The 56,621-nt window shown below is 63.4% G+C and carries 52 protein-coding genes (1 of these 52 only partly in view); 38 read left to right on the plus strand and 14 right to left on the minus strand.

All coding sequences use genetic code 11. The annotated features are described in order from the left end of the window. Positions 1-304 precede the first annotated feature (304 nt). Positions 305-1,543 (plus strand): MFS transporter, encoded by a 1,239-nt coding sequence (locus AB3X95_RS16020; RefSeq protein ID WP_368621869.1) that lies wholly within the window; start codon positions 305-307, stop codon positions 1,541-1,543. Between the two features lie 93 nt (positions 1,544-1,636). Here AB3X95_RS16020 and AB3X95_RS16025 read toward each other — a convergent pair whose 3' ends face one another. From AB3X95_RS16025 to AB3X95_RS16035, 3 genes are all read right to left on the minus strand, one after another. Continuing rightward, positions 1,637-1,975: a ribbon-helix-helix domain-containing protein gene (locus AB3X95_RS16025; protein WP_176368476.1), complete on the minus strand. Its 339-nt coding sequence runs from the start codon at positions 1,973-1,975 to the stop codon at positions 1,637-1,639. Positions 1,976-2,104: 129 nt separating this feature from the next. After that, on the minus strand, positions 2,105-2,683 hold the full coding sequence (locus tag AB3X95_RS16030) for a DJ-1/PfpI family protein (RefSeq protein WP_176107408.1): 579 nt from the start codon (positions 2,681-2,683) through the stop codon (positions 2,105-2,107). A 232-nt stretch (positions 2,684-2,915) separates the two neighbouring features. Then, complete coding sequence (locus AB3X95_RS16035; RefSeq protein WP_246392000.1) at positions 2,916-3,389, minus strand: MarR family winged helix-turn-helix transcriptional regulator; 474 nt, start codon at positions 3,387-3,389, stop codon at positions 2,916-2,918. A gap of 235 nt (positions 3,390-3,624) precedes the next feature. Between AB3X95_RS16035 and mhpT the strand changes: the two genes are divergently transcribed. Then, positions 3,625-4,854 (plus strand): 3-(3-hydroxy-phenyl)propionate transporter MhpT, encoded by a 1,230-nt coding sequence (gene mhpT / locus AB3X95_RS16040; protein WP_176120509.1) that lies wholly within the window; start codon positions 3,625-3,627, stop codon positions 4,852-4,854. A 72-nt stretch (positions 4,855-4,926) separates the two neighbouring features. On the opposite strand, the gene AB3X95_RS16045 is transcribed toward mhpT, so the two are convergent. Both AB3X95_RS16045 and AB3X95_RS16050 read right to left on the minus strand, forming a co-directional pair. Further along, positions 4,927-5,811 (minus strand): amidohydrolase family protein, encoded by an 885-nt coding sequence (locus tag AB3X95_RS16045; protein WP_176120510.1) that lies wholly within the window; start codon positions 5,809-5,811, stop codon positions 4,927-4,929. Positions 5,812-5,844: 33 nt separating this feature from the next. After that, positions 5,845-6,288: a MarR family winged helix-turn-helix transcriptional regulator gene (locus AB3X95_RS16050; protein WP_368621870.1), complete on the minus strand. Its 444-nt coding sequence runs from the start codon at positions 6,286-6,288 to the stop codon at positions 5,845-5,847. A 175-nt stretch (positions 6,289-6,463) separates the two neighbouring features. Between AB3X95_RS16050 and AB3X95_RS16055 the strand changes: the two genes are divergently transcribed. From AB3X95_RS16055 to AB3X95_RS16075, 5 genes are all read left to right on the plus strand, one after another. Beyond that, positions 6,464-7,291, plus strand: coding sequence for a p-hydroxycinnamoyl CoA hydratase/lyase (locus tag AB3X95_RS16055; protein ID WP_176107413.1), 828 nt, complete (start codon positions 6,464-6,466; stop codon positions 7,289-7,291). Positions 7,292-7,329: 38 nt separating this feature from the next. Then, positions 7,330-8,781, plus strand: a complete 1,452-nt coding sequence (locus AB3X95_RS16060; protein ID WP_368621871.1) for an aldehyde dehydrogenase — start codon at positions 7,330-7,332, stop codon at positions 8,779-8,781. A 270-nt stretch (positions 8,782-9,051) separates the two neighbouring features. Then, entirely contained in the window at positions 9,052-10,932 is a 1,881-nt protein-coding gene (locus tag AB3X95_RS16065; RefSeq protein ID WP_368621872.1) for a feruloyl-CoA synthase, read from the plus strand. Between the two features lie 17 nt (positions 10,933-10,949). Then, entirely contained in the window at positions 10,950-12,734 is a 1,785-nt protein-coding gene (locus tag AB3X95_RS16070) for an acyl-CoA dehydrogenase family protein (protein WP_368621873.1), read from the plus strand. 143 nt (positions 12,735-12,877) lie between these two features. Next, the gene (locus AB3X95_RS16075) at positions 12,878-13,630 is read left to right on the plus strand and encodes an SDR family NAD(P)-dependent oxidoreductase (protein WP_176368481.1); all 753 of its coding nucleotides are present in this window, start codon (positions 12,878-12,880) and stop codon (positions 13,628-13,630) included. A 28-nt stretch (positions 13,631-13,658) separates the two neighbouring features. Here the strand turns inward: AB3X95_RS16075 and ppk2 are convergent, their stop codons facing one another. Further along, positions 13,659-14,474 (minus strand): polyphosphate kinase 2, encoded by an 816-nt coding sequence (gene ppk2 / locus AB3X95_RS16080; protein ID WP_176368482.1) that lies wholly within the window; start codon positions 14,472-14,474, stop codon positions 13,659-13,661. A 233-nt stretch (positions 14,475-14,707) separates the two neighbouring features. Here ppk2 and AB3X95_RS16085 point away from each other — a divergent pair, with 233 nt between their 5' ends. The 18 genes from AB3X95_RS16085 to AB3X95_RS16170 all read left to right on the plus strand — a co-directional run bounded on the left by AB3X95_RS16085 (position 14,708) and on the right by AB3X95_RS16170 (position 36,558). Further along, positions 14,708-15,388 carry a hypothetical protein gene (locus tag AB3X95_RS16085; RefSeq protein WP_176120517.1) on the plus strand — a complete coding sequence of 227 codons (681 nt, stop codon included), beginning with the start codon at positions 14,708-14,710 and terminating at the stop codon, positions 15,386-15,388. A 340-nt stretch (positions 15,389-15,728) separates the two neighbouring features. Further along, positions 15,729-16,274, plus strand: coding sequence for a YSC84-related protein (locus tag AB3X95_RS16090; protein ID WP_368621875.1), 546 nt, complete (start codon positions 15,729-15,731; stop codon positions 16,272-16,274). Positions 16,275-17,050: 776 nt separating this feature from the next. Continuing rightward, positions 17,051-18,499, plus strand: coding sequence for an ATP-binding protein (locus AB3X95_RS16095; protein ID WP_368621876.1), 1,449 nt, complete (start codon positions 17,051-17,053; stop codon positions 18,497-18,499). A gap of 5 nt (positions 18,500-18,504) precedes the next feature. Further along, complete coding sequence (locus tag AB3X95_RS16100) at positions 18,505-19,128, plus strand: response regulator transcription factor (protein WP_176120520.1); 624 nt, start codon at positions 18,505-18,507, stop codon at positions 19,126-19,128. Positions 19,129-19,278: 150 nt separating this feature from the next. Next, the gene (locus tag AB3X95_RS16105; protein WP_018437393.1) at positions 19,279-19,668 is read left to right on the plus strand and encodes a response regulator transcription factor; all 390 of its coding nucleotides are present in this window, start codon (positions 19,279-19,281) and stop codon (positions 19,666-19,668) included. A 155-nt stretch (positions 19,669-19,823) separates the two neighbouring features. Next, entirely contained in the window at positions 19,824-20,216 is a 393-nt protein-coding gene (locus tag AB3X95_RS16110) for a hypothetical protein (RefSeq protein WP_176368485.1), read from the plus strand. A 16-nt stretch (positions 20,217-20,232) separates the two neighbouring features. Then, on the plus strand, positions 20,233-21,483 hold the full coding sequence (locus AB3X95_RS16115; RefSeq protein WP_368621877.1) for an efflux RND transporter periplasmic adaptor subunit: 1,251 nt from the start codon (positions 20,233-20,235) through the stop codon (positions 21,481-21,483). Positions 21,484-21,495: 12 nt separating this feature from the next. Continuing rightward, positions 21,496-24,729: an efflux RND transporter permease subunit gene (locus tag AB3X95_RS16120; protein ID WP_368621878.1), complete on the plus strand. Its 3,234-nt coding sequence runs from the start codon at positions 21,496-21,498 to the stop codon at positions 24,727-24,729. Between the two features lies 1 nt (position 24,730). Next, positions 24,731-26,248, plus strand: coding sequence for an efflux transporter outer membrane subunit (locus AB3X95_RS16125; RefSeq protein WP_176368488.1), 1,518 nt, complete (start codon positions 24,731-24,733; stop codon positions 26,246-26,248). After that, a complete protein-coding gene (locus AB3X95_RS16130; RefSeq protein ID WP_176379740.1) occupies positions 26,245-27,525 on the plus strand; it encodes a paraquat-inducible protein A in 1,281 nt (426 codons plus the stop codon). The genes AB3X95_RS16125 and AB3X95_RS16130 overlap by 4 nt, the downstream gene beginning before the upstream one ends. Continuing rightward, positions 27,509-29,128 carry an intermembrane transport protein PqiB gene (locus AB3X95_RS16135; protein WP_368621879.1) on the plus strand — a complete coding sequence of 540 codons (1,620 nt, stop codon included), beginning with the start codon at positions 27,509-27,511 and terminating at the stop codon, positions 29,126-29,128. Before AB3X95_RS16130 ends, AB3X95_RS16135 begins: the two co-directional genes overlap by 17 nt. Then, positions 29,125-29,724, plus strand: a complete 600-nt coding sequence (locus tag AB3X95_RS16140; RefSeq protein WP_368621881.1) for a membrane integrity-associated transporter subunit PqiC — start codon at positions 29,125-29,127, stop codon at positions 29,722-29,724. Before AB3X95_RS16135 ends, AB3X95_RS16140 begins: the two co-directional genes overlap by 4 nt. A gap of 178 nt (positions 29,725-29,902) precedes the next feature. Continuing rightward, positions 29,903-32,239 carry a DUF3141 domain-containing protein gene (locus tag AB3X95_RS16145; RefSeq protein WP_368621882.1) on the plus strand — a complete coding sequence of 779 codons (2,337 nt, stop codon included), beginning with the start codon at positions 29,903-29,905 and terminating at the stop codon, positions 32,237-32,239. Between the two features lie 94 nt (positions 32,240-32,333). After that, the gene (locus tag AB3X95_RS16150) at positions 32,334-33,269 is read left to right on the plus strand and encodes a phosphate acetyltransferase (RefSeq protein ID WP_176120529.1); all 936 of its coding nucleotides are present in this window, start codon (positions 32,334-32,336) and stop codon (positions 33,267-33,269) included. A gap of 4 nt (positions 33,270-33,273) precedes the next feature. Beyond that, a complete protein-coding gene (locus tag AB3X95_RS16155) occupies positions 33,274-34,449 on the plus strand; it encodes an acetate/propionate family kinase (protein WP_368621883.1) in 1,176 nt (391 codons plus the stop codon). A gap of 12 nt (positions 34,450-34,461) precedes the next feature. Then, entirely contained in the window at positions 34,462-35,244 is a 783-nt protein-coding gene (fabI, locus tag AB3X95_RS16160) for an enoyl-ACP reductase FabI (RefSeq protein WP_176120531.1), read from the plus strand. Positions 35,245-35,264: 20 nt separating this feature from the next. Beyond that, positions 35,265-35,522 (plus strand): RNA-binding protein, encoded by a 258-nt coding sequence (locus tag AB3X95_RS16165; RefSeq protein ID WP_176107432.1) that lies wholly within the window; start codon positions 35,265-35,267, stop codon positions 35,520-35,522. Positions 35,523-35,541: 19 nt separating this feature from the next. Beyond that, a complete protein-coding gene (locus AB3X95_RS16170) occupies positions 35,542-36,558 on the plus strand; it encodes a hypothetical protein (protein WP_368621884.1) in 1,017 nt (338 codons plus the stop codon). A gap of 15 nt (positions 36,559-36,573) precedes the next feature. On the opposite strand, the gene AB3X95_RS16175 is transcribed toward AB3X95_RS16170, so the two are convergent. Then, positions 36,574-37,161: a hypothetical protein gene (locus AB3X95_RS16175; protein ID WP_176368495.1), complete on the minus strand. Its 588-nt coding sequence runs from the start codon at positions 37,159-37,161 to the stop codon at positions 36,574-36,576. A gap of 18 nt (positions 37,162-37,179) precedes the next feature. After that, positions 37,180-37,653 (minus strand): glycine zipper family protein, encoded by a 474-nt coding sequence (locus AB3X95_RS16180; protein ID WP_176107434.1) that lies wholly within the window; start codon positions 37,651-37,653, stop codon positions 37,180-37,182. Positions 37,654-37,935: 282 nt separating this feature from the next. On the opposite strand from AB3X95_RS16180, the gene AB3X95_RS16185 reads away from it, so the two are divergent. From AB3X95_RS16185 to AB3X95_RS16220, 8 genes are all read left to right on the plus strand, one after another. Beyond that, a complete protein-coding gene (locus tag AB3X95_RS16185) occupies positions 37,936-39,474 on the plus strand; it encodes a DUF3300 domain-containing protein (RefSeq protein WP_260332238.1) in 1,539 nt (512 codons plus the stop codon). A gap of 9 nt (positions 39,475-39,483) precedes the next feature. Further along, complete coding sequence (locus AB3X95_RS16190; RefSeq protein WP_176368497.1) at positions 39,484-40,443, plus strand: DUF2950 domain-containing protein; 960 nt, start codon at positions 39,484-39,486, stop codon at positions 40,441-40,443. 82 nt (positions 40,444-40,525) lie between these two features. Next, entirely contained in the window at positions 40,526-42,277 is a 1,752-nt protein-coding gene (locus tag AB3X95_RS16195; RefSeq protein ID WP_368621885.1) for a SulP family inorganic anion transporter, read from the plus strand. Positions 42,278-42,295: 18 nt separating this feature from the next. Beyond that, positions 42,296-42,724 carry an RT0821/Lpp0805 family surface protein gene (locus AB3X95_RS16200; RefSeq protein WP_176120537.1) on the plus strand — a complete coding sequence of 143 codons (429 nt, stop codon included), beginning with the start codon at positions 42,296-42,298 and terminating at the stop codon, positions 42,722-42,724. An 86-nt stretch (positions 42,725-42,810) separates the two neighbouring features. Beyond that, positions 42,811-43,683 carry a VOC family protein gene (locus AB3X95_RS16205; RefSeq protein ID WP_368621886.1) on the plus strand — a complete coding sequence of 291 codons (873 nt, stop codon included), beginning with the start codon at positions 42,811-42,813 and terminating at the stop codon, positions 43,681-43,683. A 417-nt stretch (positions 43,684-44,100) separates the two neighbouring features. Beyond that, a complete protein-coding gene (locus AB3X95_RS16210; RefSeq protein ID WP_184226814.1) occupies positions 44,101-45,834 on the plus strand; it encodes a PQQ-dependent dehydrogenase, methanol/ethanol family in 1,734 nt (577 codons plus the stop codon). Beyond that, positions 45,831-46,451 (plus strand): cytochrome c, encoded by a 621-nt coding sequence (locus tag AB3X95_RS16215; protein ID WP_184226815.1) that lies wholly within the window; start codon positions 45,831-45,833, stop codon positions 46,449-46,451. The genes AB3X95_RS16210 and AB3X95_RS16215 overlap by 4 nt, the downstream gene beginning before the upstream one ends. 14 nt (positions 46,452-46,465) lie before the next feature. After that, complete coding sequence (locus AB3X95_RS16220) at positions 46,466-47,128, plus strand: ankyrin repeat domain-containing protein (protein WP_184226816.1); 663 nt, start codon at positions 46,466-46,468, stop codon at positions 47,126-47,128. A gap of 9 nt (positions 47,129-47,137) precedes the next feature. Here the strand turns inward: AB3X95_RS16220 and gph are convergent, their stop codons facing one another. The 5 genes from gph to AB3X95_RS16245 form a co-directional block, all read right to left on the minus strand. After that, complete coding sequence (gph, locus tag AB3X95_RS16225) at positions 47,138-47,830, minus strand: phosphoglycolate phosphatase (RefSeq protein ID WP_368621887.1); 693 nt, start codon at positions 47,828-47,830, stop codon at positions 47,138-47,140. Continuing rightward, entirely contained in the window at positions 47,821-48,648 is an 828-nt protein-coding gene (locus tag AB3X95_RS16230; protein ID WP_368621888.1) for an HAD family hydrolase, read from the minus strand. The genes gph and AB3X95_RS16230 overlap by 10 nt, the downstream gene beginning before the upstream one ends. A 147-nt stretch (positions 48,649-48,795) precedes the next feature. Further along, on the minus strand, positions 48,796-49,215 hold the full coding sequence (locus AB3X95_RS16235; RefSeq protein WP_368621889.1) for an ExbD/TolR family protein: 420 nt from the start codon (positions 49,213-49,215) through the stop codon (positions 48,796-48,798). Next, on the minus strand, positions 49,206-49,976 hold the full coding sequence (locus tag AB3X95_RS16240) for a MotA/TolQ/ExbB proton channel family protein (protein ID WP_176120544.1): 771 nt from the start codon (positions 49,974-49,976) through the stop codon (positions 49,206-49,208). Before AB3X95_RS16240 ends, AB3X95_RS16235 begins: the two co-directional genes overlap by 10 nt. 58 nt (positions 49,977-50,034) lie before the next feature. Continuing rightward, the gene (locus tag AB3X95_RS16245; RefSeq protein WP_368621890.1) at positions 50,035-50,811 is read right to left on the minus strand and encodes a TonB family protein; all 777 of its coding nucleotides are present in this window, start codon (positions 50,809-50,811) and stop codon (positions 50,035-50,037) included. Positions 50,812-50,990: 179 nt separating this feature from the next. On the opposite strand from AB3X95_RS16245, the gene AB3X95_RS16250 reads away from it, so the two are divergent. The 5 genes from AB3X95_RS16250 (at position 50,991) to AB3X95_RS16270 (ending at position 54,525) form a co-directional block, all read left to right on the plus strand. Further along, positions 50,991-52,118, plus strand: coding sequence for a beta-propeller fold lactonase family protein (locus tag AB3X95_RS16250; RefSeq protein WP_368621891.1), 1,128 nt, complete (start codon positions 50,991-50,993; stop codon positions 52,116-52,118). Between the two features lie 358 nt (positions 52,119-52,476). Continuing rightward, positions 52,477-52,908, plus strand: a complete 432-nt coding sequence (locus AB3X95_RS16255) for a hypothetical protein (protein WP_184226821.1) — start codon at positions 52,477-52,479, stop codon at positions 52,906-52,908. Positions 52,909-52,946: 38 nt separating this feature from the next. Continuing rightward, the gene (locus AB3X95_RS16260) at positions 52,947-53,510 is read left to right on the plus strand and encodes a lysozyme (RefSeq protein ID WP_176120547.1); all 564 of its coding nucleotides are present in this window, start codon (positions 52,947-52,949) and stop codon (positions 53,508-53,510) included. Then, positions 53,494-53,994 (plus strand): lysozyme inhibitor LprI family protein, encoded by a 501-nt coding sequence (locus AB3X95_RS16265; protein ID WP_368621892.1) that lies wholly within the window; start codon positions 53,494-53,496, stop codon positions 53,992-53,994. The genes AB3X95_RS16260 and AB3X95_RS16265 overlap by 17 nt, the downstream gene beginning before the upstream one ends. Positions 53,995-54,021: 27 nt before the next feature. Next, complete coding sequence (locus AB3X95_RS16270; protein WP_368621893.1) at positions 54,022-54,525, plus strand: lysozyme inhibitor LprI family protein; 504 nt, start codon at positions 54,022-54,024, stop codon at positions 54,523-54,525. Positions 54,526-54,728: 203 nt separating this feature from the next. Here AB3X95_RS16270 and AB3X95_RS16275 read toward each other — a convergent pair whose 3' ends face one another. After that, positions 54,729-56,621, minus strand: the 3' portion of a protein-coding gene (locus tag AB3X95_RS16275) for a TonB-dependent receptor (RefSeq protein ID WP_368621894.1). Its footprint extends 477 nt past the window's final position; only the last 1,893 of its 2,370 coding nucleotides appear in the window; its start codon lies off the right edge, out of view; the stop codon is at positions 54,729-54,731.

The following is a 56,621-nucleotide window of genomic DNA, read 5'->3' on the forward strand; positions in this document are numbered from 1 at the left end:
AAGTCCTCAAGCGGCCGCGAACACTGCAATACCGACTTGGCGGCCCGATGCAAGCACTTCGGCGCCACTTACGAGATTTTCTAACATCGTGGAAGACTGTCAACGAAACGCATCACGCCGCTGATGACGAACGCTTTCATGCCGGCGCATATGAAAGAGGCTACGCGGTCGTTTCGGCCGTTAGCGGAATATCGTCGCCCGCGCATTGTTCAGCCACACCTTCTAGTCTTTTCATCGGACGACTCTTTTTCCAACGTGAGACCCCGCCTAAAGTGTCAGGCTTCAATCTGGCATCAGGGTCATCATGCACATCGATACACCTACGACTTCAGCGTCCCTGGAAGGGAATTCAACCTCCGCAGGTCAATGGCTATCCGTCATCGCTGTTGCGGTAAGCGCGTTCGCGTTCGTCACGGCCGAGTTTTTGCCCGTCGGGCTGTTGCCACAGATCGCACACGACCTCGGCGTGTCGACTGGTGTCGCTGGTCTGATGGTCACCACGCCCGGTGTAATGGCCGCAATATTGGCGCCGACGCTGATAGTCAGCGCGGGCCGCATGGACCGCCGGTACGTCTTCCTGCTCCTCACCGCGGTACTGTTGATCGCGAACGTCGTGTGCGCGATCGCACCGAACCTCGCGATCATGCTCGTAGGACGGGCTTTGCTCGGCGGCGCGCTGGGTGGCTTCTGGACTCTGGCGACGGCGGCGGCTCCTCGACTCGTGCAAGCAAAGGATGCCGCCAAAGCAACCGCGACCATTCTGACCGGCGTGACCTGCGCAACGGTGATCGGCGTGCCGCTCGGGACGTTCATCGCGTCGTTTGCATCGTGGCGCCTCGCGTTCGCCGCGACCGCGGGCCTCGTGTCGCTCGCCTTGCTGGCGCAGGCGTTCCTCGTGCCTTCGTTGCCGTCAGCATCGGCATTGCGGATCGCCGATTTCAAAACACTGCTTCGCCGGCCTCATACGAGGCTGAGCATGGTGATGGTCGCGCTCGTCTTCGGCGCGCATTTCTCGACCTACACGTACATTGCTCCGCTGCTCGAACACGACTTCTCGTTGAGCGCCATCACCCTGCTGCTGTTCGGATTCGGTCTGATCGGCTTCTTCTCGAATGCATTGGCGTCGATGGTGATTTCGGACCATCTGAAGAAATCCGTCGCCGCGATGGTTCTGCTGCTATTGGGCGCGATGTCGTCGATGTTGCTGCTCGAGCATTCGCCGATCGGCGAGACTGCGGGGATGCTGCTGTGGGGTATCGCGTTCGGAGCGCTGCCGCTTTGCTTCAGCGTATGGATTCAGCGCAGCACGACAGACCTGCCCGAAGCGGGCTCGGCGATGTTCGTCAGCATCATCCAGGTCGCGATTGCGGCGGGTTCGGCAGTGGGAGGCACTATCGTCGACCGCGCGGGAATTCACGCTGACTTCACGCTGGGACTTGGACTCGCACTGCTCGGTCTCGTGACACTGCGACGGCTTGCCGTGCTGGAACGACCGGCCGCTGCGTCTTCTCTTGATTGCGCATGCGATGCGTCGGTTGACTGACGCAACGGAACAAAAACAGAACAAATACGGCGCGAGACCGCACTCGCGATACCGGGCCGAGGCGACGCCGCGGCCCGCCAGGCGACGAATCCGTCACACAGCCGTCTTCACGACTCTGGGTTGAAACGGGGCGTTGAGCTGCACGTCGCCAGCGGCCTCGTTGCGGGCAGCGCTCGTCGACAGATAGCGCAAACAGCACACGCGCAGAAACGACGCGAAATTCAACGGCTCTTCGCCGCGCAACGCGATCAGTTCGTCGTGAAGCTTCACGACGAACTGGGTCGTCGTCACGTCCTCGCGGTTGGCGATTTCCTGAAGCACGTCCCAGAAGAGATTTTCGAGCCTCACCGTGGTCACGACGCCGTGAATGCGCAGCGCGCGCGTACGCGACTCGTAGAGGATCGGATCAGCGTTGACATAGACGTTGCACATACGATCAGCCTTTCTCGCAAGTGATGACGTCGCAGGACGCGAAGCGCGCGGTGCGGTCGCTCATGCCGTCGTGATCGAGCGTAACACGGTTGCTCGCCCGCGATGCCGCGCTTCGGTCCTGGCGCTCCTTCAATGCGCGATGCGCGTGCCGAGCAGCGCAAGGAATTGCGCGATCCAGTTCACGTGCGAAGTCCATGCGGGTGCGGTGACGAAGTTCTCGTCGGTGATCGCGTCGGGCCAGTCGAGCGCCACGTACTCCGCGCCCGCCAGCTTCACCTCGGGCGCGCAGGCCGGATACGCGGAGATGCGCCGGCCTTCGATCACGCCCGCCGCAGCAAGCAGTTGCGCGCCGTGGCAGACCGCGGCAATCGGTTTCTTCGCTTCGGCGAAATGGCGCACCCAGCCAATCACCTTGTCGTTGAGCCGCAGATACTCGGGGGCGCGGCCGCCGGGCACGAGCAGCGCGTCATATTTCGCGGGGTCCACCGATGCGAAGTCGGTGTTCAGCGTGAAGTTATGTCCGCGCTTTTCGGTGTAGGTCTGATCGCCTTCGAAGTCGTGGATCGCGGTGCGAATCGCGTCGCCGGCGCGCTTGTCGGGCGCAACCACGTCCACCTTATGACCGACTGCCCCCAATGCCTGAAACGGCACCATCAGCTCATAGTCTTCGACGAAATCACCGGCGATGATAAGAATGCGCTTTGACATGCTTCGTGTCCTCTCGAATCGGGTTGGGAAAGGCGAGGCGGACGCGCTATCGCGGTGTGCGCAAAGCGGCCGTTGACAAGCAATATAGCGATCGACGCAGTGGGCGGGGTAATACGCGGCTAAATGCCGACCAGGGATTTCACCGAGCTGAACGCGATTCAGCCTCGGGCGAAAGAAAAAGAGTCGCGCTCGATTCGAGCGCGACTGCTCTTTTGTCATTGGAAAGGTCCACTCAACCACGCAGATTCGACACACATCGCTGCAGCACCTTGCGCAGCGTATCGACCGGGATTTCCGTTACTCCGTCCAGCATGGACGCTTCGAGCGTGTCGATCGCCGAATCGCATTCCTTCAGTACCCGGCGCCCTTCGTCGGTCAGAAACAGATGGATCAGCCGGCCGTGCGTAGGATGTCCAGCGCGTCCGACCCAACCGTTGGCCTCCATCGTCTTGACAACTTCGTTGGCCGACTGCGGCGTGATGAACGAGCGTTCGGCGAGTTTAGCGTTGGTCATCGCGCCGCTGGCGCTGATCACGGAGAGCGCGGTGAATTGAGGCAAGGTCAGCCCGAATTCACCCAGCACATCGATCAAGCTGCGTTTGAGCAGGCGGTCCAGTTGGCCGACCACATAGGAAACGCGGGCAGGTGGCGCACCGGTTTTCGTTGAACCGGCCTGTTTGGCAAGGGGCGTTCGCCGCTTCTCCATTGTCTTGGTCATTATCAGGTTAGCTTAGGTGTTTCTACCAGGCATATCATATTCTACTTTCAATATCAGGTGTCCTGAGACTAGACTCATCACTAATTCCGGGGGTGCTGTGGGAAGGGTTCTGATAAGTGACACAAAGATCATTGTCAGAAATCTTCTCCTTCCCATGGCCGCTTCGTCGAACGACGAAGCGTAGCTGGCCACTGGTAATTCAATCAAAGGTCAAGGAGACGTCATGTCAAGTGTTGCTAATCGGTCGAGTGCGGTGGGCTCCAGTACTGCACTAACGTTGGCATTGTGCTTTCTCGTCGCGGTGCTGGAGGGTATCGACCTGCAGTCCACCGGCGTTGCGGCGCCTCGGATGGCGCACGAGTTCGGCTTGTCGGTCGGCCAGTTGGGGCTCGCTTTCAGCGCCGGCATGTTGGGGCTTTTGCCGGGCGCGATGATCGGCGGCAGACTCGCCGACCGGATCGGCCGCAAGCGCGTTCTAATGATCTCAATGGCGGTATTCGGCATCTTCTCGATTGCGACCGCGCAGGTCTGGAGCTTCGAAAGTCTGCTGATTGCTCGCCTGCTGACGGGCATCGGGCTCGGCGGCGCGATGCCGAACCTGATCGCGTTGTCTTCCGAGGCGGTCGATCCGCGTCACCGCAACACGGCGGTCAGTGTCATGTATTGCGGTATGCCGGTCGGCGGCGCGCTTGCCGCATTGATCGCCGTGCTGAGCGCGGGTGCTACTGCGTGGCGTCATATCTTCTACGTAGGCGGAGTCGGACCGCTGCTCATCATTCCGCTGCTGATCGCGTTGCTGCCTGAGTCACGCGAATTCGCCGCCGAGTCGCGGGAATCGACTGAAGCGGACAAACCGCTGCTTTCGACGCGCGCAGTCCTGTTCGGCGAGGGGCGCGCCGCGGCGACGATCGGTATCTGGATCAGTTTCTTCTGTACGCTGATCGTTCTTTATTTCCTGCTGAACTGGTTGCCTTCGTTGACCGTGGGGCGCGGCATGAGCCGTTCGCAGGCCGGGATCGCACAGATCTTTTTCAACGTCGGCAGCGTGATTGGCGTGCTCGGCATCGGTCTGCTGATGGATCGCTTCAGACAAGGCCTGTCGGTCACGGCAATCTATGCGTGCATCGTCGGTGCGTTGGTCGCGCTTTCGCAGGTCGCCAGCATCGAGACGTTATCCGTTGCCGTGCTGTTCGCCGGCATGGGCGTCGTCGGCGCGCAGTCGATGCTGTATGCGCTGTCCGCCGCGAGCTATCCGACCAGCGTGCGGGGTACGGGCGTCGGCGCCGCGGTGGCGGTGGGACGCGTCGGTTCGATCGTCGGCCCCGCCGCCGCAGGGCAATTGCTGTCGATGGGAAAAAGCTCGGCCCTCGTTATCGGCGCGAGCGTGCCGGTGACCATCATCGCGGCGATTACGGCATTGCTCGTCATTCGCTCCAACGCCGCGAAACGCTAAGTATTCGTTGATGGACGGAGATGGCCCGGCGCTTTCGCGCCGGGCCATTTTTCATGCGTCATTCGCGATTCGTCATGCGTCGGCCCGCAAACCCAGCAAGCTGACGGCATTTTCTTTCAGAACGAGCGGCTTCACTTCGGGCTTGATGTCGAGCGTGTCGAAGTCCTCCAGCCAGCGGTCCGGCCGGATCAGCGGGAAGTCGGACGCGAACAGCACCTTGTTGCGCAACAGCGTATTCGCATACTTGACCAGCTCGGGCGAAAAGTACTTCGGCGACCAGCCCGACAGATCGATATACACGTTCGGCTTATGCAGCGCGATCGACAGCGCCTGCTCCTGCCACGGCCAGGACGGATGCGCGATCACGATCTTCATGTCTGGAAAGTCGACGGCCACATCGTCGAGATAGATCGGCTCCGAATACTTGAGGCGCAAGCCGCCGCCACCATGCATGCCCGAGCCCATGCCCGAATGTCCGCTGTGAAAGACCGCCGGCAGCCCGTACTCGGCGATCACTTCATATAGCGGGTACGCCATGCGGTCGTTGGCGAAAAAGCCCTGCATCGTAGGGTGAAACTTGAAGCCGCGCACGCCGTGCTCGTCGATGAGCCGCCGTGCTTCGCGCGCGCCGAACTTGCCTTTATGCGGATCGATGCTGGCGAACGCGATCATGATGTCGGCGTTGTTCTGCGCGAACTGCGCGACCTCTTCGTTCGAAATGCGACGGCGCCCGACGTTCGCTTCGCAGTCGACGGTAAACATCACGAAGCCGATCTTGCGCTCCCGATAGTGCTCGATCGTTTCGGGAATGGTCGGTCGGCGCCCTTGTTTGAGCACGGTGCCGAAGTACTTGTCGGCGGCTTCGTCGAATTCTTTGGCAAACAGGTCTGGCGGTTGACAGCACGACACCTCGGCATGCACGTGGGTGTCGATGGCCTTCAGTTGATCGATATTCAATGGCGTCTCCTATGTGTAATTAAGGCTGATGCGTCAGGCTGCGCGAAGATTGCGCACGCATGTCGACAGCAGGTCTTTCAGCATCTGTGAACCGTGTTCATCGATTTCGTCAAGCATCGATTGCTCGACCCTGTCGGCGGCACCGTCGCACTGATCCAGCAATGTTTCGCCGGCCTGCGTCAGCGACAGCAGCCCGACGCGACGGTTGAACGGATCGGCCACGCGCGTGACCCATCCGTTCGCTTCCATCGATTTGACGACCACGCTGGCCGCTTGCGGCGTGATCAACGAGCGCTGCGCGAGCTGCGCGTTCGACGAACGCGCGCGCGCCCGCAGCACCGACAGCGCCGTGTATTGCGGCAACGTCAGACCGTGCGACGCGAGCGCTTCGGAAAGCTGCCGCGTGAGAAACTTGTCGAGCTGCCCGGCAAGGTAGGTCAGACGCACCGGAGCGGCAGCATGCCTTCGATCGCGCACGTTGCGCCGCGCCGTGGCGCCTAGCGTGGTTGCGGACCCTGACGGCTTTCTCTTGATCGTTGGCATAGGCGGTTAGGGGTTTGTACCAAGACCTCTACATTGTACTTTACTTATCAGGTCGCCTGATATTAAATTGAGCTCAGGCCGCGAGGGCGGCATTGATACGGAGATGCAGATGAGTTACGAAGGACGCTGGAAAACGGTCAAGGTCGCGGTGGAAGGCGGAATCGCCTGGGTCACGTTCAATCGTCCGGAAAAGCGCAACGCGATGAGCCCGACGCTGAACAAGGAAATGATCGACGTTCTCGAGACGCTCGAACTCGACGCCGAAGCCCAGGTTCTCGTGCTGACCGGCGAGGGCAGCGCGTGGACGGCCGGCATGGACCTGAAGGAATATTTCCGCGAAGTGGACGCGGGTCCGGACGTGCTGCAGGAGCGGATTCGCCGCGACGCGAGCCGCTGGCAATGGCAATTGCTGCGCATGTACTCGAAGCCGACCATCGCGATGGTCAACGGCTGGTGCTTCGGCGGCGGCTTCTCGCCGCTCGTCGCCTGCGATCTGGCGATCGCAGCGGACGAAGCCGTGTTCGGCCTGTCCGAAATCAACTGGGGCATTCCGCCGGGCAACCTCGTGAGCAAGGCGATGGCCGATACTGTCGGGCATCGTGAAGCGCTGTACTACATCATGACGGGCGACACCTTCACGGGTCCGCAAGCCGCGAAGATGGGTCTCGTGAACAAGAGCGTGCCGCTCGCGCAACTGCGCGACGAAACGATCGCTCTCGCGGCGAAACTGCTGAACAAGAACCCGGTCGTGCTGCGCAATGCGAAGCATGGCTTCAAGCGTTCGCGCGAACTCACATGGGAGCAGAACGAAGACTACCTGTATGCGAAGCTCGACCAGGCGAATTATCGCGATCCGGAAGGCGGCCGCGAACAGGGCCTGAAGCAGTTCCTCGACGACAAGAGCATCAAGCCGGGCTTGCAGACCTACAAGCGCTAAGCGGAGCACTTCACCGCTACGACTGAGGAGACGAACACATGCATCAAACGAACCTGTTGATTGGCGGCGCGAAACGTGCCGCGTCGAACGGCAAGACTTTCGAGCGCATCAATCCCGCGACGGGCGCGGTGGCCACCCGCGCCGCGGCGGCCACCGTCGAGGACGCCGATGCGGCCGTCGCCGCCGCGGCGCGCGCGTTCCCGGCATGGGCGGCGCTCACGCCGACTGAACGGCGCAAACGCCTGCTCGCCGCCGCCGACCGCATGGACGCGCGCACGGCCGAGTTCATCGCGATCGGCGCGGCCGAAACGGGGGCGATGGCGAACTGGTACGGCTTTAACGTGATGCTCGCGGCCAACATGCTGCGCGAAGCCGCGGCGATGACCACACAGATCGACGGTGCGGTGATTCCTTCGGACGTGCCGGGCAGCCTCGCGATGGCCGTGCGTCAGCCGTGCGGTGTCGTGCTCGGCATGGCGCCGTGGAACGCGCCCGTGATTCTCGCGACGCGTGCGCTCGCGATGCCGCTCGCGTGCGGCAACACGGTCGTGCTGAAGGCGTCGGAAGGGTGTCCCGGCGTGCATGCGCTGATCGGCGAAGTGCTGAACGACGCGGGACTCGGCGAAGGCGTCGTCAACGTGCTCACGCATGCGCCGGAAGATGCGCCTGCGATCGTGGAGCGTCTGGTCGCGAATCCCGCCGTGAAGCGCGTGAATTTCACCGGATCGACGCGGGTCGGCCGCATCGTCGCCGAGCTTTCGGCGCGCCATCTGAAACCCGCGCTGCTCGAACTGGGCGGCAAGGCGCCGGTGCTCGTGCTCGACGACGCGGACCTCGACGCCGCGGTCGAAGGTATCGCGTTCGGCGCGTTCTTCAATCAAGGCCAGATCTGCATGTCGACGGAACGCGTGGTCGTCGATCGCAAGGTTGCCGATGCGTTCGTCGAGAAGCTCGTCGCGAAAGCGCGCACGCTGAAGGCAGGCGATCCGACGCAGCCGGGCTCGATTCTCGGCACGCTGGAGAGCGAAGCCGCCGCGCGGCGCATTCGCGCGCTCGTCGAAGATGCCCGCGAAAAGGGTGCGAAGCTGCCGCTCGGTTGCGAGGTGAACGGCGCGATCATGCAGCCGGTGATTGTCGAGAACGTTACCCGCGAGATGAAGCTCTATGCTGACGAATCGTTCGGCCCGGTGGTGACGGTACAGCGCGTGGACGGCGACGAAGAGGCGCTGACGGTCGCCAACGACAGCGAGTACGGCTTGTCGGCGGCCGTGTTCAGCCGCGATATTGCACGTGCGATGAACGTCGCGAAACGCATCGAGTCGGGCATCTGCCACATCAACGGCCCGACCGTGCACGACGAGGCGCAGATGCCGTTCGGCGGCGTGAAGGCGAGCGGTTATGGGCGCTTCGGCAGCAAGGCGTCGATTCCCGAGTTCACCGAGTTGCGCTGGATCACGGTGCAGACGAGCCCGCGTCATTATCCGATCTAGGCGTCGGCTCCCGGCCGCAATGCCCTAAGGGTAGGAAAAGCGATACAACCAACATGGGACCAGAGTAAGCGCTAAAGCGCTAACTCTGGTCGACCGCGATAGATCGCATGGGACCAGAGTAAGCGCTAAAGCGCTAACTCTGGTCGACCGCGATGGATCGCATGGGACCAGAGTAAGCGCTAAAGCGCTAACTCTGGTCGACCGCGATGGATCGCATGGGACCAGAGTAAGCGCTAAAGCGCTAACTCTGGTCGACATAGGAGACAGGTTTTGGAATCGGAGCACGGCCACGCAAGCTCTCTGGCGACCGGATACCGGAGCGTCGCCATCGGAGCGCCTTCCTCGCGGATCGAGAAACGCGGCGACTGCTGGTACCTCGAGTCACTTGAACCTCTGGGCCCGTTTCCGGAGCGCTTTACCGACCGCTTGCTGAGCGGCGCACGCGCGCATCCCGACCGGCTGCTCGTCGCGCGACGCGATGCCAATGGCGCGTGGCAAGGCATCACATATGCGCAAATGCTCGAGCGCGCGCGTGCGATCGGGCAGGCGCTGCTCGATCGCGATCTCAGCGCCGAGCGCCCGTTGGTGATCCTGTCGGGCAACAGCGTCGAACATATGCAGCTCGCACTCGGCGCGATGTGGGCCGGTATCGCTTATGCACCGGTGTCGCCGGCCTATTCGTTGATGTCGGGCGATTACGGAAAGCTGCGCCATGTCCTCGAACTGCTCAAACCGGGTCTGGTCTACGCGGACGATATCGGTGCATATACAACCGCGCTCGATGCCGCGCTGGATAGCGAAGTTGAACGTGTCAGCGCGGCGCCCGCGCCGACCGCGTCCAGGGTGACGCGCTTTAGCGCATTGCTCGACACCGTCCCGCGCGACGTCGACGCGGCCAACGTGCGCGTGAATGGCGACACGATTGCGAAGTTCCTGTTCACGTCCGGCTCGACGAACCTGCCGAAAGCCGTGCCGACCACGCATCGCATGCTGTGCGCAAACCAGCAGATGCTGCTCGAAACCTTTCCGCAGTTCGGCATCGAGCCGCCGGTCCTCGTCGACTGGCTGCCGTGGAATCACACGTTCGGCGGCAGCCACAACGTCGGCATCGTGCTGTACAACGGTGGCACGCTTTACATCGACGACGGCAAACCCATCGCCGGCAAATTCGACGAGACGCTGCGCAATCTGCGTGAGATCGCGCCGACCATCTACTTCAACGTGCCGAAGGGTTGGGAAGAACTGACCATCGCGCTGGAAAAGGATGCGGTGTTGCGCGAGCGGTTTTTCTCGCGCGTGAAGATGTATTTCTTCGCGGGCGCCGGTCTGTCGCAGGCGGCGTGGGAGCGTCTGGAACGCGTGACGCTCGAACATTGCGGAGAACGCATCCGCATCATGGCCGGGCTCGGCATGACCGAAACCGCCCCGTCGTGTCTGTTCACCACGGGACCCGTATCGTGCGCCGGCTATATCGGCTTGCCGCCGCCGGGGTGCCAGGCCAAGATCGCGCCCGTCGATGGCAAATTCGAAGCGCGCTTTCGCGGCCCTCACGTGATGGGCGGTTACTGGCGCGCATCGCCGGCGCTTCAGAGCAGCGTGTTCGACGACGAAGGCTACTACCGCACCGGCGACGCCGTGCGTTTCGTCGACCCGCAACGTCCGGAACTGGGCCTGATGTTCGATGGCCGCATTGCGGAAGACTTCAAGCTGGCGTCGGGAACCTTCGTCAGCGTTGGGCCGATGCGCGCGCGCATCATCAGCGAAGGGGCGCCCTACGTTCAGGATGCGGTCATTACGGGGATGAACCGTGACGAAGTCGGCGTGATGATTTTTCCGCGCCTCGACGCGTGTCGCGCATTGGCGGGTTCGCCCGCGGATGCGAGCACGGAGGAGGTGCTCAACACGGCCGCCGTGCGCGATTTCTTCAGCGAACTCGTCGAGCGGCTGAATCGGAGTGCGACGGGCAGTGCGTCGTTCATTGCCCGCATGCACCTGCTGAGCGCGCCGCCGTCGCTCGACCTGGGCGAGATCACCGACAAAGGCTCGATCAATCAGCGCGCCGTGCTCCAGCACCGCGCCGCGCTCGTGGAAGCTATGCACGAAGCCGACGCAGCCGACGCGACGGTGATCCATGCGCGCAAAGGCAGCTAGTCCGGGGACACGAAGAAATGACGTTGACTTATAAGGCGCCGCTGCGCGACATGCGCTTCGTGATGGACGAGTGGCTCGACGCCGCGTCGTGGTGGCGCGAGGTGCCCGACTGGCAGGATCTCGACTCGCAGACGGCGCAGCAGGTGCTGGAGGAAGCGGCGCGTTTCGTCGAGGAGCGCATCGCGCCGCTGAACGCGAGCGCGGATCTCGAAGGATGTCGTTTCGATGCGGGCAAGGTGACGACGCCCGCGGGCTTTCGCGAGTCCTACGCGGAGTTCGTCGAAGCGGGTTGGCCGACGCTGTCGCTCGACGCCGGGCACGGCGGACAGGGCCTGCCGCAGCTTCTCGACGTCGCACTGCAGGAAATGCTCGCGGGCGCCAATCATGCGTGGTTGATGTCCCCTGGGCTCACGCACGGCGCGACTGCCTGCTTGCAGATGCATGGCAGCGAGCGCATGAAAACAGAGTTGCTGCCGAAAGTCGCGAGTGGCGAGTGGCTATCGACGATGTGTCTGACCGAGCCCCAGGCCGGCAGCGATGTCGGCCTGATCCGTTCGCGTGCGACAGAAGCACCGGGCACCGACGGGTATTTCATCGACGGCAGCAAGATCTTCATCAGCGGCGGCGCGCACGACCTGACGGAGAACATCGTTCATCTGGTGCTCGCCCGTTTGCCCGATGCGCCATCCGGTACGAAAGGGTTGTCACTGTTCGTCGTGCCGGAATGGCTCGAAGACGGCGACGGTGGGCGCTCGCGCAATGGTGTCCATTGCGAAGGCATCGAAAAGAAAATGGGCCTGAAGGGCAGCCCAACCTGCACGATGCGCTTCGAACGCGCTTTCGGTTGGCTCGTCGGGGAGCCGCATCGCGGCCTGGCTTGCCTGTTCGTGATGATGAATGCGGCGCGCCTGCAGGTCGCGATGCAAGGCCTCGGGCATGCGCACACCGCGTGGCAACGCGCGCATGCTTACGCGCAGGAACGCGCGCAGATGCGCGCGGTCAGCGTGCCGCCCGGCGTGACCGTCGCGGCGGGGCAGGCTGCGCCGATCGCGTTTCATCCGGCCATGCGACGGATTCTGATGGAGCTGCGGGCGATCGTCGAAGGCGAGCGCGCAATCGGTTACTGGACCGCGCATTGGCTCGACATCGCCGCGCATCATGCCGATGCCGACGAGCGAGACCGGGCGGCGCAGCTCGCATCGTTGCTCACGCCGGTTGCGAAGGCGTTTTTTACGGCCAATGGATTCGACGCCGCATCGAAGGCATTGCAGGTGTTCGGCGGTTACGGCTACATCCACGAGTACGGCATCGAACAGACGTTGCGCGATAGCCGCGTGTCGATGTTGTACGAAGGCACCAACGAGATTCAGGCGATCGATCTGCTGGTTCGGAAGGTGCTGCCGGACGGGGCTGGAGCCCTCGATATCCTGCTTCGTCACGTGCGCGCCGAAGCGCGGTTGTGCCAGGAGTCCGATCCGCTGGTTCGTTCTGCGGGTGCGAAGCTCGAACAACTCGCGGAGATAGTCGGGAATACGACGCGGATGATCAAGGCACGCCATGCGCAAGACCCGGAGACGGCCTACCGCGTCGCGGACGACTATCTCGCGATGCTTGGCTGGATGCTGCTGGCATTCGCGTGGGCGCGCACGCTGCGAATTGCGACGCCGCAATGCGAGGCCGAAGCGTTCTACGTGCAGAAACGGGACACGGGCCGCTTCTTCTTCGACTACCCGCTCGCGTCCTTCGCTTATCGCCGCAGCCTCGTTGAAGCCGGTTGCGAGGCAGCGCTGCCCTACGTTTGAAAGTCAGCGGCAGCTCGACAACTCCGACGATTCGATTCGCCAGCCGATCCGACGAAAGTCGCCTAAGCTGATGACACCATGCAAGCATGTACCTGGTGCCGTGAAGCCTGTCGTGCCACGGGTACGACCCAAAGGAGAGTGCGATGACTGAAGCTGTCGGAAACGCGGCGAACGCGCGTGTCGCGTGGATTGCCGGAGTGGGCGCGAGCGCCGGGCTAGGGGCCGCGCTCGCGCGCCGTTTTGCTCGCGAGGGTCTGCGCGTCGCGGTGACGGGCCGTTCGCGCGATCGGCTCGATACGATCGTCGACGAAATCCGGCGTGCCGGAGGGCAAGCCGATGCATTGCCCGGCGACGTGACGAGCGAGAGCGAACTCGCCGCCATTGCGCGCCAGCTCGCCGGCCACGGCACGCTCGAAGTCGCGATTTTCAACGCTGCCGGCGCAACGCGTGGACCGACGCTCGAATTGAGCGCCGAGCAGTTCGAGGCGGCATGGCGCGTCATCACCCTTGGCGGTTTTCTGTTCGCGCGAGCGTCGTTGCCGGCCTTACTGGCAGCAGGACGAGGCTCGCTGCTGTTCACGGGCGCCACCGCGTCGCTGCGCGGGCGGCCGCCGTTTGCCGCATTCGCCGCGGCCAAAGCCGGCTTGCGCTCGCTCACGCAGAGCCTCGCGCGCGAGTTCGGGCCGCGCAATATTCATGTAGCGCACGTGGTGGTGGATGGCGGCATCGACGGCGAACGTCTGCGCACGTCCGCGCCGCAATACGTGGCCGAACGCGGCCCGGACGGCCTGCTGAACCCCGACGACATCGCCGAAGCATACTGGCACCTGCATCGGCAGGGACGCAGCGCGTGGTCGCAGGAAATCGACCTGCGCCCGTTCAACGAGTCGTTCTAGCGAGGTGAGGCGAACTACACCTGCCTCATCAATACCGCTCGGCCACATATTTAAACGGATAGTCTGGTTCCTTATAGCCGTCCGGCTTTTGCCGTTTCGGCAGCGAGACTTTCTTGCGGGCAGGCTGCTTATACGGAACCCTCTGAAGCATGTCGCTGATGATGTTCAGCCGCGCGCGCCGCTTGTCGTTGGAGTTCGCCAGGTACCACGAGGCGAAGTCGGTGTCCGACGCCGCGAGCATCTCATCGCGGGCGCGCGAGTAGTCATACCATCGGCTATAGGATTTCAGGTCCATGTCGGTCAGCTTCCAGAGCTTGCGGCCGTCGTTGATGCGCGCTTCGAGCCGGCGAGTCTGTTCCTCGGGGCTGACCTCCAGCCAGTATTTGAGCAGGATGATCCCGGAATGAACGATCGCCCGCTCGACGAGCGGCACCGCCTTGAAGAAGTCCTGCACGTCATCTTCGGAGCAAAAGCCCATCACGCGCTCCACGCCCGCGCGGTTGTACCAGCTACGGTCGAAGATGACGACCTCGCCCGCGGCCGGCAAGTGCGGCACGTAGCGCTGCATATACATTTGGCTTTTTTCGCGTTCGCTCGGCGCCGGAAGCGCGACCACGCGGAACACGCGCGGACTGACGCGCTCGGTCATCGCCTTGATCGTGCCGCCTTTGCCCGCGCCGTCACGACCCTCGAAGACGATGCAGATCTTCGCTCCCGTTTGCACGACCCATTCCTGCAGCTTGACGAGTTCGACATGCAGATCGAACAACGCCTTGCGATACTCCTTGTACGACAGCGACCTGTCTTTCTCGGGCTGCCCGTTTTCCGACTTCGTTTTGGTCATACTCTTCTCCCCAGCGCGGACTGTTCCAGGGTACTGCGCAATGATCCATTCCCAAGGTAGAGCGCGGCGCGAAGCAGGGCCATACGACCTTGGTCCAATATCGTCGGTACAGGGCGCGCTGTATGCTCTGGGCGTTTGCTCGCGCGAGCCCGATCCGACTGTCCTCGCGGTACCTCGTCCATAAGCCGGCGAAGCGCGCGCGATAGTTCGACGCCATCGCCACGGGAGGCCTCATGGATGCCACCGGTCACACGGAGCGGGAAAACGTCGGCGACAGGGAGCCGGTCCTCGACGTCGTCGATCGAGTGTGCGAGTTGTGTTTCGGCCTCTTCATGGCGCTGACCTTCGTCGGTACCGTCTCGGCCGTCGGCGCGGGTGCGGACGCGGGGCACAAGATGTTCTACACCGCGCTCGGCTGCAATCTTGCCTGGGGCCTCGCGGACGCGGTGATGTACCTCGTGCGTACGCTGGTGTCTCGCGGCAGACGTATGACGGTTGCGCATTCCGTGCGAAGTGAGCCGGATGCGGCCGCGGGCGTTCGGGCGCTTCGCGATGCGATGGCGTCATGGCTCAAGCCGTTGATCGGCGACACGGAGCTCGAATCCATCCGCAGGCGTGTTGCCGCGCGGCCGGATCTGCCGCAGCGAGCCATATTCGTGCGCGACGATTTCGTCGCCGCCGCGGCTATCTTCGTGCTCGTCGTTGCCTCGACGTTCCCGGTCGCGTTGCCCTTCGTGCTGTTCGCGCACGTCCCGACCGCGCTGATCGTCTCCCGTGTATTGACCATTGCGATGTTATTCGGCAGCGGCATGGCGCTGGGCCAATACGCGGGATTTCGCGGCTGGCAAGCCGGCCTTGCGATGGCGGCGGTCGGCGTGCTGCTCACGATGGCGATCATCGCGCTCGGCGGATGATCGATGTCCTCTGGCTTCGCGTTTCGCTCAGCATCCGCATTGCGCTACCTGTAAGACCAAGGTCCGATTCCGCAGCGGTTTCAGCGTGACATCATGTATCTGCAAGCGTTGTAGTCGTCGCTCCGGTTACTTAAGAGCGACGCTTCCAATGCTCGCTACATGCGCTCGGAAGATCGACGCGCGGCGGTGGCATTGATGGTTCCTTGGGCGGCTATGCCGCTTCACGGCAGAGAAAAAAGATCGAGGCTTCCAGACATCACGACTGGCGACTCGGATCGTAACCAGAACGGAGTCGAAAGTGAACAGACGGAACTTTGTGCACACGCTCGCGCTAACATCCATGGCAGCGAGTCTGGCTTTGGCGGGTTGCACGACGACCGGAGGCAGTGGCGAAAGCGCCACTACCGACGCCGCCAAACGGCAGGAGATCGACGCGGCCGTGAACGGTGCGCTGTCGAAATTGTTCGATACGGTGCAAGGCTCGCACGAGCTCGTATCGAAAGCGCAGGGCGTGCTGGTGTTTCCTTCGGTGAAGAAGGCGGCGTTCATCGTCGGTGGCGAGTACGGTGAAGGCGCATTGCGCGTCGGCGGAGCGACGGTGGGCTATTACAGTACCGCCGCGGCTTCGTTCGGATTGCAGGCCGGCGCGCAGTCGACCGCTGTGTTTTTCCTGTTCATGACGCAGGCTTCGCTCGACAAATTCCGCAACTCGAAGGGCTGGTCGGCGGGCGCCGATGCGTCGGTTTCGCTGCTGAAAGTCGGGGCTAACGGCGCGATCGATACCTCGTCGGCGACCGCCGAGGTCATGGCGATGGTCTTGACCAACACGGGCTTGATGGCCGACGTGTCGGTGGCTGGCACCAAGGTTACGCGGATGAATTTGTAACCGGACGCGGCAAGCAGCGGCATTCGATCGATCGTCATGACGCCGTCATCCAGCGGCGCGTCGCATGCTTTGGCATGGCGACGCGCCGGTTATGGTTTTTGGCGGACCCACCTCAGCCGGCCTCCCTATCATCCCTCCCGTTGTTCTCACGAAACGCTGCGAACCAGATGCGCTCTTGCCTCGCGGCTGCGCTGCCTTTGATCTGCACTGACCGTCCTGCTTATTCAATACCGGTAGAAAAGACGACGTTAGTCATCTGCCTGGCATAGATTATTTTTCCGGGTGAAGAAACCAAATGATTCACCGCAAGAATGGTGGCGATAAAAGGTTGACTTGCATCAAAAACATATTTCCAGGAAATTAATTAAATTAGAGGGCTGGCATTGCGCATACCCGCTGGCTCGGTGATTCGCATTGAATTTACCGTTGAGTTTCCCTTTGAAAGCGCTATCGCGCAGAGAGAGCATTGCGGCGCGAAACGGCGATGTTCCTGGTCTGCTAACTTTTGCCTCACGCCGCAATAATTAACTGCCTAACAAACTCAGTCGCCATTTGCCGGTTCATGGTGGACAACGCGAAAAACTGATGAGTATTTTCCCGAGTAAGTGGCATAAATTACGGTCTCCTGTCGGTAATTGATTCTGGATATCCTATACTGACTTCCAGCCACCAGAAGTGCGAAGTACCGATTGTGAAGTCAATTATTTGGTTCGAAGCCCAACGATAAAGACGTCGCAGTTGTACAGAATCCGTTCGCACTGGACCCGGAGGTGCCAATGATTAATCTGATCGCGCATGGCAGACACCTGGCGATCGGGGTAGCGGGAATCCTCACGGCACTGCACGCGCAACCGCGCCACATGGGCCAAAGCAACCCGTCGCAGATCGACAATGCGCGCAACGACGGTCCCCCACTATCCGGGCACGACCGTTCCAGACAGTCTTCACCTCGGCATCACCGGTTTCAGCGCGCTCGCGGTATCACCGGCGTGTCGAGCCGGCAGAGTACCCGCGATCCCCACGAGCCGCCGTACGGGTTGCCGGTGTGGCGGCGCTATGTCGTCGCTTGCTCGTCATGGTTGCGAGGCGAAGGCGATAGCGGCACGCGGCGCATGCTCGACGCGAGAGTGTCGCTGTGCGAGACACTCGAAATGTTGCCGGTCCCGATCGTCGCGATCGATCAGCGGGACCAGATCATCTTCGCGAACGCGCGGGCGGCGCAACTGTTCGGCTACACGGCGGAAGAGCTGATCGGCGCGCCGAGCGCCAAGCTGTTTCCGATCGACGGGTTCAACGCCGATCGGTCGGGCCCGGGCAATCGTGGCGCGAAGCTGCAACTCGGCGTCACGACCACGCAGAGTCTGATCGCGCGGCGGCGCGATGGCGGCGGCTTTCACGCGGAAGCGGAAACCACCCGTTGCCGCGTGCACGATCAGGAATTGCGGATCACTGCGATATCGGATTGCAGGGCGTGCGGCGAAGTCGATGGAAATACGAGGGATCTCGCGCATCTCGCGCGCGTTTCTTCATTGGGCGAACTGGCCGGATCGCTCGCGCACGAGTTGAAGCAGCCGCTTACCGCGATCCTCTTCAACGCGCAGGCCGCACGCAAATTCCTGGATTCGGAGACCACCAACGCGGTGGAGCTGCGCGAAGCGCTCGAAGACATCGTGGCCGACAATTGCCGCGCGAACGACGTGCTGCAGAAGATCCGCGCGTTGGTGCGCAAAGGCGATGTCGAGTTGCAGTTGCTGGACGCCGGCAACGTCGTGCGCGACACCGCGATGCTCGTGCATAGCGATGCGTTGACACGCGGCGTGCAGACGAGCTTCGACATTCCGGAGAATCTGGCGCTGATTTGCGGCGACAAGGTTCAGCTTCAGCAGGTGATCCTGAACCTGCTGCTGAATGCGTTCGACGCGGTCAAGGCTTGCCCTGCCGCGGACCGCCGCGTCGAAACGACGGTGCGCGAGGAAGCGGACGGGCTGATACGGATAACGGTAAAAGATTGCGGCCAGGGCCTCGACGTCGACAGCATGGAAAGGATTTTCCGGCCATTTTTCACCACCAAACCGCAGGGGCTCGGGCTGGGCCTGTCGATCAGCCGCACGATCGTCACGGCGCACCGCGGCCGGCTGTGGGCGGAAAACAACGAGGGCAAAGGGGCATCGTTTCACGTCACGCTTCCCGTCGCGACCGATATCCGACAGAGACTCGTGCCCTGATCATCATGAACCAGACCAACACTCGCGTCTTCATCGTCGACGACGACGGCAGCGTGCGCAGCGCGCTCGCCCGCTTGCTGCGCGCGTCCGGCTACCAGGTCGAATGCTTCGACAGTCCCGAGGCCTTTCTCGAACGAGCCGATTTGACGAGCATGCCGGCCTGCCTCGTTCTCGATCTGCAGATGCCGGGCATGACGGGACTCGAAGTGCAGCGCAAGCTCGATCAGCTGCTGCCGATCGTCTTTCTGACCGGCCACGGCGACATCGGCTCGAGCGTCGACGCGATGAAAGGCGGAGCCGTCGACTTCCTGCCCAAGCCGGTGCGCGACTCGCTGTTGCTCGCCGCGGTGGATCGCGCGCTCGCGCGCGCATGTGTGGAAAGCAGGCGGCGCCACGAACGCGAGGAAATAGAAGAGCGCATGCGGCATCTGACCCGCCGCGAGCGCGAAGTGATGGAGCTCGTCGTGACCGGCCGTCTGAACAAACAGGTTGCGAGCGATCTGGGAGCGGCCGAAAAAACGATCAAGATTCATCGGGCCCGCGTGATGGAGAAGATGAAGGCCCGATCGATCGTCGAACTCGTTCATCTGGTGCGAAAAGGCGGCCTTTGTACGGCCGACGAAGAATAATCGCCCGGCTCCCGCGTTGCGCCGCCACTTTCAGCGGCGCTGACCGACACCGCTAGTGGACCAAAGTCTTATATCTCATTGGGGTTTCAACCAGTACGCTAAGGCATCAGAGGTCCCCTTTCCGGAGCGGCCGCGCGTTCGCGCTGTCATATGGTCAACCCTAACCAATTCGTTGCGGTGGTCGACGATGACGAGTCGGTGTGCCGAGCTATCAAGCGTTTGCTGCATTCCGAAGGTATCAGGGCGGAGACGTTTTGCAGCGGTGACGAGTTCTTGAATGCGCTTGCGGCAATTCCGTCGTATCGGCCTGCCTGCGTGATTCTGGACGTCCAGATGCCGGGAACCAACGGTCTGGAAGTCCAGCGTCAGCTCGCGCAAATGGGCGTGCCGGTCATCATGATTACCGCCTACGAAGATCTCTCCGTCCGCCAGGCCGCGCTCGCGGCCGGCGCGGCCGCGTATCTGCGCAAGCCTTTCACCAGCGCGATTCTGTTCAAGGCGGTCGAGGTGGCCATCGGCGGTCCGCCGCCGACACCCTGAACGCGCGCCTTCGCACCGGAAGATATGAGACCAAGGTCCGATTGCCGCCGTTTCTTCGGATCACCAAACTGAACTCAGTCCAAGCGTCGAACCGAACGCCGGCTGCGCCGCGCGGAGCGCGGCAGCGTTCAGGGATAAAAGCGGGAGCGCAAGTGATGAAATCAATTTCGGTTTGTCTCGCGATTCTTCTCGGTGCCGCCGCGATGCAGGTGGACGCGGCGGACTTCGACGGCAGCAAGCGGCTGATGTGCGCGACGATCGACGCGCACGCCTGCGATCCGGGGATCGCCTGCACGCGCGCGTTGCCCGCGGATCTCGGTCTGCCGAAATTCCTGACGCTCGACTTCGACAAACGCGCGGTCGTCGGCCCCGCGCACACGACGCCGATGCTCTCGGTTACCAAAGAGGCGGATCAGCTCGTGATGCTTGGCAATGAGATGGGCTTTGGCTGGACGCTGGCCGTCGATTCGACGGACGGCGAGATGACGCTGATGATCGCGAACAGAAACGATGCCTTCGTGCTGTTCGGCAACTGCACGCCTTTGTAATCTGGCGGAGTGCGCGATGAAAACCGTACCCGTATGTTTGGCCTCGCCGCGGCCGGATTCTCGCGGCCCTCTCCCGTTGCTCGCCGTCGTCGCGGCACTGACGCTGCTCACGCTGCTCGCGTCGTGCAAGAAGGAAGCGCCACCGCAGGTGGCCGCCGTGCCGGAAGTGACCGTGATGACGGTCGTCCAGCAGGACACGCCGGTCGACTTCGAATTCACCGCGCAAACCCAGAGTTCGCGCGAAGTCGAGATCCGCTCGCGGGTGGACGGCTTTCTCGACAAGCGCATGTACACCGAAGGCACGTTGGTCAAGACGGGACAGACGCTGTTCCAGATGGACCGCAAGCCGTTCGAGGCCGCGCTGCAGACCGCGAAAGGGCAACTGGCCCAGCAGCAGGCGCGTCTCGAAGTCGCCAAGGCCAATCTCGCGCGCGTGCAACCATTGGCGGCGCAGAACGCGTTGAGCAAGAAGGATCTCGACGACGCTGTCGGCAACGAGAAGCAAAGCGCCGCGGCGGTGTTCGCCGCGCAGGGCGAAGTCGATACCGCGCAGCTGAACCTCGGCTACACGACGATCAAGTCTCCGCTGAACGGGCTGTCGAGCTTCGCGCGTCAGCAGGATGGCAGCTACGTGACGGCAACCGGCAACAGCAGCTTGCTGACCTACGTGTACCAGCTCGACCCGATGTGGGTGAACTTCAGCATTTCCGAGAACGAGCTGCTGAAGTACCGCGACGAAATCGCGGCCGGACGGCTGCGCTTTCCGCCGAACGACAATTTCTCCGTGCATCTGATTCTCGCCGATGGCACGCCCTATGCCGAGCAGGGCCAGATCGACTTCGCGAACCCGGCGTTCAACACGGAAACGGGAACCTTCCTCGTGCGCGCGACCTTCGCCAACCCGAAATACACCTTGCGTCCGGGGCAGTTCGTGAAGGCCCGCGTCGGCGGTGCGATCCGGCCCAACGCGACGCTGGTGCCGCAGCGCGCGGTGTTGCAGGGCGCGAAGAGTCACTTCGTGTGGGTCGTGGGTAACGATGCGAAGGCGCATCAGCGGGTCATCGAAGTCGGCGAGTGGCAGGGCGACAACTGGTTCGTGTCCGATGGACTGAAGGCGGGCGAGCGCATCGTCGTGGATGGCGCGCTGCGCGTCACCGCGGATTCGCAGCTGAAGATCGTCAAGGAGCTGCCGGCGGCCAAGGACTCGGCGGCCGTGGCGACGGCTGCATCGCAAAGTGGCGCGGCAGCGGCGGCCGCCGCCGAGTGACGGGGCGCCCACATGAATATCTCGCGCTACTGCATCGACCGGCCGATTTTCGCGTCGGTCATCTCGATCGTCATCACGCTCGGCGGCGCTATAGCGATGTTCGCGCTGCCGGTCGCGCAATACCCGGACGTCACGCCGCCGCAGATCACCGTGTCCGCGACTTACCCGGGCGCGAGCGCCGAGGTCGTCGCGAACAACGTCGCCGCGCCGATCGAGCAGCAGGTCAACGGCGCCGACAACATGATCTACATGAACTCGTCCAGTTCGTCGACCGGCAGTTTTACGCTCAACGTATTCTTCAACATCGGCACGAATCCCGAACTGGCCCAGGTCGACGTGCAGAACCGCGTGAATCTCGCGCTGCCTCAACTGCCGAGCTCGGTGCAGTCGCAGGGCGTTCAGGTCCAGAAGAAGTCGTCGGCGTTCATGATGGTGATCGCGGTCTATTCGCCCACCGACCGCTACGACGCGACCTATATCGCGAACTTCACGAACATCTACGTACTCGACGCGATCAAGCGGATTCCCGGCGCGAACCAGTCGTCCATATTCGGTAATCCAGACTACGCGATGCGAATATGGTTGAAGCCGGATCGAATGGCGCAACTGGGCGTGACGGCCGCCGACGTGCAGAAGGTCGTCGCGAACCAGAACCAGCAGTTCGCGGTCGGCAGCATCGGGCAGTCGCCAACGGGCTCGGCGGTGCAGCAGTCGTTCGCGGTCACGACCACGGGGCGCCTCGCCGAGCCGTCGCAGTTCGACAACATCATCGTGCGCGCGGCGAGCGGCGGCGCGGCGATCGTGCGCCTGAAGGACATCGGCCGCGCCGAGCTGGGCCAGAAGGACTACTCGATTCGCAGCCGCTTCCAGGGCAAGCCGGCCACGGTGTTGGCCGTGTATCAGCAGCCGGGCGCCAATGCGCTCGAAGTGTCGAAGCAGGTGCGCAAGACGCTCGCGGAGCTGAAGAAGTCGTTTCCGGAAGGCATGACCTACGAGATCGCGATGGACACGACCGAGTTTACGCGGGCGTCGATCTCGGACGTGATCCACACGTTCTTCGAAGCGCTGGTGCTCGTCGTGATCGTCGTGTTCGTGTTCCTGCAAAGCCTGCGTGCCACGCTGATTCCGATCGTCGCGGTGCCGGTGTCGATCGTCGGCACCTGCATGTTCATGCTGCTGGTGGGCTTTTCGATCAACATGCTGACCTTGTTCGGCATGGTGCTCGCGATCGGCATCGTCGTCGACGATGCGATCGTGGTGATCGAGAACGTCGAGCGCAACATGACGGTGCACAAGCTGTCGCCGAAAGAAGCCTCGAAAATGGCCATGGACGAAGTCGCCGGACCGGTCGTGGCGATCGTGCTGGTGCTGTGCGCGGTGTTCGTGCCGGTTGCGTTTCTCGGTGGCATCACCGGGCAGTTGTACAAGCAGTTCGCGATCACGATCGCGATTTCGGTGGTGCTGTCCGGCATCGTCGCGCTGACCTTGTCGCCGGCGCTCGCCGCATTGCTGCTGAAGAGCGCGCACCACGAGAAGAAGGGCTTTTTCCGCTGGTTCGACAATCAGTTCGCCCGCATGACGGCGGGCTATACGCGCGCGGTCAAAGTTATCATCAAGCGCTGCATCATGGGGCTCGTGTTCTTCGTCGCGTTGATCGCGCTCTCGGTGCTGATGGTGCGCTCGATTCCGTCCGCGTTCCTGCCGCCCGAGGACCAGGGCTATCTGCTCGGCGCGGTCATCATGCCGGACGCCGCGAGCCTCGACCGCACCGGCCAGGTATCGCAACGCATCACCGACTACTTCAAGAACCGGGAAGGCGTCGGCAGCATCACCACGATCGATGGGTTCAGCCTGCTCGACAGTCAGAACAAGAACAATGCCGGCACATTCTTCGTCGGCCTGAAGAGCTTCGACGAACGCTACACGCGGGACAACATCCGGACTCAGAATGCGCGCGCGCTTCTGCTCGACGCGTATAAGTACTTCTCGAACGTGCAGGAGGGCATCGTACTGCCGGTCAATCCGCCGTCGATTCCGGGGCTCGGCACGACGGGCGGCACGGAGGTGTGGATTCAGAGCAAGGGTGACGGCAACATCTCGCAGCTCGCGGGCGTGGTCGACCAGTTTTTGCAGAGAGCGCGGGCGCGTAAAGAACTGACTCGCGTGACGTCCACATTCAATGCGTCGTCGCAGCAACTGATGGTCAACGTCGATCGCGACAAGTCGGAGACGCTCGGCGTGCCGGTGGAAGACGTCTATAGCGCGATGCAGACGATGTTCGGCTCGCTGTACGTGTCGCAGTTCAACCGCGCGGCCCGGCTGTGGCAGGTGATCCTGCAGGCGGAGCCGTCATATCGGCTGAAGCCGACCGATCTCGATCAGATCTTCGTGCGCAGCACCAACGGCACGATGGTGCCGATCAAGGCGTTGGCGACCTACCGCTATGTGACGGGCCCGGACCTCGTCACCCGCTTCAATAACTTCCCGGCCGTCAAGGTCACGGCGAATGCCGCGCCGGGCTATAGCTCCGGGCAGGTGATCTCCACGCTCGAAGAACTCGCCGCGCAGATGCCGGACGGCTACGACGTCGCGTGGAGCGGCGAAGCGTTCGAAGAGCGGCAGTCGGGCGGCACCTCCGGTCTCGTGTTCGTATTCGGTCTCGTGATGGTGTTCCTGATCCTCGCCGCGCAGTACGAGAAATGGACGCTGCCGTTCGGCGTGCTGATGGCGGTGCCGTTCGCCCTCTTCGGCGCGCTGCTCGCGATCATGCTGCGCGGGCTGTCCAACGACGTCTACTTCCAGATCGGGCTGACGATGCTGGTCGCGCTCGCTGCGAAGAACGCGATCCTGATCTTCGAATTCGCGGTGCTCAACCGCGAGGGCGGCGCATCGGTCCTCGATGCGACGATGACCGCCGCGGAAGAACGGCTGCGTCCGATCGTGATGACCTCGCTCGCGTTCATTCTCGGCTGCGTGCCGCTCGCGATCGCGACGGGCGCATCGGCGAACAGCCGCCATTCGATCGGTACCGGTGTGATCGGCGGGATGCTGGGCGCCACGGCGATCGCGGTGTTCTTCATCCCGATGTTCTATTACCTGCTCGAATCGATGTCGTCGCGCTCGAAGGGAGGCAAAAAGTCGAAGCCGGACGCGCAGCACAGTGGCGGCGCGGGACGGGAGCCCTCGGCGGTGGCCGGGCCCGGTGCGTCGAGCGAGGCGCCGTCCGCGCCGCGGCAAGGTGAATGACATGCGCGGCACGGCACCGACCCGTCTGCTCGCCTGCGTCATGCTGCTCGCGCTGAGCGGATGCCTGCTAGGCCCCAACTACCAACGCCCGGCGGTCGAGGTGCCAGCCACCTATCGTTTCGCCCAGGGCGAGGCCGCGGGCATCGCCAACGCCGTATGGTGGGAGCAGTTTCAGGACCCAGTGCTCGATCAGCTGATCGCCACCGCGCTGCAGGACAACCGCGACGTGAAGGTCGCGGCCGCCCGGGTCGACGAGTTTCGCGGGATGTTCGTGACCACGCGTTCCGGGCTGTTCCCGCAAGTCTCGGCAGGCGCCGAGGCGTCGCGCCAACGCGTCTCGCAGGTCGAAGCCGTGACGGTGCCCAAGGGCGTGAGCCCCGTCTACAACCAGTTCGAAGCGACCCTGGCGGTGTCCTGGGAACTCGATCTGTTCGGCAAGGTGCGCCGCGAAACCGAGGCGGCGCGCGCGAATCTGCTCGCCAGCGAAGAGGGCCGCCGCGCGACGATTCTGACGCTGGTCAGCTCGGTCGCGTCCGCCTATATCAATCTGCGCAGTCTGGACCGGCAGCTCGAGATCGCGAAGGAGACCGTGCAAAGCCGCGCGGAATCGGTGCGCGTGTTCGAGGCGCGTTTCCGCTACGGCGAGGTCTCGCAGATGGAACTCGCGCAAAGCCAGTCGGAGTATCAAGCCGCGCAGGTCACGGTGCCGCAGCTCGAAGCGCAGATCGGCCAGCAGGAAGACGCGTTGTCGGTGTTGATCGGCAGGAATCCCGGCGCGATTCTGCGCGGCCGTGAGCTGGCGCAGATGGGCACGCCGCCGATTCCCGCGGGGCTGCCGTCCGAACTGCTCGAACGCCGTCCCGATCTGCTGGAGGCCGAGCAGACGCTGGTCGCGCAAAACGCGCTGATCGGCGCGGCGCGCGCGTTGTACTTCCCGTCGATTTCGCTGACCGGGCTGTTCGGTTCGGTCAGCGCGCAGTTCTCGAATCTGTTCACCGGACCGGCGCGCGTGTGGTCGTTTGCGGGCAGCGTCACGCAGCCGATCTTCACGGCGGGCAACATCACCGGCCAGGTGCATCAGGCCGAAGCGCGCCAGCAGGAAGCGCTGTACTCGTATGAAAAGGCGATCCAGGTGGCGTTTCAGGAGGTCGAGGACTCGTTGCTCTCCGTCCAGAAGACACATCAGGCACTCGATGCGCAAAACCTTCAGGTCGAAGCGCTGGTCACGTATGCGCACCTCGCGAGGCAGCGTTACGAAGGCGGCTATACGAGCTATATCGAAGTGCTCGATGCGGAGCGCAGCCTGTTCAACGCGCAATTGAGCTATGCGCAGACCCAAGGCGCGGTGCTGGCCTCGTACGTCACGCTCTACAAGGCGACGGGCGGCGGCTGGGTGGCCGAGGCGGAAAAAATGACTGCACCGCCGGCCGCGCCGCAAGCGTCGCCAGCGATGGCCCCGGCCTCGCAGAACTTGACCGCGCCGGGTGGAACGTCGGGTGCAGTGGAGGCGGCGAGATGACGGGCAACGAGCTGATCGCGTGCGAAGAGTGCGACCTGCTTCAGCTCGGCGCGCCGCCCGCCGCCGGCAATGCGTTGCGCTGCCAGCGTTGCCGCGCGGAGCTCAGGCGCGGACGCTCGAACGGGCCCGAGTATGCGCTCGCATTCTCGTGCGCGTCGGCGGTGCTGCTCGTGATCTCGAACGCGTTTCCGATCGTCGGTCTGTCGCTGAACGGCAATATCGTGCAGACGACGCTCGCGGGTTCGGTGCGCATGCTGTACACCCACGGCGCGTGGCCGCTCGCGTTGCTGGTCGGCCTCACGACGATCGTCACGCCGGTGCTGCAAACCGCGGCAATGCTGTGGCTGCTGCTGCCGCTGCACTTCGGGCGCGCACCGTGGCGCCCGGTCGAGTTCTTTCGCGTGTTTCAGCTCGCGCGGCCGTGGGGCATGACCGAGGTGCTGATCCTCGGTCTGCTGGTCGCGCTGGTCAAGCTCGCGCATATCGCGAAGGTGGTGCCGGGCACCGCGCTGTGGTCGTTCATCGCGCTGATGCTGCTGCTCGCGGCCGCGGCGGCGACGTTCGATCCGCGCGAAGTGTGGTCGCGCATCACGGCGGCGCGTGGCGCGCAAGCTTGGCAATTGCCGCCGATCCGCGTGCGCCGCAACGCCATCACGGCGGCTGCCTACGGGCTCGTGCTGTGCGAAGAATGCGGCCTGCTGCTCAAGCAGCCCGGCGGCGCCGGCAAGCATGTCTGTCCGCGCTGCAAGGCGCCGTTGCACCAGCGCAAGCCCGCGAGCCTGTCACGCACGTGGGCGTATCTGGTCGCCGCGATGGTGCTCTATATTCCGGCCAACGTGCTGCCCGTGATGGACACGAGTTCGCTGTTCGGCTCGCAGAAGGACACGATCCTGAGCGGCGTGGTCTATCTGTGGGTATCGGGCTCATGGCCGCTCGCGGTGCTCGTATTCATCGCGAGCATCGCCGTGCCGATGCTGAAGATTCTCGGCATCGGCTATCTCGCGTTGTCCACGCAGCTTCGTTGGCAATGGCTGCCCGGGCAGCGCACGCGGATCTATCGGCTGATCGAGCTGATCGGGCGCTGGTCGATGCTCGACATCTACGTAATCACGATGCTGGTCGCGCTGGTGCAGTTCCAGGCGCTCGCGACGATCAAGGCCGGCCCGGCGGCGGTCGCGTTCGGCGCGGTCGTCGTGCTGACCTTGCTCGCCGCGATGGCGTTCGATCCGCGCCTGATGTGGGACGCTATGGAGACCGAACGTGTCCACTCCGACTGAAGAGCCCGAGCTGCCCGCCGCCGAGCCGGTACCGCGCTCGCGCTGGCGGATGCAACTGGTCTGGCTCGTGCCGATCGTCGCGATCCTGATCGGCGGTTGGCTCGCGGTGAAGGCGGTGATGGAGCGCGGCGAGCAGATCAGCATCAGCTTCAAGACCGGCGACGGTCTCGAAGCAGGCAAGACGAAGCTCAAGTTCAAGGACGTCGACATCGGCGTGGTCGAAGCGGTATCGCTGACGCCGGATCACAAGCGCGTGGTGGCCAAGGCCGAGGTGACGCGTGACGTGTCGGACCTGCTCGTCGACAACACGCGCTTCTGGGTCGTGCGTCCGCGCATTTCGGGCGGCACGGTGTCGGGGCTCGGCACGTTGCTGTCGGGCTCGTATATCGACGTCGATGTCGGCAATTCGCCGAAAGCACGACGCAGTTTCGTCGGCCTCGAAGAGCCGCCCGCGATCGCGAGCGACGTGCCGGGGCACGAGTACACGTTGCACGGAGTTGGACTCGGCTCGCTCGACGTGGGCACGCCGGTGTTTTTCCGCAGAATCCAGGTGGGCCAGGTCTCGTCGTTCCACCTGGACCCGGACGGCCGTGGCGTCACGGTGAAGGTGTTCGTCAACGCGCCCTACGACCGGTTCGTGAGAACCGACACGCGTTTCTGGCACGCGAGCGGTGTCGACATGTCGTTCGACAGCAACGGCTTGCGCCTCGAAACGCAGTCGATCGTGTCGATCATCATCGGCGGGATCGCGTTCGAATCGCCGCCGGGATCGCAGGTAGAGACGAGCGCCGATAGCGGCACCCGGTTCGAGCTGTACCCCAGGCGCGCCGACGCGATGGAGCAGCACGATCGCATCGTCGACATGTACGTGGTGAATTTCACCGATTCCGTACGCGGTCTGACGGTCGGCGCACCTGTTGATTTCCGCGGTGTCGTGATCGGCGAAGTGACGGCGATCTACACGCGCTTCGATGCGAAGACTCGCCAATTCAGCATTCCGGTCGAAATCAATCTTTATCCGGAGCGGTTCACGTCGCGCTATCAGAACGACGGCGCTGGCGACGGCGGACGGCTCGTCGAGAACCCGCACGCGCTCGCGAACTACCTCGTCGAGCGAGGCTTGCGCTTCCAGTTGAGAAGCGGCAATCCGCTGACGGGCCAGCTCTATCTCGCGGTGGATTTTTTCCCCGACGCGCCGAAGGCGTCGATCGACTGGACCAAGACGCCGCCCGAAATGCCCGCGACTCCGCGCACGCTGCAATCGCTGCAGGACTCCGTCTCGCGATTGCTGACCAAGATCAACAACATCCCGTTCGAGGATATCGGCAAGGACGCGCGCTCGACGCTGCGCACCACCAACGCGATGCTCGGGCAGCTCCACACCCAGGTCGTGCCGAAAGCGTTCGACACGCTGCTGTCGGCGCAATCCACGCTCGATTCGGCGAATGCCGCGCTGCAGCCGGACTCGTCGCTGCAGCAATCGACCGAGGACGCGATGCGTGAGCTGACCCGTACCGCGGCGTCGCTGCGCACCTTGTCCGACTATCTGGCGCAGCATCCGGAGTCGCTCGTGCGCGGCAAGTCGGAGGGCAAGAAGCCATGACAGATGCGATGGTCCGCTTATCGGCCTGCCTGATGCTCGCGCTCGCCGCCGCTCTGCTCGGCGCCTGCAAGTCGCCGGCGACGAACTTCTACACGCTGAGCCCCGACGAATCGCTGAGCGGCACCGGCGTGAGCCGGCCGATCGCGGCCGTGATCGGTCCGGTCACGATTCCCGAGATCGTCGACCGGCCGCAGATCGTCACGCGGATCGGCAACAACGAGGTCGAGGTCAACGAATTCGACCGCTGGGCGCAGCCGCTCGGTGGCGACATCGGCCGTGTGATCGCGGCCGATCTCGGCGCACTGCTGAACTCGCAGCAGATTTCGGTGTTCGATGCGGTACGCGATCCATCCGTCGTCTGGCGCGTGCGGATCGACGTGATGCGCTTCGAGTCCGTGCCCGGGCGCGACGTCACCGTCGACGTGCTGTGGGCCGTGCGCCCGCCTGGCAAGATCCGCGCCGTCACCGGCCGCTCGGTGGCTCGCGAGAGCGTGTCCGGTCCCGGCTTAGAGCCGATCATCGCCGCGCATGATCGCGCGCTCGCCTCGGTGAGCCGCGATATCGCCGCCGCCGTGCAGGCGAATCCCGCGCAATGACGCGTCGCGCTGCGTCACTTCGACACGCACAGCGCCCGAACCCGGGTGCAGCGTCGGGTCGCGCGCATAATAAGACCTTGGTCCGATTGCCACAGGCCAGGGCCAAATCCACGATTCAATCGATGCACGGCGCGTGCGTCCGCAGCGATCGTGACGCGCACCTTTCAGGAGTCTTCCGATGGACGCTGAAACGCTGTTGTCACAAAGCCAGGACATTGCCTCGAAAATCACCCGCGTGCTGCAAAAGCGCACGCAAATCGCGCAGCAGCATCTGAACGAACGGGTCACCGAAACGCTCGGCCTCGATCACGATGGCGCGCCGACTGCAAGCGCGATGCCCGCGTCATTCGATCCGCTCACCGCGTGGCAATACACGGTGGATGCCGCGCAGCGTTCGCTGCTCTTCTGGGACACGCTATACCGGCGCGGCAACGAATTCGTCGAACGCAGCGTCAGCGGTCCGACGCCGGTGCTGCATTTCGAGTACGACATGCTGCTCGACGGACGCACGTTCGAGCGGCCGGTCAACTATGCGCTGCTGCAACTACGTCCGCTCGAAGGCGTGGGCGTCGACGTGCGCAAGCGCCCGTATCTGATTATCGATCCGCGCGCGGGCCACGGCCCCGGCATCGGCGGCTTCAAGGACGATTCGCAGGCGGGCATCGCGCTGCGCGCGGGCTATCCCGTCTACTTCGTGGTGTTCTTTCGCGACCCCGAACCCGGTCAAACTCTGCTCGACGTGTGCAATGCCGAGCAGCGCTTCGTGCGCAAGGTGCGCGCGCTGCATCCGGACAGTCCGAAGCCCGCGATCATCGGCAATTGCCAGGGCGGCTGGGCGGCGATGATGCTCGCCAGCTCCGACCCCGAGGAGACCGGCCCGATCGTCATCAACGGTGCGCCGATGTCGTACTGGAGCGCGGCCTGGAGCGAAGGCGAGGGCGACAACCCGATGCGCTACGCGGGCGGCATGCTAGGCGGCGCGTGGCTCGCGTCGTACGCGGCGGATCTCGGCAACGGCAAGTTCGACGGCGCGTATCTGGTGCAGAACTTCGAGAACCTGAACCCCGCCAACACGTTCTGGGACAAGTACTACCACCTGTATTCGAACGTCGATACCGAACCGCCGCGCTTTCTGGAATTCGAGCGCTGGTGGGGCAGCTACTACCTGATGAATCGCGAAGAGATCGAATGGATCACACGCAACCTGTTCGTCGGCAACAAGCTGTGGTCGGGCGGTGTGACGAACAGCAGCGGTCAGGCGTTCGATCTGCGTGAAATCCGCTCGCCGATCATCCTGTTCGCGTCGATGGGCGACAACATCACGCCGCCTCAACAGGCGTTCAACTGGGTCGCGGACCTGTACGGCAGCACCGAGGAGATCAAGGCGCGCGGCCAGGTGATCGTCGGTCTGACGCACCAGAACATCGGGCATCTGGGCATTTTCGTGTCCGGCAAAGTCGCGAAGAAAGAGCACAGGCAGATCGTCTCCGTGCTCGAGACCATCGAGACGTTTCCGCCCGGGCTCTACGGCATGACCATCAACGAGACGAGGAACGCGGCCGGAGAGATCGATTACGAAGTGGAATTTCATGAGCGGCGGCTCGAGGAGATTGCCGGGCGCTTGAACCGCTTCGGCCGCATCGACGAAAAGCCGTTCGAAGCGGTCGCGGCGGTGTCCGATATGAATCAGCGCATGTATGAACTGTTCGCGCAGCCGTTCGTGCAGGCGATGTCGAACGAAACGAGCGCCCGCATGCTGCGCCAGTTCCATCCGCTGCGCTGGCAGCGCTGGGCCGTTTCCGCGATGAACCCGTGGCTTGGCTGGCTGCCGGCGGCGGCGCAGTCGGTGCGTGAGAATCGTCAGCGGACCGGCGCGGATAACCCGTGGAGCAAGCTCGAACGCAACGGCTCGCAAATGATCAGCGCGTCGCTCGACTATTACCGCGCGATGCGCGACGCGGTGACCGAGGCCGGCTTCTTCAGCGTGTACGCGAACCTGTATGCGACGTACCTGAGCAAGCCCGCGGCCGACGGCGCGCCCGCACAGGCCGGCGCGATCGATCCGCGCGAGCTGCCGTTCGTGCGCACCGCGTTGGAGGCGATCGGCGACGGCGGCTACACGGAGGCGCTCGCGCGCGCGGCCTTCCTGTTGTCGCAAAGAGGCGAGACGTTGCCGCTCGCGCGCTACGAGCTGCGCAAGGAGATCGCCGAAAGCTACGCGGAGTACCTGCCTGACATCAGCAGCGATCACTGGCGGCGCATCCGGGGCGAGCAGGAAATCATCGTCAGCCTCGAACCGGACCAGGCGATTGCGACGCTGCCTAAGCTGCTTTCCCATAGCGAGGACCGCGAGCGCTTTCTGCAACTGCTCGACAAGCTGGCGAGCGATGAGCGCGTGTTGAACGCGTCGCCCGACGCCGCGCAAAAGGACGCGTTCGAACGCATCCGCGCGGTGCTGGGTTCGCGAGTGAACCGCAAGCGCGACGCCCGTTTGCCTGACCCCACGCGCATGTGAACGTGCGGTGCGATGCGCGGCCGGACGCAAGCGTGACGCAACGGCGCATCGCGCGTCACGAATCTAACGCGTTGTACACACGAGGAATAAGCCGATGGAAAAGCACGCGAAGTATCAGCGCCTGATCGAGTTCTGCCAGACGCTGCCGGCGATGCCGACAGCGGTCGCGCACCCGTGCGACCAGAGTTCGCTGCAGGGCGCCGTCGAAGCGGCGAGCATGGGCCTGATCGAGCCGGTTCTAGTCGGGCCGCGCGTCCGTATCGAAGCGATCGCCGCCGAGCACGGCATCGACATCTCGGACTTCACGATCGTCGATGCAGCGCATAGCCATGCCGCAGCCGCCGCAGCCGTGCAACTGGTGCGCGAAGGCAAGGCCGAGGCCATGATGAAGGGCAGCCTGCACACCGACGAATTGATGGCCGAGGTGATTCGCCGTGACACCGGCCTGCGCACCGAGCGGCGCATCAGCCATTGCTTCGTGATGGACGTGCCCGCGTACGAGAACGCGCTGATCATCAGCGACGCCGCGATCAACATCGCGCCGACGCTCGAAGAGAAGGTCGACATCCTGCAGAACGCGATCGATCTTGGGCACGCGCTGAAATTTGAAGAAGTCCGCGTGGCGATCCTGTCCGCGACCGAGAGCGTCAATCCGAAGATTCCATCGACGGTGGAAGCGGCGGCGCTGTGCAAGATGGTGGACCGCGGGCAGATCACCGGCGGGCTCGTCGACGGTCCGCTTGCACTCGACAACGCGATCAGCCTCGAAGCCATGCGCATCAAGAAGATCGAGTCGCGGGTGGCGGGACGCGCCAATGTACTGGTGGTGCCGGACCTCGAAGCGGGCAACATGCTGGCGAAAAGCCTGTCGTTTTTGGCCGGCGCGGACGCGGCGGGCATCGTGCTCGGCGCGCGCGTGCCGATCATTCTGACGAGCCGCGCGGATTCGCTGTCGACGCGTCTCGCGTCGTGCGCGGTCGCCGCACTGGTGGCGAAGGCAAGGCGCGAGGCCGCCAAGGTGGTCGGGTGACGCCATGTCGGATGTGATCCTCGTATTGAACGCAGGCTCGTCTAGCCTCAAGTTCCGAGCCTTCGACGCGCAACACGCGCAACTCGAGCTGATTCTGCGCGGCCAGATCGAAGCGCTTTACACGAACCCGCGTTTTCGCGCGACCGATCGCGACGGCAACGTCAGCTCGCACGAATGGGGCGACGGCCATCGCCTCGGCCATCAGGGCGCGATCGAATATCTGGGCGGCTTTTTGCGCGAGCACGGCAGCGGCAATCAACTGAAGGCGGTCGGGCATCGTGTCGTGCATGGCGGACAGCGCTTTGCCGGCCCCGTCCTCGTGACCCCCGAGGTCATCGACCAGCTGGACAGCCTGAGCCCGCTCGCGCCGCTGCATCAGCCGCATAACCTCGCGCCGATTCGCATCCTTGCGCAACTGCGTCCCGACCTTCCACAGGTCGCGTGCTTCGACACCACGTTTCATCGCACGCAGACCGAGACCGCCCAGGCCTATGCGCTGCCCCCGTCGATTACCGACCACGGCGTGCGGCGCTACGGCTTTCACGGGCTTTCGTACGAATACATCGCGAGCGTGCTGCCGGAAATCGCACCGGACGCGGCGGCGGGGCGCACCGTGGTCGCGCATCTGGGCAACGGCGCGAGCATGTGCGCGATGGTCGCGGGCAAGAGCGTGGCCAGCACGATGGGCTTCACGGCGGTGGAAGGCCTGCCGATGGGCACGCGTTGCGGCAGCCTCGACCCCGGCGTGATTCTTTATCTGCTCGACGAGCTGAAGATGGATTCGCAGGCGATCGCGGACCTGATTTACAAGGGCTCGGGGCTGCTCGGCCTGTCGGGCATCGGGGGCGACATGCGCGTGCTGCTCGACAGCGACGACCCGCGCGCGCGCTTTGCCATCGACGTCTACACCTACCGCATCGGGCGCGAACTCGGCAGTCTCGCCGCGGCGATGCAAGGTATCGACGCGCTGGTGCTGACGGCCGGCATCGGCGAGCACGCGGTCGAGATTCGCGAGCGCATCGTGCGCGACGCCGCGTGGCTCGGCGCCGAACTCGACGACGCGGCCAATCGGGCGAACGGGTCGCTGATCACGACCGCTTCGAGCAAGCTGGCGGTCTGGGTCGTGCCCACCAACGAGGAACTGATGATTGCCCGTCACACGCGCGCTATCGCCCCATAGAGGAGTTTCACCATGTCTGTCGAGCAACCGCGTTTGATTCTCGAAGGTGCGAAGGCCCTCGTGACCGGCGTCGCCAACGAGCATTCGATTGCCTATGGATGCGCGAAGGCGTTTCGCGAGCTCGGCGCGAGCGTCGCGCTCACCTATGCGAACGACAAGGCGCTTCCTTATGTGGAACCGATCGCCAAAGCACTCGATGCCGAGATCTTCATGCCGCTCGACGTAACGGGCGAGGACGAAATGGAGGCCGTGTTCGACCGGATCGAGAAAACATGGGGGGAGCTCGACATTCTCGTTCACGCCGTTGCATGGGCACCCAAAGCGGATCTGCAGAGCGGCTTGCTGCAATCGTCACGCGAGGGCTTCCTGAGCGCGATCGATATCTCGTGCCATTCGTTCGTGCGGATGGCGCGCCTCGCCGCGCCGCTGATGAAAGACGGCGGCACCATGCTGACGATGAGCTACTACGGCGCGAACAAGGTGGTGCCGAACTACAACCTGATGGGCCCCGTCAAGGCGGCGCTCGAAGCCTGCGCGCGCTATCTGGCGTTCGAGCTGGGACCGAAGGGCATCCGCGTGCACGCGATTTCTCCCGGCCCGCTGCAGACTCGCGCCGCTTCGGGCCTGAGGGATTTCGAGCTGCTGCTCAACGAAGCGGTGCAGCGCGCGCCGCTCGGCGAACTGGTCGACATCATGGACGTCGGCTATACCTGTGCGTTTCTGGCCACGCCGTATGCGCGGCGAGTGTCCGGTTCCACCTTGTATATCGACGGTGGATTGAACATCGTCGCTTAGGGTCTGGAGGAGTAAGCATCATGGCTGAACTGTTTCTTGGAAACGTCGAGGAAAGCGTCTCCGACGAAGAGATCGGCGAGTTCCTGATTCGCTACGGATTCCCGCGCTTCAGCTCGATCCAGCGGGTGCCCGGCACGGGTTCGCGTCCGGGTGCGGTGGTCGTCTTCGACGACGTGCCCACGGACGGGCTGCGCATACTGCAAAGCCGCGTGCATAACCTGTTCTGGAAGAACCACACGATCGTCGCGCAGCTGCTGCCGGAGCGCGACGAGTCGTAACGGGCGACGGGAGCCGGAGATGGGTCTGTTGTCGTGGCTGACGAAGCGCAGCGCTGCCCAGGAGAGCGACGATCAGCAGGCGCAGGAAATCGTCGAGCGGATCGTCGGGCTCTGTCCGTCGTTGCGGCTCGCGCGCAACTATGCGTCGCGCCTGCGGCCCGCCGTGCAACACACGCTCGCCTATCTGGACCGGCTCGCCGATGAAGTGCCCCCCGCGCGCGAAGCGAGCGCGGCGGCGTGGGCGACCGACCCATACATCCACGCCTTTTTCGCCACACCCGACGACGTCTGCCCGGTATTCAACCGCTCCCAAGAGCTGAATCAGTTCTTCAACGACCATCCCGTTGCCGATCCGGTATTCGCGGTGCTCGGCATGGCCTTCGACGAGCGGCGCGTTTTCGGCGTCGGCCAACGAGGCGAGACGACCCAGACCGACCTCGCGCAGACGACCCTCAACTTCAGCGATCACCAGGTGCGCGTGTGCGGCGAGTCCGAAGCCGCGTTGCGGCATGAAATCCTGTTGCGGATCGTCGATCAGCTCGTGCTCGAAGGCCTCGGCAAGATCGAGGCCGAGACCTCGCGGCAGGACGCATTGGAACGCGAAAGAGCGCTGCTGAAAACGCGTCTGACGATTCTCGAACGGCAAGGAGCGGGCGTGCGCTCGCTGCTGGGTAGCGACGCGTCGTCGAATTACGCGGAGGTGGCGAAGCTGCAGGCGCAGATCGAAGAGAACGATCAGGCTCTAGCGCAGCTGGGCCTGAAGACCGAGGCGCTGGAGCGGCATCTCGACGTGATGTGCGGTGTACTGCAGGCGCCGGACGCGCATGTCTACGTGCGCAAGAGCAAATACCGGCTCGACCGGATGAACGTCGTCGTGGAAGAGGGAGATACACGGCCCGCGCATGAAATCGAGTTTCGCCTTGCGCATCTGCCGGCAAGTCCCAATGCGATGCGGGTTTTCTCGACGGTGCGTTTCCGACGCGCTGATTTTTCGCCGCCCCTCAGCGACCTCGCGCAAGCGCACCGCCTGATCTGACGCTTGCCGTGCCCGCTATTTGCCGGCAACCGGCTCCACGGCGATGGCCACGGCCTCGGTATAGACCGCTTGTATCTGGTCGCCCTTTTTGATCCGCTTCAGCTGTTCGGGGTCCTGCACCGCCAGATCGACCGTATTGCCTTGCGGGCCTTTCAGCGTGACCACGCCGCTCTGGTGATCGACCGCGATGACGTTAGCCATGATCGTGACCTGGCGCGAGGCCGAGCCGCCGGGTTTCGCGCCCTCCGGTGCACGTTCGAGCGTCTGCGTTTCGTTGGCGGTCAGCGGCGCGTTGCCTTTTTTCAGCATCATGGTCAGAGCTTGCGAATACTCGACCTTGACCACGTCGCCGACCTTGATCTGATCGAAGTTGCGCGCTTCCTCGCCGACCACGACCTGCACGACCTTGCCCTTCGCGTCCTTGAGCACGACGGTGCGTGTTCCGGGCTCGATGCTGACGACCGTCGACGTCGTTTTGACGGTGCTCGTTGCAGTGACTTTGCCGGGCTCGCTCTTGACCGTGACCGGTGCCTCCGTCTGAGCGAACCCCGTATTCGCGACACACACGAGCGCCGCCGCGATGATCAGTTTGCGGTTAATCATTCTGTTCCCCTTGCGTGGTCAATTGACGGTGTAACCCCGGCCCGACATGCATGCGGCGAAAGCGCGATTGAACGTGTCCATCGCGCCCTGTGTTTGCGCCTGCGAATTTGCCGCGGCCGCGCGCCGGTTCTGTCGCGCGCGCGATCCACCGACCATCGTGCCGGTCGCCGCGCCGATCGCCGCGCCCTTGCCGGCGTCTCCCGCAATCGCGCCGATGATCGCGCCGCCGGCCGCGCCGCGCGCGGCGCCCTGCACGCGCTCGCCGCCTCCCACCGCGGGGCCGGAAGGCGGGGGTGGGGCGTTGGCGACCTGGGTCGGATCGATGCCGGTATTGTTCTTCGCCCACGCATAGCAGGCCCCTTCGTCCTGCTGCTGTTGCTGCGGGCTCTGCCCTCTGGCCGGATACGCTATCGGCCTCGATTGCGCGATGCCTTCGAGCGATAGCGACGCAGTCAACGCGGCAATAACGGCATATTTCGTCGATTTGTTCACGACAGCTCCTTGCGTGGGCACACGCGGGTGCGAGTCGCCGGCTGCCTGTCGGTGCAGGCGTGAGGGCGCAACCGGCACCCGTGAATGGGAATTCTGATGGGACCGGTTGCCGCGCGGTGGATGCGCAGCAATGGCAGGTTCGCTTTCATCATGCTGTCGCGGGCTTGCTGCGCGCAATCGGACCAAGGTCGTATTTGCAATATCGTTTGTGATTTCCAAACTGTATTCATGCAACAGGTGCAGGTCGTTTCCATTGCTTCGGAGAACTGTCTGTCGAAGATTATGGCCGTGGACTGCCGCGTAGCGATGCAGCCCGAGGCCGCTGACGAAGCGCAAGGGGAAGCATCGATGGACCGCGATTCGCGTGCGCGTGCACGCACCATCCCGTTTGCAACGGCGCTCGACGACGAGCCGAGGCGCGCGCGACGCGTCAGCCATGTGCTGGGCGCCGCGCTTCTGGCGTGCTGCGGCGCATTCTCCACTACCGTGTCGCTGGCGCAGGCGCCGGCCGCGAACGCCCCGGCGAACGCGGCCAACGCGCCCATTCCCGCGGCGACGCTCGACAAGCTCGTCGGACCAATCGCGCTGTATCCGGACGACCTGATCGCGATCATCCTGCCTGCATCCACCTATCCGGTGGAAATCGTGCAGGCCGACCGGTTTCTCGACCAGTACAAGAACAACAAGTCGCTGAAGCTCAACGACGCGTGGCACGATCCGGTGAAAGCGCTGCTGAATTACCCCGACATCGTCAAGAACATGAGCACCGATCTCGACTGGACGATCGATCTCGGCGAAGCCGTCGTCGCCGATCAGGGCTCGGTGCTCGAAGCGATTCAGCGCTTCCGGCGCCAAACGCAGTCGGCGGGGCATCTGAAATCCGACGACAAGCAGGTCGTGGTCGTCGAGAAGGAAGTGATCAAGATCCAGCCGGCCGATCCGCAGGTGATCTACGTGCCGCAGTACAACCCGCAGACCGTCGTGGTGGCCAGTGCACCCGTGACCTACGCGTATGCGCCCACGCCATATCCGGCCTACTACTATCCGTACGCGCCCGGCGCCGCGCTCGCGACGGGGCTGATCTGGGGCGCGGCGATTACCGCCGCCTGGAACGGCGGGCACTATGAAACGCATTACGGGGGCGGCGGCAACAACAACATCAACATCAACCGCGAAAGAAACGTCGAGCGCGGCGATAGAACCGTTAACCGGGGCGATAGGAACGTGGAGCGCGGCAATATCAACAGCGGCAATGTCAACACCGGCGACATCAACCGCGGCGGTGGTCGCGGGCAGGGAGGCGGTACCTCCGCCTGGACCCCGGACAAGAAGCCGGGCCAGGTCAGCGGTATCTCGGATCGTTCGGCGCGCACGCAGCGGGTCGGCGATCCGCCGTCGCGCGGCGGCGGCGCGGGTGCGGGTGCGGGCGGTGGGTTGGCAGGCGGCAACCGCGGCGGAGCGGGCGGCGTTGCCGGCGCGAACTTTGCCGGCGGCGGTGCTGGCGGCGGTGCCGGTGCGAACTTCGCAGGTGGCGGCGCTGGCGCGCAAGGGCGGCCGCAGCCGTCCCAGCGTCCGACTGCGTCGACGGGCGCACGCGGCGGCGATGCGTTCAGCGGCTACGGCTCGGCGCGCGATGCGCAAGCCAGTAGCGCGCGCGGCGCGGCGAGCCGCCAGTCGGCGGCGCGTGGCGGCGGAGGCGGATACGCCGGTGGCGGTGGATTCGGCGGCGGTGGCGGCGGCGGATTTTCCGGCGGCGGGCGTGGCGGTGGCGGATTCACGCCGCGGGCCGGTGGTGGCGGCCGCGGCGGCGGACGGCGATAAGGAGCAGCCATGAGTGGGCAGAGCATCACCGGAAAGCGCGCACGCGACGTTTCGCGGCGACGCGTGACCTCATCGCGGCGGCTGTGCGCGATGGTGCTCGCGCTGTCGGTTCCGTTGGCCGCGTTCGCCGCAGGGCAGCGCACTTTCGCCACCCCGGAAGACGCGGTCGCCGCGCTGTCCAGCGCGCTGAAGACCGACGACGAAGCGTCGCTCGTCGCGATCTTCGGCGAAGCGCACAAGAGCCTCGTGGTGTCGCCGGATCAGGCGGAGAACGAGGCGAACTGGGCCAAGGCGAGCAAGGAGCTCGACGCCTATCACGTGCTCGACGACAGGGGACCGAACCGGCGGATTCTGCTGGTCGGCGACGAGGCGTGGCCGATGCCGATACCGATCGTCAAGGACGGCGGCGGCTGGCGCTTCGCGACCGAAGAGGGCGAAGAAGAACTGATCAATCGACGCATCGGCTCCAACGAACTCGCAGCGATCAGGGTGCTGGAGGCTTATCTCGACGCGCAGCGCCAATATGCGTCGCGCGACCGGAACCACGACGGCCTGCACGAATACGCACAGAAGCTGGCCAGCACGCCGGGCAAGCAGGACGGTCTCTACTGGCATACCGACGAAAACAGCGACGAAGAGGAAAGTCCGTTCGGCCCGCTCGTCGCGGCCAGCTCCGAATATCTGAAAGGCCATGCGGCGGGCGATCCTTACCGGGGCTACCACTTCCAGATCCTGACGCGGCAGGGCAAGAACGCGCCGGGCGGCGCGTTCAGCTACGTGATCAACGGGCACATGATCGCGGGGTTCGCGATGGTCGCTTATCCGGCGCAGTACGGCAAGAGCGGCGTGATGACCTTCGTGGTCAGCAACAACGGCGTGATCTACCAGAAGGACCGTGGCCCGCATGCGCCGCCGGTGACCGAATTCAACCCGGATCACACGTGGCAGCGCGTCAAGGATTCGCTCTGAACCGCTCGGGGTCGGCCGTGGCCACGCCCGCGCCGCGCGCCCGTGCTTCCGTCGGCTCCGCTTTCGTACTCGAGGCGCTACGTTGAACCACCCACCTGGCGTCACCGGCCTCGCGTCAGCCACGCCACCCGCGCGCGGGTGGCGCTCCGCGTTTCCGCCCGCGCAATGGCTGCGAAGCTATCAGCCGCGCTGGCTCGCGAAAGACGCGGTCGCCGGCGTGACGCTCGCGGCCTATGGCATTCCGGTATCGCTCGCGTATGCGTCGCTCGCCGGCGTGCCGCCGCAATACGGCATCTACGGCTATCTGGTGGGCGGCCTCTGTTACGCGCTGTTCGGTTCGTCGCGCCAGCTCGCGGTCGGCCCGACCTCGGCGATCTCGATGCTGGTCGGCGTGACGGTTGCGTCGATGGCCGACGGTGATCCGGCGCGCTGGGCTTCGATCGCCGCGCTCACGTCGGTGCTGATCGCGTGCATGTGCGTGATCGGCTGGCTGCTGCGCCTAAGTTCGCTCGCCAGCTTCATCAGCGAGACGATTCTGCTCGGCTTCAAGGCGGGCGCCGCGCTGACGATCGCGATGACCCAGTTGCCGAAGTTGTTCGGCGTGAAAGGCGGAGGCGAATTTTTCTTCGAACGGATCGCCGTTCTGTGGGGGCAGCTTCCGCTGACCAATGTCAGCGTGTTCGCCTTCGGCCTCGTTTGCATCGCGTTGCTGCTGCTCGGCGAAAAGCTTCTGCCGGGGCGTCCGGTGGCGCTCGCCGTGGTTGCTGCGTCGATCGTCGCGCTGTCCGTCACGTCGCTGGCCAGCCGCGGCTTTACGCTGGTGGGTGCGCTGCCTCAGGGCTTGCCTGAATTCCGTCTGCCGGGGCTGCGGGTAAGCGATGTCGATGGCATCATCCCGCTCGCGTTCGCGTGCCTGTTGCTCGCCTATGTCGAGAGCGTGTCGGCCGCGCGCGCGCTCGCGCAGGCACATGGTGACGAGATCGACGCCCGCCAGGAATTGCTCGGTCTCGGCGCGGCCAATCTTGCCGCGGGATTGTTCCAGGCGTTTCCGGTCGCGGGCGGGCTGTCGCAATCGTCGGTGAACGACAAGGCCGGCGCGAAAAGCCCGCTGGCGCTGGTCTTCGCGTCGCTGGCGATCGGCTTCTGTCTGATGTTCCTCACCGGACTGCTCGCGAATCTGCCCAACGTCGTGCTGGCGGCGATCGTGCTCGTGGCCGTGAAAGGCCTCGTCGATGTCCGCGAATTGCGTCATGTGTGGCGCGTGAGCCGCTTCGAATTCGCGATTTCGATGGTGGCGTTCGCGGCGGTGCTGCTGTTGGGCATCCTGAAGGGCGTGATCGTCGCGGTGCTGGTGTCGATGCTGCTGATCATCCGCCGCGCTGCGCATCCGCATGTCGCGATGCTCGGGCGTATTCCCGGCACGCGCTATTTCTCCGATCTCGAACGTCATGCCGAGAACGAGACGATTGCGCATGTGCTGGCGGTGCGGGTCGAGGCGTCGCTGCTGTACTTCAACGTCGAGCACGTACGCGAGACGATCTGGCGCATGATCCGCGCCGCGCCCGAGCCGGTGCGGCTCGTGATCTGCGATCTGTCGGCGTCGCCGGTCGTCGATCTGGCGGGCGCGCGCATGCTCAAGGCGATGCACGTCGCGCTGCAGGCGGCGGGCACCGGGATGAAGGTCGTCGGCGCTCACGCGGACGTGCGCGACCTGCTGCGCGCCGAGGGGCTCGAGGTTCGTGTCGGCCACATCAGCCGACGCGGCTCGGTGGCCGACCTCGTCGACGCATTCCAGCAAAACGGCGATCCCGCGGACGAAGCGGGTCGCGGATGATCTCGAGGAGAAAACCAAATGTCACGTCAATTCCTTCCCGGCGCGTGCGCGCTCACACTCGACGCCGTGCACTCCATCACGATCACGCAGTGGCTGACGGCAGCGGCGCTGCTCGCCAGCCCCGTCTTGTGCCATGCAGCGAACCTGAACTTTCTGAAAGACACGCCCGTCACCTACATGCACGAAGCCGACCGTAAAGCGCTCAACGATGCGGCGCAAAAGGCGCTCGATACGAAAAAGGATGGCGAATCGTACGAGTGGAGCAATGCGGGCACCGGCAATTCCGTTTCGATCACGGGCACGGTGACGCCGCAGGATACGACGAAGGATGGCGATCGAACCTGCCGGACCGCGACGCTGACCGCGGTTGCGAAAGGACAGACCCAAACCTGGACGCCGATCGTCTGCAAAACCGGCGATGGACCGTGGAAGGTACTGAAGAGATAAGCATCGCGCGTCGCTCGATACGAACCATTTGCGCTGTTGATGCATAATTTGCCCAGCGTTTCGCGGCTCATGCACAAGGCAGACACATGGAACACTCTTACGCTAACGACGATACCGGCAATCTGATCCTGCTCGAACACGTCAACCTGAAAATCCCCAACCAGATTCTCGCGACCGCCTTCTACGTCACCGGCCTCGGGCTCACGCGCGATCCGTTCGTGATGACCGGGGTCGAGAATATGTGGATCAACATCGGCCGCTCGCAGATTCACTTGCCGCACGGGGCGGCGCAACGTTTGCGCGGCAGTGTCGGTCTCGTGGTGGGTGAACTCGACGCGCTGGTGAGGCGTTTGCGCTCGGTCGAGCCGCTGCTCGCCGGCACCGGGTTCGGCTGGACGGAGCGCACAGGCAGTGTCGAAGTGACGTGTCCCTGGGGCAACCGCTACGAGTGCCTCGATCCCGTGAATCGAGGCACGTCGGCTCCGTGGTCGCAAATCGATCTGGGCATCGCGTTCGTGAAGATGGATGTGCCGGTCGGCAGCGCGCTGCCTATCGCGCGCTTTTACCGCGATATATTCGATGCGCCCGTCGACATCGAAGAGAAGCATGGCTTGCACCGCGCGATCATCGACATCGGCACGCATCAGCAACTGCTGTATGCGGAGACAACCGAGCCCATTCCTGAATACGACGGACACCACATCGCCATTTACACGGCGGCTTTTTCGGAGCCGTTCAGGCGGCTCGCCGAAAAAGGCCTCGTATATGGAGAGGAGCCGCATCAATACCGGTTTGCCGACCTCGTCGATCTGGCGTCCGGGGAGCGTTGCTTCAGGCTCGAGCACGAAGTGCGCAGCCTGCATCACCCGCTTTACGCGCGACCTCTGGTTAACCGCAATCCGGAACAGACGAACCGGAACTATCTGCCGGGCGCCGATTGGCGCGGCGGGCGGTTCTGATCGGCTCAATGAGCGGTCTATTCAGTGATAAAACTCATGAGCGTATTCGCCACGCCGGCTGTTCGGTTTCGACGCGTAGTGCACTCGTCGCAACGTAGGTGAAAACGATCACCAGGGCGGCAGTGACTGGCGACAACGGTGCGCGCCAATCGCTTGCTACTCCTTAACGCTTTACTCTAGAAAATCCACAACACATCGGCTACCCTTAATCGAGCCGGTTTGCCGCGGACCCGTGCATCACTTCCCCCCTCTGCGAAGCCGACCCGTCCTGACAGAGCTGAACAACGATTCGAAGCCGTACGCTTTTGTTGTCTGCGAGGGTTGCGCCACCGTGTTTTTTCACGCTGTCGTCCGCGTGGATCCATGTCGCACTCCTGCGCTGCAATTCATAGGAATATAAAAAGCTAGGAGACGCTCATGCCATTCAACCGTATTCAGGGAATTGTCGGCCTGCCACTGCTCGCCATCGCGTTCGGCTTGCCCGCGGCTCATGCCGCCGACGAAGTACAGAACAGCGCGACCACCACCGCCGCGCCGGTGCCATCGACGCTTCAGCCCGTCACCCAGGATCAGCTCGATCGCGCCGGCAGCATGACGGCGGCCTGGCTGCATTCGAACGGCTCGTATGCGCAGACGCGCTATTACCCGGGCTCGCAGATCAACAGGACGAATGTCGCGAAGCTCAAACCGGTGTTCATCTTCCAGACGGCTGTCAACGAGTCGATGGAAACGGCGCCGATCGTGAAGGATGGCGTGATGTTCCTGACCACGTCGTTCAATCATGTGTACGCGATCGATGCGAAGACGGGCAAGGAGTACTGGCATTACAAGCACAAGATGGGTCCGGTCACGACGTTCTGTTGCGGACCCAACAACCGTGGCGTCGCGATTTCGGGTGACCGTCTCTATATGGGCACGCTCGACTCCAAGCTCGTCGCGCTCGACGCCAAAACCGGCAACGTGCTGTGGCAAACCCAGATCGCCGATCCCGACCAGGGCTACTCGGAAACGATGGCGCCTGCGGTCGTCGACGGCAAGGTGCTGATCGGCACGAACGGCGGCGAGTACGGCATTCGCGGCTTCGTGAAGGCGTATGACGCGAATTCCGGCCAGTTGCTGTGGACTTTCTACACGATTCCCGAAACCGGCCAGGAAGGCGTGTGGGCGACCAAAGACGCGACCGGCCGCGACGAGAAGCGCGACATCGACGCAGAGAAGAAGCAGCTGGCCGACAAGGGCGGCGACTTCTACAAGACGCTCGGCGGCGGCGTGTGGATGACGCCGGCGATCGACCGGAAAACGAACACGGTGTACTTCATGGTCGGCAATCCGTCGCCGGACCTGTATGGCGCGATCCGGCCGGGAGACAACCTCTATACGGACTCGCTCGTCGCGATCGATCTCGACACCGGCAAGTACAAATGGCACTACCAGTACGTGCCGCACGACGTCTGGGACCTCGACGCGGTGAGCCCGCCGGTGCTGATCGACGTGCGCGACAACGACGGCAAGATGATCCCCGGCATCGTGCACGCGGGCAAGACCGGTCACGTGTACGTGCATGATCGTGCGACCGGCCGTCTGATCCGCTTCTCGCAGGCGATGATTCCGCAGGAAAACATGTGGACGCTGCCGACCGCGCCCGGCGCGCGCATGTTGCCGGGCGCGAACGGCGGCGTCGAATGGTCGCCGATCGCGTTCGATCCGCAGACGCGTCTCGTCTACGCGGCCAACCTGCATCAGCCGATGACGTACCAGGTCGAGGACGCCGCCTATCCGGGCGGTAGCAAGCTGTGGCTCGGCGGCGCGTTCAAGGTGATCCCGTCCGAGGCGCAATGGGGCAAGCTGTCGGCCGTCAACGTCGACACCGGCAAGATCGCGTGGGACTACAAGACCGACCAGCCGCTGATCGGCGGCGTACTCGCGACGGCGGGCGGCCTCGTGTTCAACGGCGAGGGCAACGGCCTGTTCCGCGCGTTCGATGCCGCGAACGGCAAGAAGCTGTGGGAGTTCCAGTGCGGCGCGGGCGTCAACGCGCCGGCCGTGTCGTACACGCTCGACGGCAAGCAATACGTGGCGGTCGCGGCGGGCGGCAATACGCAGCTCGACTACAAGCGCGGCAATAGCGTCATCGTGTTCGCGGTGCCATGAGGGGGCCGGCGCCGCGGGGAGCGCCGGGTGGGGCGCGCGCTGCATGGGTGGCGCTGCTGTGCGGCGGATTGATCGCCGCATGGCTGCCGTCGGGCGCGCGCGCCGACGCCGAGGCGGGCAAGGCGAAAGCGCAGGTGTGCGTGGCCTGTCATGGGCCGATGGGCAATTCGACCAATCCGGACTATCCGATCCTGGCCGGCCAAACCGCGCGCTATATATATCTGGAGCTGAAGGACTTCAAGCAGGGACGGCGCAGCGATCCGCGCATGTCGCCGATGGCGGCGAACCTGTCGGCCGAGGACATGCAGGACCTCGCCGACTACTTCGCCGCGCAGAAGCCCATATCGGTGCAGTTCAAAGCGGATGGCGCCAGCATAGAAGCGGGCAGCAGGAAGGCCGCCGAGGTGCTGTGCACGATGTGCCACCTGGGCGGCTTTTCCGGGCAGAACGAGATTCCGCGCGTCGCGGGCCAGCATTATCAGTACATCGTCAAAGAGTTGCAGGACTTTCGCTCGCACACGCGCACCAACGATGCGGGCAACATGGCCAGCGTGACGCGTAATCTGACCGACGACGACATCCATCATCTGGCCGCCTATATCAACAATCTGCAGTAGCGGGGGAAGACACAATGACAGACATGATCACTCGGCCACTTGTGGTTGCCGTTCTGCTCGCCGCCGCGTTCGGCGCTTGCGTGCCGGCGCTCGCGCAGGACCAGGGGGAAATCAACCGCCAACTGCTCGCGGCCGCGAAGGACGACGATCAGCAGTCGGTCGTCGCGGCGCTGCAGCGCGGCGCGTCGGTCGATGCGATGAACCGGATCGGCGACACCGCGCTCGTCACCGCGTGCAAGAAGGGCGATACGGCGATGGCGCGCACGCTGATCGAGCGCGGCGCGAACGTCCAGCATGCGAACGCGCCGGGCGATACACCGCTGATGGCCGCCGCCTACGGCGGCTTCGACGAGATCGTCGCGCTGCTGCTCGCGCATGGCGCCGATCCGCTCGCGACCGATCGCGTCGGCAAGACCGCGATGGAATACGCGGCGGGCGAGGGGCACACGAAGGTCGTCGGTCAATTGCTCGATGCCGGCGTCGACGTGAACCGGACCTACAAGAACGATCTGACCGCGCTGATGTGGGCGGCCGGCTACGATCGCGCGGAGACTGCCCAGCTGTTGCTCGCGCGCGGCGCGAACCGGTCGTTGAAGGACAACCGGGGAATGACGGCGAAAGACATCGCGGTACAGACGAAGTCGGCGCGGGTCGCGGGGTTGTTGTCGGCGAGTTAGCGGCTGGAATCAAGCGCGCAATGCCGGCCGCGCTTGCGCCAGAATCGCCGGCAACGCCTCGAACGAATCGATCAGCGCGTCGCAACGCGGCATGTCGGCGCCGCTCGCGCTGCCATAGCCATAGCTGACGATAAAGACCGGCAGACCGGCCGCGCGCGCCGCCGCGACATCGACCGATGAATCGCCGACCAGCACGCAACGTTCGGGCTCGGCGTCGAGCAGCCGGCACGCGTGCCAAAGCGGTTCGGGCGACGGCTTCATGCTCGCCACGGTGTCGCCCGCGACCAGCCCGTCCAGATGAGCGGCGAGCCCCGTTTTGTCGAGCAGCGCCGTCGCCAGCGCCTGCGGCTTGTTGGTCACGCATGCGCAGCGGTACCCGTGCTGCCGCAACGCGTGCAGCCCGGCCATCACGCCGGGATATACCCGACCCAGCTCCGCGTTGGTCACCGCGTAATGCCGCTCGAATACGTGCTGCGCGTGCTCCAGTTCGACATGCTGGCCGAGGCCCGCCGCGTTCAGCGAGCGTTGCACGAGCTTGCGCACGCCGTTGCCGATGAAGCCGGTCACCATGCCTGACGGCAGCGGCTCGGCGCCGAAGTCTTTCAGCATCAGGCCGGTGGCCGCGACGATGTCCGGCGCGGTATCGACCATCGTGCCATCCAGATCGATCAGGACAGCGTGGTAGCCGCGGTTCATCGCCATGACGCGCTCGCGTTCGCGTTCGCCTGGTCCGCGTTCAGTGCGCCGCGCGCGGCCGAATCGGGACGCCGCGTGGCGTCTTCATGCCAGCGACGCAGTGTCGCCAGATCCACCCAGCGATGCCATTCGCCGCGCACCATCGGAACGATCGGCGCATGCGGATCGCCGAGATGAGGCAACACGGCCAGCGCGCCATCGAAGTCCTCATGCGCGGTAAAAGTGCTCGGCGTGACGACGACCGGCACGCGCGCGGCGCGCGCCGCGAGCAACCCATTGCGCGAGTCCTCGAAGGCGAGGCAGGCTGCGGGCTGCAAGCCGAGCTGTTCGAGCACGTGTCGATAGACGTCGGGGGCGGGCTTTTTCGCCGGCGTGGTGCCGGCGTCGCCGATCGCCGCGAAGCGATGGCGCCAGCTGGCGCCGAAATGCGCGTGCAATAGCGCGTCGAGGTTGGCGGGCGTCGTGGTCGTCGCGATCGCCACGCGCAGGCCGGCCTCGTTCGCCTCGTCGATCAGACGCGCGATGCCGGGTCGCAGCGGCACGCCGCGCTCGCGCACGCGCTCGGTGTAGTGGCGCGTCTTCAGTGCGTGCAGCGCGTCGACGGCCTCTCGCGCTCGCGGGCCCGCGGCTTCCTCGCACTCGACCGTGCGCCAGTAATGCAGCAGACGCTCCTTGCCGCCCGCCACTTTCAGCAAGCCCGAATAGAGCGCTTCGTCCCAGAACCAGTCGAGGCCCGCTTCCGCAAACGCGGCGTTGAACGCTTGCAGATGAGCGGTCTCGGTGTCAGCGAGCGTTCCGTCGACGTCGAAGATGAGGGCTTGCATCGTGCGGTCCTCGCGAGGGGGGTGCCGTTCAGACACGCACCACGATAGCCGAGCCATCCGCCGATTCAAATTCAGAGATTCTTTCGCCGTCGATAAGCGTTGCATTATGTGCTGGCAAGCACGCCGCAACCTGCGCGCCGCGCCGCGTCATTTGCCCAGCTGCGGATCGGTCACGAAGCCCAGCTTCGTCAGCCCGCCGCTTTGCGCCGCCGACATCACGATCGCGACCCGCTCGTACGGCACCTTGCGATCGGCGCGCAAATGCAGCTCCGGCTGCGGCGTCGCGAGGGCGGCCTGCGCGATGCGCGCGCGCAAGCCGTCGTCGGTCACGGGCTGACCGTCCCACAGCACCGTGCCGTCCGCTTGCACCGCGACGTCCACATGCGCGGGCTTGACCGCTTCCGGCTGACTGCTCGCATGCGGCAGATCGATCCTGACCGCGTGCTGCAGCGCCGGTATGGTGACGAGAAAAATGATCAGCAGGACCAGCATCACATCGACGAGCGGCGTCATGTTGATCTCGTTCATCAGACCTTGATCGTCGTCGGAGAAGGGGCTCATTGCCATTCGAGGTCTCCGTCGCGGGTTGCGTTCGTCGCGTTGGTGCCGCGCGGCACCACGCGCATCTGCGGCCCGGCGCTCGAAGGCAATTGCGCACCGGTCACGAAGTACGCATGCAAGCCGTGCGCGAAGCGCTTCAGGCGCGCGACGATCGAGCGGTTCGCGCGCGTCAGGCCGTTGTAGCCGAGCACGGCCGGTATCGCGACGAAGAGCCCGAACGCGGTCATGATCAGCGACTCGCCGACCGGGCCGGCAACATGATCGATAGAAGTCTGACCGGTCTCGCCGATCACGATCAGCGCATGGTAGATGCCCCATACGGTGCCGAACAGCCCGACGAAAGGCGCGGTGCTGCCGATCGAAGCAAGGATCGCGAGGCCACTTTGCAGACGTGCGATCGTTTCGTCCATCGTGTCCTGCAGACGCCGTGTGATCCAGTCCGACACGTCGATGCGGTCATGCAACTGCTGCTGCGTCTGCCGATGATGCGTCGCGGCTTCATGGCCCGCCAGCGCGAGCGCGAGCAGCGGGTTGTCGTGCGCGCTCGAATCCGGGTAGCCGAGGGCGTGCAGTCCGTCGTCGAAGCGGTCCGCGCTCCAGAAGCGCGCGTCGCTCTGGCTGGTCACGCGCCTGAGGCGGACCACTTGCCACAGCTTCACGATGATCACCGTCCACGACAGCACCGACATGATGACGAGCACGCACAGAATGCCGCGCGTGACGAAATCACCCGAATCCCATACGTTTGCGAGTCCGTAATGTTGCATGGCGAGTTCCTCGGTTGGTGTCGGTGGTCTGTTTGGCGGTTCGGTTACGTTTGTTCGGTCACTCGGTCAGTCCGAATACGAACGACTGCGAGTACGCGGCGCGCACCGGCGTGCCGTTTTCGGTGTAGGGCTGGCAGGCGCCCGCATGCACGGCGGCGAGCGCCGCGTCGTCGAGTCGAGCCGAGCCGCTGCTGGATTGCAATTGCGCTGTTTCGATATGCCCGCTCAGACCGACGACGAAGCGCACGATCGCCGTGCCATGCTCGCCGCGCCGCTTCGCGACGTCGGGATAGTCGGGCTTCGGAATCGAGCAGTCGACGTGCGACACGTTGCGCGGCTCGGTCGACGCGGGCGCCGCCGGATGAGCGGCGGGAGCGGATGCGACCGACGGCGCGGCGGGCATGGCGGCCTGCGGCGGCGCCGATGGCGCGGCGGTTTGCGTGACGGGTTGCGTGGTGCTTTCGCGTGTCGGAGACGGTGTCGGCACAGGCTTTTCCACACTATGCGTCACCTGCGCGCGCGGCTGCGGCGCCGGTTTGGGGTGCACGGCGGGATGCGTGACGGCCGGCGTGGGTGCCGGCGGGGCGATAGCGGCGGGCGGGGGCGGCGCGGGTGATGAAACAACCGGAGCGGGAGGCTCGGGGCTCAGCAGCAACGCGGTGATCGTGCGTGGCTCGACCGGACGCTCGACGATCCGGTTGCGTGCGCTCAATGCGATGGCAAGCAGCAGCAGATGCGCGACGATCACGGCGCCCAGCACGATCGCCGCGCGACGGTAGCCGGCCGCGGGATTCGCAGAACTTGCTGGGTGCAACACGGCAACTTGCAGCATCATCGTCACCTCCGCGGTCATTGTCCTCCGTGGACCCCGCTTTTCAAACCCGCGACGGCCGGCGCGAAGCAATTCGGGAAAATCTCCCGCCGAACCGCGTTGTCAAACAATCACCCGGTGGGCTACCTTGAAACGATGACGCGAACCATCGCGGCGCCGCCATATCAACACGGAGTACAACGATGCTGGAGACACGGATTCCCCCCCGACCGCCACGCCGTTCCATCGCGCTGGCTTGCGCGCTCGTGCTGGCCGCGAGCGCCGCGCATGCCACGGCCGCGCCGCTCGCCTACGTGACGAGCGAGAAGGCCGGCGTCGGCGTGATCGATATCGACCAGATGACGCTTGCACAGACCTTTCCGGTCGGCGCGGACGGCCCGCGCGGCTTGAGCCTGAACGCCGACGGCACGCGTCTATTGGTCGCCAACAAGAACACCAACGATCTCGCGGTGATCGACACCGCCACCGGCAAGGTCGTCAAGCGCGTGAGGATCGGCAAAAACCCTGAATATGTGCGGGTGCGCAACGGCTACGCGTACGTGACCTACGAGCCCGGCGAGGACGGCGGGCCGCCGGGAGCGAAACCGGAAGGCAAACCCGACGCGAAAGGGGACAACAAGCCCGAAGCGAACGCGGGCGGCAAGCCCGGCGCGGACGACGACGACGCGAACAAGCCGCCCGCTGAAATCGCGATCATCGATATGAAGAGCTGGCAGGTCATCCGCTCGGTCACGAGCGGCCACGAAACCGAAGGCATCGAATTCTCGCGCGACGGTCAGATGATGCTGGTCACCAACGAAGGCGACGATACAGTGTCGATCTATCACGCACGAACCGGCGCGCCGATCAGGACCGTGAAGCTCGCGGCGGGCGGCCGGCCGCGCGGCATCCGGCTGTCGCCCGATGGCAAGCACTATGTGGTCACGCTGGAGTCGCTCAGCAAGCTCGTCGTGATCGACGCGCATACGTTCGAGGTGGTCAAGACCGTCGATACGAAGCTTGGTCCTTATGGCGTCGCGTTCGGGCCGGACGGTCAGCGGCTTTTCGTGGCTGCTGCGCGCGACAAGGTCGTGCAGGTGTTCGACGGCCACACCTTCGAACATGTCGCCGATGTGCCGGTCGGCCAGCGCTGCTGGCATTTCAGCTTCACGCCGGACGGCTCGAAGCTGATGGTCGCGTGCGGGCGCTCCGACGCGGTGTACGTGCTCGACGCGAAGAGCTATCAGCCGCTCAAGCAGATCGGTGAACTGCCGCTCGCGTGGGGCATCGTCACGTATCCGCATAGCGATGGGTCGATCGAATCGCATTGAGCGAGATGCTGGCGAAGAGGCTGTTGCAGATCTTTTCGAGGTCTGTTGGCTTTGCGTTGCTGAGTTGGTATTGACTTCCTGTCTTGTACCGCTGTACGAGAACGGGCACAAATGAGCCGCCTGAGATGGGCGGCTTTTTTACGTGTGCCGGGCATGCTCAACAACTCGGGGGGCAAGTCTCCTGTTCTGCCTAAATCCCGATTCCGCACACGCAGAAATATGCAATAGAAACGAGTTATCCGAAACCAATAGCGTCAATTTTTGTAAAAGCGGGCTTATCCCGAATTAAAGTCGTTGACCGCAGTCCGTTTCGATGGTTAATTCTCGTAGCAATGCCAGAAAAATCATGAGGAGTGCAATGGAGGAGCAGATGCAGCAAAGCAATGGGACAGATTGGACAGTCGAGGAAGAATGCGGAGTTTGCAGCATTATCTTTTCTATTTATTCCAAGTTCCCGCCGATGCCGTCCGCACAGGCCTTGAACATGGAAACCGGTGAGTTCTTTCCGTTTGAGAGGGTTCGTAAGCTGAAAAGCGGGTATGCCATGGCCGAAGCGCTGGGCGTTGCATGGGCGTGCAATTGTCGCGAACGATCAAAGAAGCGTTTCGATGAACAGTTCACGCTTCGGGACCCGAACGGGCGCGCGCTTTCCGATACTCTCTATACGGTCCGATTCCCATCGGGCGAGTTGAAGCATGGGGTCACCGATCACGCGGGACGTACACAGCGGCACAAGACGGACGGCGCGCAAGCGGTGCGAATCTATCTTGGACATCGCCAGTCAGCGTAACAATTGTCTATCACGGTAACTCATAAAACGGGGTAAAAATGGCTGATCCGCTGCACGAATGCGTGACTAATACAAACGCTAATTCAAACGTCAATGTTTATGTGACACGCTACTGCAAGCCATGGAAGTTATCGGCCGGAGGTATTGAATTTCTGAAGGGTTGGGAGAAATTCAGTGCGGTCATATATGACAAGGATGGAAGCGGAAAAGGCAATGCGACTATCGGTTATGGTCATCTTGTTCATATGGGGCCGATATCAGGAGCAGTATCTGAGAAGCCATTTTTAAATGGAATTGCGGAGGCAGATGCCGATAAAATGCTCCGCGCTGATGTTGAAAAGGCTGAGCGAATTGTCAATAACTCGATCAAGGTCCCTTTACACCAGTACGAGTACGACGCCCTGGTGTGTTTTATATACAATCTACAAGGCCATGGCGCCAACCTCCTCGATTTCGTTAACACTGGTGATTATGACAAGGTTGGCGACAAGATGAGAACTTACAGCCATGACCATCAGGGTCGCTTAGTTAAAGGTTTGCTCAGGCGTCGTCACCGTGAGGCAGAAATGTTCGAGGCAGGGATCTATGACTCATCACACTAAACTTATCGCGGCGATTGCATTCTGGCCGATCTTCTCGATAGCGGCCTCCGTTTATTCGGGGGAGTTCGATTACAAGCAGATCCAATCATCGGCGACGTATTTCTCCGGCCACTCGGAAAAGGAAATTGATCATTTGTGCAAAAGCGGAGAGCATGCGACGAATGATGATCTAGCTCAATGCCAACACCGGGAATTTGAGCGTGTAAAGGTGCGGCTGGATGACAAGCTTAAGGCTGTTACGGCGCGATTTGAGCGGGGAGATAATTTTTTAAAAACCTATGACGAGAAACCATTGGCGATGCCATATTTCGTTTCGGCGCAAGTTTCCTGGATGAAGTTTCGTGACAGTCAATGTTATGCCGAAACATATATGATGGGCGAGGCGGCAGAGCGCGATATATATTTTTGGGGATGTATGACTGACATTACGCAAACGCGCGTAAACGAGTTGGCTAAATTGCTCGAGGATTGGAGTGTTCGCTAAAAATCAGTTCCCTTTCGGCGAAGCAATTTGAAACGGGAATTTATGATGCGCAGCACTGGTATGTTTTTTCTGCTGCTTTTTATGTCGCAAGCGACCTATTGTTCACAGTCCACCTATGGATCGGAGTTCGATTATAAAAAAGCGAAACCCACGAGCGACTATTTTTACGGGAAAGGTCGTAAAGAAATAGAATTATATTGCAAGCGGGAAATGCTCGGAACGTCAGATTTATCTGCCTGCGCTCAGTTTCGGTACGAGAGCATTATGGATGCATTTGACAAGAGGGTGTCTGAAGTCGAAAAAATTCTTGAAGAAGATGACAAGGCGAATGGTGCATATGGGCAACCCGCAGCATTACCGTATTTCAAAAAGGCACAGGCGAACTGGCTGCTTTATAGAGAAAACGACTGCTATTCGAATGTTTATTCCGTGGGTCAGGCATCGTTACGATTTGTAGACTTTTGGGATTGCATGACCGGAATCACAAAACACCGGCTCGATGAATTGACCAAACCCAACTCAGATGATTGAGCGTTGACATGCTCCGCCTGGGCGGCGTTTTGCCGAGATTTTTGTCAGTGTGCATACGCGGCATTGCCAGCACGACGTCACGGGGGCGCGTTGCCATTATTCAATTCGCAAGCAGCAAAACGAATTCCCAAGCGACCTCTGTTCGATCAAAACGGGGTGAACGTCATAACACCACGACTGCAATCCCGCCACGCAATCCACCACTACTTCCACCCATATCTCATCCCCACCCAAAACCCCCTCGGCGCCCCCGGCCCGAGGAACTGCTCGTTGACGGGATTCGCGCCGTTGAACGTATTCCCCGGCCCGGTAAAGAAGTTCGCCCCCAGCGCGCCGAAGCTCGCATAGCGTTTATCGAGCAGGTTCGACACCGATGCGAACACCTGCAACTGTTTCGTCACCTGATACGAGGTGTCCATATCGATCAGCAGATAGCCGGAGATCTTGCCGTTCACGTCCTGATTGTTCTCGTCGCCCTGCGCGTAGATGCTGCCGCGCCACGTCAGGTTCGTGCCGATTCGCCATTTCGAGGTGGCCGCGTAATCGAGCCGTAGTTTGACGGTCGTCGCCGGAATGCCCGGGATGTGGTCGCCGGGATGCACGGTGATGTTGCCGTTCGCGTCGGCGCTCGAATTACTGCGGCTGCTTTCGACCCATGTCGACTGGTAGGTCGCGTTGACGTAGCTATAGCTGCCGGTCACCGTGAGCGGACCATATTTCGTCTGCCCTGCCAGTTCGACGCCTTGCCGGCGCGTGCGCCCGACGTTCTGGAAAAATCCCTGCGAACTGCCCGCACCGTTACTGCTGATGAACTGGATGTCATTGTCGAGCGTCGTGCTGTAAGCGGCGGCGCTCCATGTCGTGTTGCCGCCGATCCTGCCGCGCGCCCCGACTTCATAGGTCTTCGAAATGACCGGCTGCAACGGCGGATCGGAGATGAACTCGTTCGGCAGCGAACATGGCGCGTTCGGATCGGCGCAGGCCAGCTCGATCGCGGTCGGCGAGCGCATGCCCTCGTTGTAGGTTGCATAGGCGGTGAAGACAGGCGTCGGGTTCCAGTTGATGCCGACCGCCGGATTGAAGCGCGAGAACGTATGGTGGCCGTTGAGCTGCGGCTGCGTGCCGGATTCGTCGCCGATCGTCGCATCGGCCCAGTTGTAGCGGCCCGACAGCGTCAGCGACCACTGCGGCGTCAGCGACAGTGTGTCCGTCAGGTAGATGCCGTAGTTCGTGTTGTGCGTGTTCGCGTTGGTTTGCGGTTCGAAATTGCCGATGCCGACCGTCGCGCGCGAATCGGTGAACATCGCGTCCTGCGACGACTGCGTGAAGTGCGAATTGGCGGCATCGACGGCCATGCCCGCGATGAACTGGTTCTTCATGCCGCCGAGCTTGCCGAGCAGCGTCAGTTGCAAGCTCGCGCCGTAGCTGTCGGTCGTCACGGTCGATTGCACGTTGGTCGCCTGCAACGTATCGACGTCGCCGTCGTCGCCGATCTTGCCGAAGTTTTCGTTGACGTTACTGCTGGTATTGGCATTGCGAAAGTGCCGGTAATACGCGTTGCCGCTCAGCTCGACGTTGTCGTTGAAGTAATGATCGCCCGACAGCGTCAGGTAGCCGACGCTATTCTGATTCCGGTCGGGATACGTGTACGGTTGCTTCGGGTTGTTGAGGAACGAGCGCGGAATGGTTTGCACGCCGTGCAGATCGTTGTCCGCGCCACCGGCCGACAACGACAGCGTGGTGTCGGCGTCGGTATAGCGCAGCTTGCCGAATGCCTGGCGGATGCGGCTCTCGTTCTGCTCGGCCCAGCCGTTGTCGTTCGCGGCGTTGGCGGTGAAGTAGTAATCGAGGTTCTGGCCGATCGTGCCGCCCTGCTCGATCTGCGCGGCCTTGCGTCCCCACGAGCCGCCCTGTATTTCGGCCTCGCCGACCGGGTTGTCCTTGCCGTTTTTCGTCGTGATCGCCAGCGCGCCGCCGAGCGTGTTGAAGCCGAAGGTCGGATTGGAGCCGGGGATCAGCTGCATCGTGTCGATTGCCTGTTGCGGTATCAGGTCCCAGTTCACGACGTCGCCGAACGGCTCGTTCACGCGCACGCC

Origin of the sequence: Paraburkholderia sp. BR13444 (assembly GCF_040948755.1) — a bacterium.
GTDB lineage: Bacteria > Pseudomonadota > Gammaproteobacteria > Burkholderiales > Burkholderiaceae > Paraburkholderia > Paraburkholderia youngii.

What these genes read in the sequence shown, in the direction of transcription:
- AB3X95_RS16200 (WP_176120537.1), top strand. Translation starts at nt 42,296, where the DNA reads ATGTCACGTCAATTCCTTCCCGGCGCGTGCGCGCTCACACTCGACGCC.
- AB3X95_RS16085 (WP_176120517.1), top strand. Translation starts at nt 14,708, where the DNA reads ATGGATGCCACCGGTCACACGGAGCGGGAAAACGTCGGCGACAGGGAG.
- AB3X95_RS16165 (WP_176107432.1), top strand. Translation starts at nt 35,265, where the DNA reads ATGGCTGAACTGTTTCTTGGAAACGTCGAGGAAAGCGTCTCCGACGAA.
- fabI (WP_176120531.1), top strand. Translation starts at nt 34,462, where the DNA reads ATGTCTGTCGAGCAACCGCGTTTGATTCTCGAAGGTGCGAAGGCCCTC.
- AB3X95_RS16170 (WP_368621884.1), top strand. Translation starts at nt 35,542, where the DNA reads ATGGGTCTGTTGTCGTGGCTGACGAAGCGCAGCGCTGCCCAGGAGAGC.
- AB3X95_RS16055 (WP_176107413.1), top strand. Translation starts at nt 6,464, where the DNA reads ATGAGTTACGAAGGACGCTGGAAAACGGTCAAGGTCGCGGTGGAAGGC.
- AB3X95_RS16145 (WP_368621882.1), top strand. Translation starts at nt 29,903, where the DNA reads ATGGACGCTGAAACGCTGTTGTCACAAAGCCAGGACATTGCCTCGAAA.
- AB3X95_RS16265 (WP_368621892.1), top strand. Translation starts at nt 53,494, where the DNA reads ATGACTCATCACACTAAACTTATCGCGGCGATTGCATTCTGGCCGATC.
- AB3X95_RS16075 (WP_176368481.1), top strand. Translation starts at nt 12,878, where the DNA reads ATGACTGAAGCTGTCGGAAACGCGGCGAACGCGCGTGTCGCGTGGATT.
- AB3X95_RS16120 (WP_368621878.1), top strand. Translation starts at nt 21,496, where the DNA reads ATGAATATCTCGCGCTACTGCATCGACCGGCCGATTTTCGCGTCGGTC.
- AB3X95_RS16175 (WP_176368495.1), bottom strand. Translation starts at nt 37,161, where the DNA reads ATGATTAACCGCAAACTGATCATCGCGGCGGCGCTCGTGTGTGTCGCG.
- AB3X95_RS16095 (WP_368621876.1), top strand. Translation starts at nt 17,051, where the DNA reads ATGATTAATCTGATCGCGCATGGCAGACACCTGGCGATCGGGGTAGCG.
- AB3X95_RS16110 (WP_176368485.1), top strand. Translation starts at nt 19,824, where the DNA reads ATGAAATCAATTTCGGTTTGTCTCGCGATTCTTCTCGGTGCCGCCGCG.
- AB3X95_RS16035 (WP_246392000.1), bottom strand. Translation starts at nt 3,389, where the DNA reads ATGGAGAAGCGGCGAACGCCCCTTGCCAAACAGGCCGGTTCAACGAAA.
- AB3X95_RS16125 (WP_176368488.1), top strand. Translation starts at nt 24,731, where the DNA reads ATGCGCGGCACGGCACCGACCCGTCTGCTCGCCTGCGTCATGCTGCTC.
- AB3X95_RS16210 (WP_184226814.1), top strand. Translation starts at nt 44,101, where the DNA reads ATGCCATTCAACCGTATTCAGGGAATTGTCGGCCTGCCACTGCTCGCC.
- AB3X95_RS16155 (WP_368621883.1), top strand. Translation starts at nt 33,274, where the DNA reads ATGTCGGATGTGATCCTCGTATTGAACGCAGGCTCGTCTAGCCTCAAG.
- gph (WP_368621887.1), bottom strand. Translation starts at nt 47,830, where the DNA reads ATGGCGATGAACCGCGGCTACCACGCTGTCCTGATCGATCTGGATGGC.
- AB3X95_RS16150 (WP_176120529.1), top strand. Translation starts at nt 32,334, where the DNA reads ATGGAAAAGCACGCGAAGTATCAGCGCCTGATCGAGTTCTGCCAGACG.
- AB3X95_RS16190 (WP_176368497.1), top strand. Translation starts at nt 39,484, where the DNA reads ATGAGTGGGCAGAGCATCACCGGAAAGCGCGCACGCGACGTTTCGCGG.
- AB3X95_RS16220 (WP_184226816.1), top strand. Translation starts at nt 46,466, where the DNA reads ATGACAGACATGATCACTCGGCCACTTGTGGTTGCCGTTCTGCTCGCC.
- AB3X95_RS16105 (WP_018437393.1), top strand. Translation starts at nt 19,279, where the DNA reads ATGGTCAACCCTAACCAATTCGTTGCGGTGGTCGACGATGACGAGTCG.
- AB3X95_RS16255 (WP_184226821.1), top strand. Translation starts at nt 52,477, where the DNA reads ATGGAGGAGCAGATGCAGCAAAGCAATGGGACAGATTGGACAGTCGAG.
- AB3X95_RS16140 (WP_368621881.1), top strand. Translation starts at nt 29,125, where the DNA reads ATGACAGATGCGATGGTCCGCTTATCGGCCTGCCTGATGCTCGCGCTC.
- AB3X95_RS16060 (WP_368621871.1), top strand. Translation starts at nt 7,330, where the DNA reads ATGCATCAAACGAACCTGTTGATTGGCGGCGCGAAACGTGCCGCGTCG.
- AB3X95_RS16245 (WP_368621890.1), bottom strand. Translation starts at nt 50,811, where the DNA reads ATGATGCTGCAAGTTGCCGTGTTGCACCCAGCAAGTTCTGCGAATCCC.
- AB3X95_RS16130 (WP_176379740.1), top strand. Translation starts at nt 26,245, where the DNA reads ATGACGGGCAACGAGCTGATCGCGTGCGAAGAGTGCGACCTGCTTCAG.
- mhpT (WP_176120509.1), top strand. Translation starts at nt 3,625, where the DNA reads ATGTCAAGTGTTGCTAATCGGTCGAGTGCGGTGGGCTCCAGTACTGCA.
- AB3X95_RS16030 (WP_176107408.1), bottom strand. Translation starts at nt 2,683, where the DNA reads ATGTCAAAGCGCATTCTTATCATCGCCGGTGATTTCGTCGAAGACTAT.
- AB3X95_RS16260 (WP_176120547.1), top strand. Translation starts at nt 52,947, where the DNA reads ATGGCTGATCCGCTGCACGAATGCGTGACTAATACAAACGCTAATTCA.
- AB3X95_RS16185 (WP_260332238.1), top strand. Translation starts at nt 37,936, where the DNA reads ATGGCCGTGGACTGCCGCGTAGCGATGCAGCCCGAGGCCGCTGACGAA.
- AB3X95_RS16235 (WP_368621889.1), bottom strand. Translation starts at nt 49,215, where the DNA reads ATGGCAATGAGCCCCTTCTCCGACGACGATCAAGGTCTGATGAACGAG.
- AB3X95_RS16205 (WP_368621886.1), top strand. Translation starts at nt 42,811, where the DNA reads ATGGAACACTCTTACGCTAACGACGATACCGGCAATCTGATCCTGCTC.
- AB3X95_RS16090 (WP_368621875.1), top strand. Translation starts at nt 15,729, where the DNA reads ATGGCAGCGAGTCTGGCTTTGGCGGGTTGCACGACGACCGGAGGCAGT.
- ppk2 (WP_176368482.1), bottom strand. Translation starts at nt 14,474, where the DNA reads ATGACCAAAACGAAGTCGGAAAACGGGCAGCCCGAGAAAGACAGGTCG.
- AB3X95_RS16215 (WP_184226815.1), top strand. Translation starts at nt 45,831, where the DNA reads ATGAGGGGGCCGGCGCCGCGGGGAGCGCCGGGTGGGGCGCGCGCTGCA.
- AB3X95_RS16020 (WP_368621869.1), top strand. Translation starts at nt 305, where the DNA reads ATGCACATCGATACACCTACGACTTCAGCGTCCCTGGAAGGGAATTCA.
- AB3X95_RS16115 (WP_368621877.1), top strand. Translation starts at nt 20,233, where the DNA reads ATGAAAACCGTACCCGTATGTTTGGCCTCGCCGCGGCCGGATTCTCGC.
- AB3X95_RS16100 (WP_176120520.1), top strand. Translation starts at nt 18,505, where the DNA reads ATGAACCAGACCAACACTCGCGTCTTCATCGTCGACGACGACGGCAGC.
- AB3X95_RS16230 (WP_368621888.1), bottom strand. Translation starts at nt 48,648, where the DNA reads ATGCAAGCCCTCATCTTCGACGTCGACGGAACGCTCGCTGACACCGAG.
- AB3X95_RS16240 (WP_176120544.1), bottom strand. Translation starts at nt 49,976, where the DNA reads ATGCAACATTACGGACTCGCAAACGTATGGGATTCGGGTGATTTCGTC.
- AB3X95_RS16025 (WP_176368476.1), bottom strand. Translation starts at nt 1,975, where the DNA reads ATGTGCAACGTCTATGTCAACGCTGATCCGATCCTCTACGAGTCGCGT.
- AB3X95_RS16250 (WP_368621891.1), top strand. Translation starts at nt 50,991, where the DNA reads ATGCTGGAGACACGGATTCCCCCCCGACCGCCACGCCGTTCCATCGCG.
- AB3X95_RS16070 (WP_368621873.1), top strand. Translation starts at nt 10,950, where the DNA reads ATGACGTTGACTTATAAGGCGCCGCTGCGCGACATGCGCTTCGTGATG.